This window comes from Kineosporia sp. R_H_3, from assembly GCF_002198675.1.
GTDB lineage: Bacteria > Actinomycetota > Actinomycetes > Actinomycetales > Kineosporiaceae > R-H-3.
The window spans coordinates 1-56,382 of record NZ_MWLL01000220.1; the positions used below are offsets into that span (position 1 = coordinate 1).

General features: G+C 74.7%; 52 protein-coding genes (1 of these 52 only partly in view). 27 read left to right on the top strand and 25 right to left on the bottom strand.

All coding sequences use genetic code 11. The features are described 5' to 3' along the window. The 4 genes from ECOMGDLI_RS27700 to ECOMGDLI_RS27715 all read right to left on the bottom strand — a co-directional run. Positions 1–754: ABC transporter ATP-binding protein (locus ECOMGDLI_RS27700; RefSeq protein WP_143447987.1), on the bottom strand; the 754-nt coding region annotated here is incomplete at its 3' end. 1 nt (position 755) lies between these two features. Beyond that, a complete protein-coding gene (locus ECOMGDLI_RS27705) occupies positions 756–1,343 on the bottom strand; it encodes an FtsX-like permease family protein (protein ID WP_198955237.1) in 588 nt (195 codons plus the stop codon). Then, on the bottom strand, positions 1,340–2,515 hold the full coding sequence (locus tag ECOMGDLI_RS27710) for an FtsX-like permease family protein (protein ID WP_088320080.1): 1,176 nt from the start codon (positions 2,513–2,515) through the stop codon (positions 1,340–1,342). Before ECOMGDLI_RS27710 ends, ECOMGDLI_RS27705 begins: the two co-directional genes overlap by 4 nt. Positions 2,516–2,614: 99 nt before the next feature. After that, positions 2,615–4,240: a diguanylate cyclase gene (locus ECOMGDLI_RS27715; protein WP_088320081.1), complete on the bottom strand. Its 1,626-nt coding sequence runs from the start codon at positions 4,238–4,240 to the stop codon at positions 2,615–2,617. Between the two features lie 223 nt (positions 4,241–4,463). Here ECOMGDLI_RS27715 and paaZ point away from each other — a divergent pair, with 223 nt between their 5' ends. Both paaZ and boxB read left to right on the top strand, forming a co-directional pair. Continuing rightward, complete coding sequence (gene paaZ / locus ECOMGDLI_RS27720) at positions 4,464–6,011, top strand: phenylacetic acid degradation bifunctional protein PaaZ (RefSeq protein ID WP_088320082.1); 1,548 nt, start codon at positions 4,464–4,466, stop codon at positions 6,009–6,011. Between the two features lie 115 nt (positions 6,012–6,126). Further along, the gene (gene boxB / locus ECOMGDLI_RS27725) at positions 6,127–7,611 is read left to right on the top strand and encodes a benzoyl-CoA 2,3-epoxidase subunit BoxB (RefSeq protein ID WP_088320083.1); all 1,485 of its coding nucleotides are present in this window, start codon (positions 6,127–6,129) and stop codon (positions 7,609–7,611) included. Positions 7,612–7,632: 21 nt separating this feature from the next. Here the strand turns inward: boxB and ECOMGDLI_RS27730 are convergent, their stop codons facing one another. Next, a complete protein-coding gene (locus ECOMGDLI_RS27730) occupies positions 7,633–8,508 on the bottom strand; it encodes a PaaX family transcriptional regulator C-terminal domain-containing protein (RefSeq protein ID WP_088320084.1) in 876 nt (291 codons plus the stop codon). Positions 8,509–8,718: 210 nt separating this feature from the next. Here ECOMGDLI_RS27730 and boxC point away from each other — a divergent pair, with 210 nt between their 5' ends. The 7 genes from boxC to ECOMGDLI_RS35560 all read left to right on the top strand — a co-directional run bounded on the left by boxC (position 8,719) and on the right by ECOMGDLI_RS35560 (position 15,606). Then, positions 8,719–10,416 (top strand): 2,3-epoxybenzoyl-CoA dihydrolase, encoded by a 1,698-nt coding sequence (gene boxC / locus ECOMGDLI_RS27735; RefSeq protein ID WP_088320085.1) that lies wholly within the window; start codon positions 8,719–8,721, stop codon positions 10,414–10,416. Between the two features lie 39 nt (positions 10,417–10,455). Beyond that, on the top strand, positions 10,456–12,105 hold the full coding sequence (locus ECOMGDLI_RS27740) for a benzoate-CoA ligase family protein (protein WP_088320086.1): 1,650 nt from the start codon (positions 10,456–10,458) through the stop codon (positions 12,103–12,105). Next, a complete protein-coding gene (locus ECOMGDLI_RS27745; RefSeq protein ID WP_088320087.1) occupies positions 12,105–13,145 on the top strand; it encodes an NAD(P)/FAD-dependent oxidoreductase in 1,041 nt (346 codons plus the stop codon). The genes ECOMGDLI_RS27740 and ECOMGDLI_RS27745 overlap by 1 nt, the downstream gene beginning before the upstream one ends. A 66-nt stretch (positions 13,146–13,211) precedes the next feature. Next, positions 13,212–13,550: a ferredoxin gene (gene fdxA / locus ECOMGDLI_RS27750; RefSeq protein ID WP_088320088.1), complete on the top strand. Its 339-nt coding sequence runs from the start codon at positions 13,212–13,214 to the stop codon at positions 13,548–13,550. A gap of 4 nt (positions 13,551–13,554) precedes the next feature. Beyond that, positions 13,555–14,448, top strand: coding sequence for an amidohydrolase family protein (locus ECOMGDLI_RS27755; RefSeq protein WP_088320089.1), 894 nt, complete (start codon positions 13,555–13,557; stop codon positions 14,446–14,448). Continuing rightward, positions 14,448–15,005, top strand: a complete 558-nt coding sequence (locus ECOMGDLI_RS27760; RefSeq protein ID WP_088320090.1) for a gamma carbonic anhydrase family protein — start codon at positions 14,448–14,450, stop codon at positions 15,003–15,005. The genes ECOMGDLI_RS27755 and ECOMGDLI_RS27760 overlap by 1 nt, the downstream gene beginning before the upstream one ends. Positions 15,006–15,042: 37 nt before the next feature. Continuing rightward, on the top strand, positions 15,043–15,606 hold the full coding sequence (locus ECOMGDLI_RS35560; RefSeq protein WP_198955238.1) for a DUF6158 family protein: 564 nt from the start codon (positions 15,043–15,045) through the stop codon (positions 15,604–15,606). Positions 15,607–15,611: 5 nt separating this feature from the next. Here the strand turns inward: ECOMGDLI_RS35560 and ECOMGDLI_RS27770 are convergent, their stop codons facing one another. Next, positions 15,612–16,163, bottom strand: coding sequence for an AAA family ATPase (locus tag ECOMGDLI_RS27770; RefSeq protein ID WP_088320091.1), 552 nt, complete (start codon positions 16,161–16,163; stop codon positions 15,612–15,614). A gap of 13 nt (positions 16,164–16,176) precedes the next feature. Continuing rightward, positions 16,177–17,439, bottom strand: coding sequence for a helix-turn-helix domain-containing protein (locus ECOMGDLI_RS27775; RefSeq protein WP_088320092.1), 1,263 nt, complete (start codon positions 17,437–17,439; stop codon positions 16,177–16,179). Positions 17,440–17,557: 118 nt separating this feature from the next. On the opposite strand from ECOMGDLI_RS27775, the gene ECOMGDLI_RS27780 reads away from it, so the two are divergent. Beyond that, the gene (locus tag ECOMGDLI_RS27780; RefSeq protein WP_088320093.1) at positions 17,558–19,822 is read left to right on the top strand and encodes an aminotransferase class III-fold pyridoxal phosphate-dependent enzyme; all 2,265 of its coding nucleotides are present in this window, start codon (positions 17,558–17,560) and stop codon (positions 19,820–19,822) included. A gap of 67 nt (positions 19,823–19,889) precedes the next feature. After that, positions 19,890–20,348 (top strand): SRPBCC domain-containing protein, encoded by a 459-nt coding sequence (locus tag ECOMGDLI_RS27785; RefSeq protein WP_088320094.1) that lies wholly within the window; start codon positions 19,890–19,892, stop codon positions 20,346–20,348. Here ECOMGDLI_RS27785 and ECOMGDLI_RS27790 read toward each other — a convergent pair. Further along, a complete protein-coding gene (locus ECOMGDLI_RS27790) occupies positions 20,323–22,407 on the bottom strand; it encodes an FAD-dependent oxidoreductase (protein ID WP_088320095.1) in 2,085 nt (694 codons plus the stop codon). The genes ECOMGDLI_RS27785 and ECOMGDLI_RS27790 overlap by 26 nt on opposite strands. 59 nt (positions 22,408–22,466) lie before the next feature. Here ECOMGDLI_RS27790 and ECOMGDLI_RS27795 point away from each other — a divergent pair, with 59 nt between their 5' ends. Beyond that, positions 22,467–23,006 (top strand): DUF4334 domain-containing protein, encoded by a 540-nt coding sequence (locus ECOMGDLI_RS27795; RefSeq protein WP_198955239.1) that lies wholly within the window; start codon positions 22,467–22,469, stop codon positions 23,004–23,006. A 15-nt stretch (positions 23,007–23,021) separates the two neighbouring features. Here ECOMGDLI_RS27795 and ECOMGDLI_RS27800 read toward each other — a convergent pair whose 3' ends face one another. Genes ECOMGDLI_RS27800 through ECOMGDLI_RS27810 form a run of 3 tightly spaced genes read right to left on the bottom strand, consistent with a single transcriptional unit; the run spans position 23,022 to position 25,354 of the window. Beyond that, a complete protein-coding gene (locus ECOMGDLI_RS27800; protein ID WP_088320096.1) occupies positions 23,022–23,333 on the bottom strand; it encodes an EthD family reductase in 312 nt (103 codons plus the stop codon). 46 nt (positions 23,334–23,379) lie between these two features. Continuing rightward, positions 23,380–24,138, bottom strand: coding sequence for an SDR family NAD(P)-dependent oxidoreductase (locus ECOMGDLI_RS27805; protein ID WP_088320097.1), 759 nt, complete (start codon positions 24,136–24,138; stop codon positions 23,380–23,382). A gap of 40 nt (positions 24,139–24,178) precedes the next feature. Next, complete coding sequence (locus ECOMGDLI_RS27810; protein WP_088320098.1) at positions 24,179–25,354, bottom strand: acyl-CoA dehydrogenase family protein; 1,176 nt, start codon at positions 25,352–25,354, stop codon at positions 24,179–24,181. Positions 25,355–25,431: 77 nt separating this feature from the next. Between ECOMGDLI_RS27810 and ECOMGDLI_RS27815 the strand changes: the two genes are divergently transcribed. Next, positions 25,432–26,007 (top strand): TetR/AcrR family transcriptional regulator, encoded by a 576-nt coding sequence (locus tag ECOMGDLI_RS27815; RefSeq protein WP_088320099.1) that lies wholly within the window; start codon positions 25,432–25,434, stop codon positions 26,005–26,007. Here ECOMGDLI_RS27815 and ECOMGDLI_RS27820 read toward each other — a convergent pair. The 5 genes from ECOMGDLI_RS27820 to ECOMGDLI_RS27840 all read right to left on the bottom strand — a co-directional run bounded on the left by ECOMGDLI_RS27820 (position 26,004) and on the right by ECOMGDLI_RS27840 (position 31,907). Continuing rightward, positions 26,004–26,423: a hypothetical protein gene (locus ECOMGDLI_RS27820; protein WP_143447988.1), complete on the bottom strand. Its 420-nt coding sequence runs from the start codon at positions 26,421–26,423 to the stop codon at positions 26,004–26,006. The two genes, ECOMGDLI_RS27815 and ECOMGDLI_RS27820, sit on opposite strands and share 4 nt — an antisense overlap. A 77-nt stretch (positions 26,424–26,500) precedes the next feature. Then, entirely contained in the window at positions 26,501–27,532 is a 1,032-nt protein-coding gene (locus tag ECOMGDLI_RS27825; protein WP_088320101.1) for an MBL fold metallo-hydrolase, read from the bottom strand. 9 nt (positions 27,533–27,541) lie between these two features. Beyond that, positions 27,542–28,513, bottom strand: a complete 972-nt coding sequence (locus ECOMGDLI_RS27830) for an alpha/beta fold hydrolase (RefSeq protein ID WP_088320102.1) — start codon at positions 28,511–28,513, stop codon at positions 27,542–27,544. Continuing rightward, positions 28,510–30,348 carry a putative nucleotidyltransferase substrate binding domain-containing protein gene (locus ECOMGDLI_RS27835; RefSeq protein ID WP_088320103.1) on the bottom strand — a complete coding sequence of 613 codons (1,839 nt, stop codon included), beginning with the start codon at positions 30,346–30,348 and terminating at the stop codon, positions 28,510–28,512. Before ECOMGDLI_RS27835 ends, ECOMGDLI_RS27830 begins: the two co-directional genes overlap by 4 nt. A gap of 38 nt (positions 30,349–30,386) precedes the next feature. Further along, positions 30,387–31,907, bottom strand: a complete 1,521-nt coding sequence (locus tag ECOMGDLI_RS27840; protein WP_198955240.1) for an APC family permease — start codon at positions 31,905–31,907, stop codon at positions 30,387–30,389. A gap of 170 nt (positions 31,908–32,077) precedes the next feature. Here ECOMGDLI_RS27840 and ECOMGDLI_RS27845 point away from each other — a divergent pair, with 170 nt between their 5' ends. The 9 genes from ECOMGDLI_RS27845 to ECOMGDLI_RS27885 form a co-directional block, all read left to right on the top strand. Beyond that, entirely contained in the window at positions 32,078–32,839 is a 762-nt protein-coding gene (locus tag ECOMGDLI_RS27845) for a FadR/GntR family transcriptional regulator (RefSeq protein WP_088320104.1), read from the top strand. Next, positions 32,829–33,572 (top strand): cache domain-containing protein, encoded by a 744-nt coding sequence (locus tag ECOMGDLI_RS27850; RefSeq protein ID WP_088320105.1) that lies wholly within the window; start codon positions 32,829–32,831, stop codon positions 33,570–33,572. The genes ECOMGDLI_RS27845 and ECOMGDLI_RS27850 overlap by 11 nt, the downstream gene beginning before the upstream one ends. A 96-nt stretch (positions 33,573–33,668) precedes the next feature. Continuing rightward, positions 33,669–34,895, top strand: coding sequence for a cytochrome P450 (locus tag ECOMGDLI_RS27855; protein WP_088320106.1), 1,227 nt, complete (start codon positions 33,669–33,671; stop codon positions 34,893–34,895). Positions 34,896–34,923: 28 nt separating this feature from the next. Beyond that, complete coding sequence (locus ECOMGDLI_RS27860; RefSeq protein ID WP_088320107.1) at positions 34,924–35,112, top strand: ferredoxin; 189 nt, start codon at positions 34,924–34,926, stop codon at positions 35,110–35,112. Next, the gene (locus ECOMGDLI_RS27865; RefSeq protein WP_088320108.1) at positions 35,112–36,347 is read left to right on the top strand and encodes an NAD(P)/FAD-dependent oxidoreductase; all 1,236 of its coding nucleotides are present in this window, start codon (positions 35,112–35,114) and stop codon (positions 36,345–36,347) included. The genes ECOMGDLI_RS27860 and ECOMGDLI_RS27865 overlap by 1 nt, the downstream gene beginning before the upstream one ends. Positions 36,348–36,393: 46 nt before the next feature. Beyond that, the gene (locus ECOMGDLI_RS27870) at positions 36,394–37,776 is read left to right on the top strand and encodes a glutamine synthetase family protein (protein WP_088320109.1); all 1,383 of its coding nucleotides are present in this window, start codon (positions 36,394–36,396) and stop codon (positions 37,774–37,776) included. After that, positions 37,773–38,486 carry an ABC transporter substrate-binding protein gene (locus ECOMGDLI_RS27875; RefSeq protein ID WP_088320110.1) on the top strand — a complete coding sequence of 238 codons (714 nt, stop codon included), beginning with the start codon at positions 37,773–37,775 and terminating at the stop codon, positions 38,484–38,486. The genes ECOMGDLI_RS27870 and ECOMGDLI_RS27875 overlap by 4 nt, the downstream gene beginning before the upstream one ends. Before the next feature lie 38 nt (positions 38,487–38,524). After that, the gene (locus tag ECOMGDLI_RS27880; RefSeq protein WP_088320111.1) at positions 38,525–40,045 is read left to right on the top strand and encodes an aldehyde dehydrogenase; all 1,521 of its coding nucleotides are present in this window, start codon (positions 38,525–38,527) and stop codon (positions 40,043–40,045) included. Beyond that, positions 40,042–40,896: gamma-glutamyl-gamma-aminobutyrate hydrolase family protein (locus ECOMGDLI_RS27885; RefSeq protein ID WP_233153656.1), on the top strand; the 855-nt coding region annotated here is incomplete at its 3' end. The genes ECOMGDLI_RS27880 and ECOMGDLI_RS27885, both read left to right, overlap by 4 nt. Before the next feature lie 98 nt (positions 40,897–40,994). On the opposite strand, the gene ECOMGDLI_RS27890 is transcribed toward ECOMGDLI_RS27885, so the two are convergent. The 6 genes from ECOMGDLI_RS27890 to ECOMGDLI_RS27915 form a co-directional block, all read right to left on the bottom strand. Further along, positions 40,995–41,801 carry an ABC transporter ATP-binding protein gene (locus tag ECOMGDLI_RS27890; RefSeq protein ID WP_088320112.1) on the bottom strand — a complete coding sequence of 269 codons (807 nt, stop codon included), beginning with the start codon at positions 41,799–41,801 and terminating at the stop codon, positions 40,995–40,997. Continuing rightward, positions 41,794–42,813, bottom strand: a complete 1,020-nt coding sequence (locus tag ECOMGDLI_RS27895; RefSeq protein ID WP_088320113.1) for an ABC transporter ATP-binding protein — start codon at positions 42,811–42,813, stop codon at positions 41,794–41,796. The genes ECOMGDLI_RS27890 and ECOMGDLI_RS27895 overlap by 8 nt, the downstream gene beginning before the upstream one ends. Then, entirely contained in the window at positions 42,810–43,724 is a 915-nt protein-coding gene (locus tag ECOMGDLI_RS27900; RefSeq protein WP_088320114.1) for an ABC transporter permease, read from the bottom strand. The genes ECOMGDLI_RS27895 and ECOMGDLI_RS27900 overlap by 4 nt, the downstream gene beginning before the upstream one ends. Next, positions 43,721–44,668: an ABC transporter permease gene (locus ECOMGDLI_RS27905; protein ID WP_088320115.1), complete on the bottom strand. Its 948-nt coding sequence runs from the start codon at positions 44,666–44,668 to the stop codon at positions 43,721–43,723. Before ECOMGDLI_RS27905 ends, ECOMGDLI_RS27900 begins: the two co-directional genes overlap by 4 nt. A 70-nt stretch (positions 44,669–44,738) precedes the next feature. Next, complete coding sequence (locus tag ECOMGDLI_RS27910; protein WP_088320116.1) at positions 44,739–46,415, bottom strand: ABC transporter substrate-binding protein; 1,677 nt, start codon at positions 46,413–46,415, stop codon at positions 44,739–44,741. Positions 46,416–46,483: 68 nt separating this feature from the next. Beyond that, on the bottom strand, positions 46,484–47,905 hold the full coding sequence (locus ECOMGDLI_RS27915; protein ID WP_088320117.1) for an amidase: 1,422 nt from the start codon (positions 47,903–47,905) through the stop codon (positions 46,484–46,486). Positions 47,906–48,060: 155 nt separating this feature from the next. Between ECOMGDLI_RS27915 and ECOMGDLI_RS27920 the strand changes: the two genes are divergently transcribed. From ECOMGDLI_RS27920 to ECOMGDLI_RS27930, 3 genes are read left to right on the top strand one after another with little or no spacing between them, the layout of a single operon-like run. After that, positions 48,061–49,659, top strand: coding sequence for an amidohydrolase (locus ECOMGDLI_RS27920; protein WP_088320118.1), 1,599 nt, complete (start codon positions 48,061–48,063; stop codon positions 49,657–49,659). 11 nt (positions 49,660–49,670) lie between these two features. Further along, positions 49,671–51,362, top strand: a complete 1,692-nt coding sequence (locus tag ECOMGDLI_RS27925) for an amidohydrolase (RefSeq protein ID WP_088320119.1) — start codon at positions 49,671–49,673, stop codon at positions 51,360–51,362. A 19-nt stretch (positions 51,363–51,381) separates the two neighbouring features. Further along, positions 51,382–52,080 (top strand): TetR/AcrR family transcriptional regulator, encoded by a 699-nt coding sequence (locus tag ECOMGDLI_RS27930; RefSeq protein ID WP_198955242.1) that lies wholly within the window; start codon positions 51,382–51,384, stop codon positions 52,078–52,080. Here the strand turns inward: ECOMGDLI_RS27930 and ECOMGDLI_RS27935 are convergent, their stop codons facing one another. Continuing rightward, positions 52,081–52,734 carry a bifunctional 2-polyprenyl-6-hydroxyphenol methylase/3-demethylubiquinol 3-O-methyltransferase UbiG gene (locus tag ECOMGDLI_RS27935; RefSeq protein ID WP_088320120.1) on the bottom strand — a complete coding sequence of 218 codons (654 nt, stop codon included), beginning with the start codon at positions 52,732–52,734 and terminating at the stop codon, positions 52,081–52,083. A gap of 137 nt (positions 52,735–52,871) precedes the next feature. Between ECOMGDLI_RS27935 and ECOMGDLI_RS27940 the strand changes: the two genes are divergently transcribed. Together ECOMGDLI_RS27940 and larB are read left to right on the top strand one after the other, a co-directional pair. Next, entirely contained in the window at positions 52,872–53,735 is an 864-nt protein-coding gene (locus ECOMGDLI_RS27940; RefSeq protein ID WP_088320143.1) for an ATP-dependent sacrificial sulfur transferase LarE, read from the top strand. Beyond that, positions 53,728–54,429: a nickel pincer cofactor biosynthesis protein LarB gene (gene larB, locus ECOMGDLI_RS27945; protein WP_088320121.1), complete on the top strand. Its 702-nt coding sequence runs from the start codon at positions 53,728–53,730 to the stop codon at positions 54,427–54,429. Before ECOMGDLI_RS27940 ends, larB begins: the two co-directional genes overlap by 8 nt. A gap of 10 nt (positions 54,430–54,439) precedes the next feature. Here the strand turns inward: larB and ECOMGDLI_RS27950 are convergent, their stop codons facing one another. Beyond that, positions 54,440–55,159 carry a VOC family protein gene (locus ECOMGDLI_RS27950; protein WP_088320122.1) on the bottom strand — a complete coding sequence of 240 codons (720 nt, stop codon included), beginning with the start codon at positions 55,157–55,159 and terminating at the stop codon, positions 54,440–54,442. Between the two features lie 4 nt (positions 55,160–55,163). Next, positions 55,164–56,382: the 3' portion of a nickel pincer cofactor biosynthesis protein LarC gene (gene larC, locus ECOMGDLI_RS27955; protein ID WP_088320123.1), read on the bottom strand. It continues 23 nt past the right edge of the window; only the last 1,219 of its 1,242 coding nucleotides appear in the window; its start codon lies off the right edge, out of view — the gene reads right to left on this strand; the stop codon is at positions 55,164–55,166.

Here is a 56,382-nt window from a genome sequence, read left to right on the forward strand (position 1 = left end):
CGGAACCGGAGGGTGCTGGTGCGGGCCCGGGGTCGTCGACGATCCGGCCGTCCTGCATCCGGACGACGCGGCTCGCCTCGTCGGCGACCGTCGGGTCGTGCGTCGAGGCGACGACGGTGACGCCGAGGGTGGAGCACAGGTCCCGGAGCATGCCGACGACGACCTTCCCGGTGCGGGCGTCGAGGTTGGCGGTCGGCTCGTCGGCGAGGATGAGCCGCGGGTTGCCGACGAGCGCGCGGGCGATCGCGGTGCGCTGCTGCTCGCCGCCGGACATCTTCGTCGGGTGGTGGTGCAACCGGTGCCCGAGCCCGACCATCTCGAGCAGGTCGACGGCGCGCCGGCGCAGGGACGCCCGGTCGTACGGCTCGAACATGAGCGGGAGCTCGACGTTCTCGACGGCCGACAGGAACGGGATGAGGTTGTAGCTCTGGAAGATGAAGCCGATCGTGTCGTGCCGCAGGGACGCGAACTGGCTCTCCGTCAGGGCCCCGGTGTCCTGGCCCTCGATGCTCACGGTGCCCTTCGTCGGCCGGTCGAGGCCGCCGATGATGTTGAGCAGTGTGGACTTCCCACTGCCGCTGGGGCCCATGAGACAGGCGAACTCGCCCTGGGTCACCGTGAGGTCGGCCGCGACGAGCGCCTTGACGACCTCGTCGCCGAGCTTGTGCAGCTTCCACACGTCGCGGACCTCGAGCACCGGCCCGGCGGGTGTCGTCGGGGCGGGCGCGTCCGTGCGGTCGGGTGCGATCGTCATCTCAGCCTCCACTGGTGAGGGACAGGGCGGGGGGTCGGGACGCGGCCCGGTAGGCCGGTCCGGCGCTCGTGACGAGGGCCGCGACGGCGGACGTGCCGACGGCGAGGGCGAGGGCCGCCAGGGCGGGGGCGGGGCGTACGTCCGCGGAGACGAGCCCCGCGAGGTTCGCGGCGCCGGTCCCGACGACGGCGACGAGGCCGCCGATCGCGGCGCCGGCGACGGCCGCGACGAGCGGCTCGACGAGCAGCGCCCCGACGACCGGGCCGCGGGGCACCCCGGTCGCACCGAGGACGCCGATCTCGCGCGTCCGGTGGACGACCGTCCGGGTCGTCGAGACGGCCACCTCGACGACGCCGACGAGCAGGACGACGACGGCGATGAGCGTCGTGGCCCGTACGAGCTGCTCGGTGTCACCGAGCGCCGCGGACTGCCGGCGCACGCTGTCGGTGAGCGTGAGCACCTGGACGAGGAGGAACGCACCCGTCGCCGTCGTGACGACGGGCAGCACGAGCTGTCCCGCCCGCCGGCGCGTCGACAGCCAGCCGTAGGCGAGGCCCTTGCGCAGGGCCGGCGACAGCGGGCCCGTCACGCGTCGTCCCGCAGCAGGTCGACCGGGCGCTGCTGGAGCAGCCGGTGCACCGGGACGAGCGCACCGACGATCGCCATCGCCGGCAGGTACGCCGCGACGATGCCCGCCGCCTGGGCCCAGCCCCCGAGCGTCGTCACGTCGGGCACGACGAGCGTCGTCGCGGCCAGCGCCGCGAGCGCCCCGGTCGCGTAGGCCGCGACGAAGACGAGCGCGGACTCGACGAGGAAGAAGTAGAGGACCTCGTCGGCCAGGCCGATGCTCGACATGATGCCGAACTCGCGGCGGCGCTCCTGGACGGCCGCGAGGAAGCTCGAGACCGCGATGACGAAGCCGAGGACGAGGCCGACGACGGAGACCAGACCGAGCGTCGAGCTCGTCACCTTGCTCGCGAAGATCGCCGAGTAGGCCTGCTGGAAGGTCGCCAGGCTGGTGCCGCCGCCCACGGTGTCGTAGGCGAGCGGGCGGCCGGACGGGGTCCGTGACGCGTCGGTCGTCGAGGGGATGCCGGAGGCCTGCGACAGGACGGCGCCGAGGTCGCGCCGCCCCGTGTCGGCGGCGGACGGCGTGACCGTCCACCAGCCGCGGTCGCCGACGACGGTGCGCGCGACGTCGACCGGGACGGTGACGCTCGTGCCGGTGCCGCCCGTGGCGACGGTGAGGTCGGCGGCGCCGACGCGCAGCCGGGCGCCGGGGGCGACGCCGAGCAGGTCGGCCGCCGCCGGGCTGACGACGGCGGCGCCCGCCGCGACGTCGTCACGGCCGACGAGCGCCACCTCGCCGCCCGGTGCGGCCCACACGCCGACCGACTGGCGGTGCGCCGTCCAGCCCGCGGGGACCGTGAGCGCGGGTGCGGATCCGTTGGGCAGCAACACGTCGAGGTCGGGGTCGAAGCGGACGCCCTCGGCGCCGACGACCCACAGCGGGTCGGAGCCGAGCACCTCGCTCAGCGAGTCGGCCCCGACCGTCGCGTAGCCGGCGGCGATCGTCCGGACGACGATCACGGCCATCACGGCGAGCGCGATCCCGGCGGTGGACAGGACGAACCGCTCCGGTCGGCGACGAACGTTCGCGAGGGCGAAGCGCAGGAGCCGGCTGCCGCCGCCCCGCGCCGTGCCGCTCGCGTCGACGACGCTCGCCGCGGTCGGTGCTGGGTGATCCAACACGGTGGCCATGTGTTCGATGGTTCGCCGCGTACGTTTCGCCGGAAGGGCGACGGGTGTGAAGTCCGCGTGTCGGGACCTACGTCCCAGGTTTCCAAGATCTCACACGCGCTAGGCGCTGATCCGGTCGCGCCCCTCCGCCTTGGCCCGGTACAGGTGCTCGTCGGCGACCCGCATGAGGGTGTCGACGGTGGCGGCCTCGCCGACGGCCTGCCCGGCGCTCACGGTGACCCGCAGGCCCGGGGCCAGCCGGTCCCAGTCGTGCGCGCGGATCTCCTCGACGAGCCGCTCGACCCGGGTGCCCAGGCGCCGGTCGCCGTCCGAGACGAGGAAGAGGGCGAACTCGTCGCCGCCGAGGCGGACGGCGAGGTCGCTCGGGCGGATCGAGTCGCCGAGCATCCGTCCGAGGACGCGCAGCACCTCGTCCCCGACCGCGTGCCCGTGGACGTCGTTGACGGCCTTGAACTCGTCGACGTCGAGCAGGACGACCCCGAGCCGCCGGCCCGGTCCGAGGGTGCGCAGACCGGGCAGCCGCTGGGTGAACGCGTGCCGGTTCGCGACCCCGGTGAGCTCGTCGACGAGCGCCTGCCGGCGCAGCCGGTCGCCGTGGCGGACCACCCGCTCGGCGGCGAGCCGGGCGCGGGCCGCGGCGAGCACCTGGAGCCGGGACTCCCAGCGCAGCTCGCTGAGGTGACCGGCCCAGCGGGCCGCCGGGGAGTCGCCGTCCGCGAGCGAGGCGAGGTGGTACGCCAGGGTGCGGAACGACGGCTTGTAGACGTCGAAGTACTCGATGGAGCGCTCGGCGTAGCTCGCGGCCTCGACGTCGTCACCGGCCAGGTGCGCGCTCACGGCGGCGGCGAGGAGCAGGCAGCCGCGGTAGCCCTGCCAGGTGCTGTCGACGAGCGCCTCCCAGAGGTCCTCGGGCACGCCGCGCAGCGACGGGTCGCCGTCCGGGCCCGCGGCGAGCGCGTCGAGGAGCCGCTCGACGGCCCGCAGATCGGTGCGCCAGGTCGGCTGGAGGTCGGCCAGCTCCTCGGCGCGCGGGCGGTAGCGGGCCGACGCGACCACCCGGGCCTGCTCGGCCCGCCCGACGTCGAGCAGCCCGCAGGCCATGGCCGCGGCGGCCTCGACCCGGTTGACCACGACGACCCGGCGGGTGAAGGCGAGCACCGGGCGGATCGCGTCGTCCCGGACGAGGTCGAACGAGTCCACGGCCCGGGAGTACATCTCCTCCTCGAGCTCCCAGAGCGCGAGGCAGTGGTACGACTGGCCGCACTCGTTGTAGCTCGCGGCGAGCTCGGCGGCCCGCCAGCCGAGGTCCGCCGGGTCGCTCTCGAAGACGTCGTCGAGCATCGCCACGGCCCGCGCGAGGTCGCTCGGCCGGTCCTCGCCGAGCGAGTCCGGGTCCGAGATGCCGAGGTAGGAGAGCCGGCCGCTGAGGGCCCGGGCCACGAACACCTCGTCGCCGGTGTCGTACGCGGCGGCGAGCAGGGCATCGGCACGGGTCCGCAGCGCCTCGTGCGGGGCGCCGGCGAGCAGGTCGTTGACGAGGAGGTTGTGCAGCACCTGCACGCGGACGTCGGGCCAGCCGGCCTCGGCCGCCTGCCGGGCCCAGCGCTCGAACCGGCGGGTGTGGTCGACCGGGTCGGGCAGCGACTGGACGTGCTCGAGTGCCTCGTACACGGCGATCCGCGCCGCGAGGTGGTCCGCGGGCAGGTCGCCCGACAGAAACGTCATGCCTGGTACCGCCCTCCGTCCCTCCGGCGGGACCGTCCCCGCCCCACGGATGTCGACACTGCGGCGGGCAGGGTTGAGCGGGTCGGTCCGTGCCCAGAGCCTACGCGGAGCCCCCGAGCGGCGGGGAGGGTCGAATCCTGCTACAGAACATTGACGACACGACAGTGAGCCGTAGACTGACCGCCGCCCGTCCCGGCCCGTCCACCCGTCGAGAGGGACCGTCGTGCGTACTGTCGAGAGCTGGACCGAGGGCCGCTGGTGGTCCTCGCCGGACGCCTCGCGCGTCGTCGTCGACGCCGTGACCGGCGAGCCGGTCGCGAGCGTGTCGAGCGCGGGGCTCGACGCCCCCGGAGTCGTCGCCTTCGCGCGCGGGACCGGCGGCCCGGCGCTGCGTGCGAGCGGGTTCCGGGCCCGCGGCGCGCTCGTCAAGGAGCTCGCGCTGGCGCTCAGGGCCCGCCGTGCGGAGCTCGTCGAGCTGTCGGCGCGCACGGGCGCGACGGCCGCCGACGCGAGCGTCGACGTCGACGGCGCGATCGGCACGGCGCTCGTCTTCGCCGCCAAGGCCACGGCGCTGCCCGAGGGCAACGTCTGGGCCGAGGGTGACGTCGAGCCGCTGGGTCGCGGCGGCTCGTTCGCCGGCCGGCACCTGCTCACGCCGCTGACCGGGGTCGCGCTCCAGGTCAACGCGTTCAACTTCCCGGTGTGGGGCATGGTCGAGAAGCTCGCCCCGGCCCTGGTCGCCGGCGTCCCGACGATCGTGAAGCCGGCGACGCCGACGGCGTACGTCGCGGAGCACGCCGTCCGGATCCTCGTGGAGTCCGGACTGCTGCCGGACGGTGCGCTCCAGCTCGTCTGCGGCTCCGTCTCCGGGGTGCTCGACGAGCTCGGCGGCCAGGACCTCGTGTCGTTCACCGGTTCCGCGCAGACCGCCGCGCTGCTGCGCGCCCATCCCGCCGTGACCCACCGGTCGGCGCGGTTCAACGCCGAGGCGGACTCGCTCAACGCGAGCGTGCTCGGCCCGGACGTCGCTCCCGGCTCGCCGGAGCTCGACCTGTACGCCGACGCGGTCGTCGCCGAGCTCACGTGCAAGGCCGGTCAGCGGTGCACGGCGATCCGCCGGGTGCTCGTGCCGCAGGATCTCGTCGGCCCGGTCTGCGACGCGCTCGTCGACCGGCTCCGGCAGGTCGTCGTCGGGGCGCCCGGGGCGGACGGCGTGACGATGGGTGCGCTCGCCGGCCCCGACCAGCGGGCCGCCGTCCTCGACGGCATCGAACGGCTCCGCGTCGCCGGTCCGGTGCTCACCGGCGGCGGCCCTCCGGAGCTGGCCGTCGGCGCCGACCCGCGGCGCGGGGCGTTCGTCGCGCCGACCCTGCTCCGGGCGGACGACGCGCAGGCCGCGGCGCCGCACGAGGTCGAGGCCTTCGGGCCGGTGGCGACCGTCGTCGGCTACCGGGACGTGCCGCACGCCGTCGAGTTGCTCGCCCGCGGCGGCGGGTCGCTCGTCGCGTCCCTCGTCAGCGCGGACGACGCCGTCGTGCGGGCCGTCGTCCTCGGGGCCGCCGCGCACCACGGCCGGGTGCTCGTGCTCGACGCCGACTGCGCCGGCGAGAGCACCGGGCACGGCACCCCGATGCCGCAGCTCGTCCACGGCGGGCCCGGCCGGGCCGGGGGAGGCGAGGAGGAGGGCGGTCTGCGGGCCGTGGCCCACCACCTGCAGCGGACGGCGGTCCAGGGCTCGCCACGGGTCCTCGCGCTGCTCGCGGACGGCTGAGGTCTTGCGTCCGCCCGAAACGTGCTACAGACTCCTGACGTAGGTCTACTTGCGTGTAGAACGAAATCATGGAACGCGGCCCGACCCACGGTCCACCCGAGGAGGAACCACCGCCATGACGACGACCGACGACCGGATCGGCAGCGCCCCCGAGCCCACCGGCCCGGTGAGCCGCATCGACTACAGCGAGCGGATCCCGAACAACGTCCAGCTGTCCACGGACCGGCGCCTCCAGCGCGCCCTCGAGAGCTGGCAGCCGAAGTTCCTCGACTGGTGGAAGAACCTCGGGCCGGCGCTGCCGACGAAGGACGTCTACCTGCGGACCGCGGTCGCGGTCGGCCGGGACGGCTGGGCGGTCTACGACTTCGTCCCCATGCACGAGTACCGCTGGGGCATCTTCCTCGCGGAGGGCGACCCCGACCGCAGCGTGAACTTCGGCAGGCACAAGGGCGAGAAGGCCTGGCAGACGGTGCCCGGCGAGTACCGCGCCGAGCTGCAGCGGCTCATCGTCGTCCAGGGCGACACCGAGCCGGCCTCGGTCGAGCAGCAGCGGCACCTCGGGGCCACGGCGCCGAGCCTGTACGACCTGCGCAACCTCTTCCAGGTCAACGTGGAGGAGGGCCGCCACCTCTGGGCGATGGTCTACCTCCTGCAGGCGCACTTCGGCCGGGAGGGCCGGGAGGAGGCCGAGGAGCTGCTCAAGCGCAACAGCGGTGACTTCGACAACCCGCGGATCCTCGGTGCCTTCAACGAGGACACGACGGACTGGCTGCAGTTCTTCATGTTCACCTACTTCACCGACCGGGACGGCAAGTACCAGCTCGGCACCCTCAAGGAGAGCGGCTTCGACCCGCTGGCGCGGACCTGCGAGTTCATGCTCAAGGAGGAGGCGCACCACATGTTCGTCGGCACGACGGGCGTGCAGCGCACCGTCGAGCGGACGGCGCAGGTCATGGTCGAGCACGACACCGAGGACGTCCTCCCGTACGGGGCGATCCCGCTGTCGACGATCCAGAAGTACCTGAACTTCCAGTTCTCGGTCTCGATGGACCTGTTCGGCTCGGAGCTGTCGAGCAACGCCGCGACGTACTACACCGCCGGCATCAAGGGGCGCTGGGCGGAGACCCGCCGCAAGGACGACCACGTCCTGCTCGGGGCGACCCGGGAGATGACGAAGGTCGTCGACGGCCGGTTCGTCACCGAGACGGTGCCGCTGCTCAACGCGCTCAACCTCGACCTTCGCGACGAGTACCGCGCGGACTGCGAGAACGGCGTCCGGCGCTGGAACCAGGCGCTCGAGGAGGCCGGCCTCCCGCACCGGCTCACGCTGCCGCACGAGGGCTTCAACCGGAAGGTCGGCGCCTACTCGGCCGTGCACGTCTCGCCGGAGGGCGAGATCCTCGACGACGCGACCTGGGCCGCGAAGGTCGACTCCTGGCTCCCGAGCGCGCAGGACCGCGCCGACGTCGCGGCCCTCATGCAGCCGACGTACGAGCAGGGCGCCTTCGCCGGCTGGATCGCCCCGCCGTCGCAGGGCATCAACGAGATGGGCGTCGAGTTCGACTACGTCCGCTTCTGGAAGCAGGACAACGCGTCCTGAGCCGCCCGGCGACCGCCGGTGTCAGCCGTCCGCGCCGAGGGACTCCCAGTGCGCCTGGGCGCGGCGGTGCCAGCGCTCGTGGCAGCGGTGGAACACCGTCGCCGCCCGCACGCCGGGCCAGTCGTGGTCGAGCAGCTCCATCGGCAGGGCCGGGTCGAGGAACGGGAAGCGGCGCCAGGCCTGGACGAGCCCGACCTGGGCGACGAAGGCCGCCTCCGCGCCGTCCGCCCGCCGGTCCTCGAAGCCGTCGACGAAGTCGCCGTAGGCGGCCTCGATCTCGCCCAGCGACGTCCAGGCGGCGGCGACGACGTCCTCGGGCCGACCGATCGCGCCCGACTCGCCGACCCACGACATCGCGCTCGACGCGATGCCCAGGTCCTCGACGATCCGCGCCACCTCGGGGCCGCGGTCGGCGTACGGCACGACCCACAGCCCCGGTGCGGGCGAACCCATCCCGGCCCAGGTGAGCCGGGTGCGGAGCTTGTGCCGCAGGGCACGCTGGGTCTCGGGCACGGTGACCGCCAGGACGAGCCAGCGGCCGTCCCAGCGGCGCTGCTCGCGGAGGAAGCCGTAGATCCGGCGCGCGCCGTCCTCGAGCAGGTCGCGCCCCTCGGGGGTGAGGTCCCAGCGGGTGCGCCGCCCCACCCGGGACGGGGTGACGAGCCCTTCGGCGGCCGTCCGGGCCAGGGCCTGCCGGGCGGCCTTCTCCTCGACGCCGACCGCCGCGAGGGCCTCGACGAACGCGGCCGTCCACACCGGCCCGGAGCGCGGCAGGACGAACTCGCCGAGGATCGTCAGGAGCAGGCCGCGCGCGCTCGGGCCGCCCAGGCTCCGCCGCCGCGCGGAGGGGACCTCGTCCCAGCCTGCGTCGGGCTCCAGGGGCGCCGCGGCGGACATCGTGCTCCTTGCGGACGGGTGCGCGCGGGGCGCACGGTGCGGTACGGCTCAGGGCCGGGACCACTCTAGGACGTGCCCCGGGCGCCCGACCTGCGACGTGCCCCCCGCCGGCCCCGGGCCGGGTCCGCATCGAAATGCTACAAACTCTTGACGTTACTCAGTACCAACGTAGAACCTAGGGACGTTCGTCCCACGGCCGGAAGGGCAGCCATGACAGCCGTCGCAGACCACGCCGTCGCCGACAACGGGGTCGAGGTCTCCTTCGACACCTCGCCGGAGCGGTACCGGCACTGGCGCCTGTCGGTCGACGGCAGGGTCGCGACCCTGACCCTCGCCGTCGACCCCGAGGGTGGGCTCGTCCCGGGCTACGAGCTGAAGATGAACTCCTACGACCTCGGCGTGGACATCGAGCTCTACGACGCCGTGCAGCGGCTGCGCTTCGAGCATCCCCAGGTCGCCGCCGTCGTCGTCACGGGCGGGCTGGACCGGATGTTCTGCGCCGGGGCCAACATCAGGATGCTCGCGCAGTCCTCGCACGCGTGGAAGGTGAACTTCTGCAAGTTCACCAACGAGACCCGCAACGGCATGGAGGACGCCACGGCGAGCTCCGGCCAGACGTACGTCGCGGCGCTCAACGGGACGGCGGCCGGCGGCGGCTACGAGCTCGCGCTCGCGTGCGACGAGATCGTCCTCGTCGACGACGGGTCGTCCGCGGTGTCGCTGCCCGAGGTGCCGCTGCTCGGCGTCCTGCCCGGCACCGGCGGTCTGACGCGGGTCGTCGACAAGCGGCACGTCCGGCGGGACCGGGCCGACGTCTTCGCGACGAAGAGCGACGGGATCAAGGGCCGCACCGCGGTCGAGTGGGGCCTCGTCGACGCGAGCGTGCCGCGGGCCCGCTTCGCCGAGGAGGTCGGCGCGCGGGCGCAGGCCGCGGTCGCCCGCTCGTCCCGGCCGCAGGACGCGACGGGGGTGCCGCTCACGCCGCTGGCCCGGGTCGTCGACGGCGACGAGATCCGCTACCCGCACGTGGCCGCCGTCCTCGACCGGGCCGGGCGCCGCGTCGAGATCACCGTGCAGGCCCCGACGCAGGCGCCTCCCGCGGACGCCGCGGGGGTCCACGCGCTGGGCGTCGACTACTGGCCCCTGGCCGTCGCGCGGGCCCTCGACGACCTCGTCCTGCGGCTGCGGACCAACGAACCGGCGCTCGGCACCTGGGTCCTGCGGACCGTCGGCGACGCCGACCTCGTGCTCGCCCACGACGACCAGCTCATCGCGCTGGCCGACGACTGGTTCGTCAACGAGGTCCGGCACTACCTCAAGCGGACGTTCAAGCGGCTCGACGTCACGAGCCGCAGCCTCGTCGCCCTCGTCGAGCCCGGCAGCGCCTTCGCCGGCAGCCTCCTCGAGCTCGCGCTCGCGGCCGACCGGCAGTACATGCTCGACGGCGTCTTCGAGGACGTCGACCCGGACGCCGAGCCCGCCGTCCTCGTCGTCGGCGCGGCCAACGCGGGGCTGTTCCCCATGGGGAACGGGCTGACCCGTCTGCAGTCCCGGTTCTACGGGGACGACCGGGCGCTGGCGGCGGTGCTCGCGCGCAGCGGGGAGCGGCTGGACGCCGCGGCGGCCGCGGCGCTCGGGCTCGCGACGATGACCCCGGACGACATCGACTGGGCGGACGAGATCCGGATCGCGCTCGAGGAGCGCGCCGCCCTGAGCCCCGACGCCCTCACGGGCATGGAGGCCAACCACCGGTTCGTCGGCCCGGAGACGATCGAGACGAAGATCTTCGGCCGGCTCACCGCCTGGCAGAACTGGATCTTCCTGCGGCCCAACGCCTCCGGCCCCGAGGGGGCGCTGCGGCGCTACGGTTCCGGCCTGCGCGCCGAGTTCGACCAGTTCCGCGTCTGACCCCACCCCACCCCCCTTCAGCGCGAGAGGCGGACCACCATGGCCGGGACGACGACGTCCACCCCCCGACCTCCGTTCGACGCAGGCCCCACCTTCAACGCGGCGGCGTACCTCGTCGACCGGCACGTCACGGCCGGGGACGGCGCCCGCGTCGCCCTGCGCTGCGAGGGCGCGGACACGACGTACGCGGCGCTCGCGGCGCTCACCGCGCGGGTGGCGGCGGCGTTCACCGCCCTCGGCGCCCGGCGCGAGGAGCGGGTGCTCTTCCTCATGGCGGACACCGTGGAGCTCGCCGCGGGGATCCTCGGGGCGATGCGCGCGGGCCTGGTCGCGGTGCCCGTGAACACGATGCTCACGACGGCCGACCTCGGTCCGCTGCTCGCCGACTCCCGGGCCCGGGTCGTCGTCGCGTCGCCCGGCTTCGCCGCGGCCGTGGCCGCGGCGCTGCCCGCGACCGACGCCGTGACCCACCTCGTGGTCACCGGCGGTCCCGCGCCCGAGGTGCCCCCCGGGGTGAGCGTCGTCGACTGGGACGACGCGCTGGCCGCCGGCGACGAGGCCGTCCCGGGCGGTGCGCCGGTGGTGCCGGCCGGGGACGACGCGGGCGCGCTGTGGCTCTACACGTCCGGGACGACGGGCGTCCCCAAGGCGGCGATGCACCGGCACGCGAACATCAGGCATGTGTGCGAGACCTACGGCGCCCGGGTCCTCGGGATCCGTCGCGACGACCGGTGCCTGTCCGTCGCGAAGCTGTTCTTCGCCTACGGCATCGGCAACTCGCTCTTCTTCCCGCTGTCGGTCGGCGCCATGGCGATCCTCGAGCCCCGGCGCCCGACGCCGGGCACCGTCGCCGAGCGCGCGGAGGCGGACCGGCCGACGGTCTTCTACGCCGTCCCCGCGTTCTTCGCCGGGATGCTCGCCGCCGACCTGCCCGCCGACACGCTCGCGGGCGTCCGGATCGCGACCTCGGCCGGCGAGGCGCTGCCCGCCGCCCTGCAGCAGCGCTGGACCGCCCGCTTCGGGGTGGACATCCTCGACGGGCTCGGGTCGACCGAGGCGCTGCACATCTTCCTCTCCAACGCCCCCGGGGACATCGGGCCGGGCACGAGCGGGCGGCCGGTGCCGGGGTACGAGGTCGAGGTCCGCGCCGAGGACGGCGCGCGCGCCCCGGTCGGCACCCCCGGCATGCTCTTCGTCAGCGGGGAGTCGATCGCGACCGGCTACTGGTGCCGGACGGCGACCACCCGCTCGGTCTTCCAGGGCCGCTGGCTCGCGACCGGCGACACGTACGTCGAGGACGAGGACGGCCGGTTCACCTGCCTCGGCCGGTCCAACGACATGATCAAGGCCGGCGGGATCTGGGTCTCCCCGGGCGAGGTCGAGGCCCGGCTCCTCGAGCACCCGGACGTCGTCGAGGCCGCGGTGGTCGGCGGGGTCGACCACGACGGTCTCGAGCGGCCCGTCGCCGCCGTCGTCCTGCGGCCCGGCGGGACCACGACGGGCGACGACCTCGTCGCCTTCTGCCGCGAGGGGCTCGCGCACTTCAAGGCCCCGCGCGCCGTCCTCGTCGCCGACACCCTGCCGCGCACCGCGACCGGCAAGCTGCAGCGGTTCAAGGTGCGGGCGCTCGTCGTCGAGCAGGACCCGCTCCATGCGCGCGACACCGCGCCGTCCGCGGCATCCGTCTGATGGTCGCCGAGCGCGTGGCGGGCGGGCGCGGCGCCCGCGGCCTCGAGGTCGACCTGCTCCTCGTCGGGGCCGGCCCGGTCGGCCTGTACGGCGCTTACTACGCGGGGGTCCGCGGGCTGCGGGTCGCCGTCGTCGACAGCCTCCCCGAGCCCGGCGGCCAGGTCACCGCGATGTACCCGGAGAAGCCGATCTACGACGTCGGCGGCTTCCCGCGGGTCCTCGGCCGCGACCTCGTGGCCGGGCTCGTCGAGCAGGCCGGGCAGTACGACCCGACGTACCTGCTCGGCGAGGAGGCGCAGGGGCTCGCGCCCGACCCCGACGCACCCGGCCGGTTCGTCGTCACGACCTCGGCGGGGACGACGGTGCGCACCGGCACGGTCGTCGTCACCGGGGGCATCGGGACCTTCTCGCCGCGACCGCTGCCGGCGGGGGAGGACCTCCTCGGCCGCGGTCTGGCCTACTTCGTGCCGTCCTTCGCCGACTACGCCGGCGCGGACGTCGTCGTCGTCGGCGGTGGCGACAGCGCGTGCGACTGGGCGCTCGCGCTCCTGCCCGTGGCCCGCTCGGTGACGCTCGTGCACCGCCGCAAGGCGTTCCGGGCGCACGCGGCGACCGTCGAGGCCGTCCACGCGAGCGGCGCGACCGTGCTCGTCGACGCCCAGGTGACCGCCCTGCGGGCGGGCCCCGACGGGTGGGTCGCCGCCGCCGAGGTGACGACCCGGGACGGCGTCCTGACCCTGCCCGCGCAACGCGTCGTCGCGGCGCTCGGCTTCGTCGCCGACCTCGGGCCGCTGCGCGGCTGGGGCCTGGACCTGCACGACAACCGGCACGTCGTCGTCGACACCCGGATGGCCACGAACGTGCCCGGCGTCTACGCGGCCGGTGACATCACCGACTACCCGGGCAAGGTCCGGCTCATCTCGGTCGGGTTCGGCGAGGTCGCGACCGCGGTGAACAACGCGGCCGTGCACCTCGACCCGGAGGTCACGCTCTTCCCCGGTCACAGCAGCGACGCCGCTGCCGCGCCGGTGCCCGTCTGACCCGACCTGCACGACCCGGCCCCGCCGGTACGTTTCGACGAGAACCCTGCTCGTGAGAGGACCGCCGTGCCCTACGTCATCACCTCGAAGTGCATCGACGTCAGCGACCAGTCGTGCGTCGAGGAGTGCCCGGTGGACTGCATCTACGTCGGGGACCGCAAGCTCTACATCAACCCCAAGGAGTGCATCGACTGCGGGGCCTGCGAGCCGGTCTGCCCGGTCGAGGCCATCTCCCAGGACCGCCGGGTCCCCGACGAGGACAAGGAGTTCGTCGAGGACAACCGGCGGTTCTTCACCGAGGTGCTCCCCGGCCGGGACGCCCCGATCGGCGCGCCCGGCGGCGCCCGCAAGGTCGGCGAGATCGGCGTCGACACCCCGCTCGTCGCCGACCACCCGGGGAGCTGAGCGCGTGCTCGACGGTCGGGTCCTCGTCGACGCCCACGTCCACGTGCCGGTGCTCGGCTCGCTCGCGCCGGCGTGGAAGGACTGGGCGCGCGACTTCGGCCGCCCCGGCGTCGTCGAGGAGGTCTGGGACGCCGACGGCCGGCCGCGCCCGGCGGCGCTCGACGCGCACTTCGCCGCCGAGGGGGTCGACGTCGCGCTGCTGTTCTGCGAGTACAGCCCGAAAGCCACCGGGTACCAGGAGTTCGACGACCTCCTGCCCCTCGTCGAGGCGAACCCGCGCCGGTTCCGGCCGGTCGCGAACGTCAACCCGCACCTGCACTTCCCGATCGCGCGCGAGCTCACCCGCCAGCTCGACCACGGTGCCGCGGCGCTCAAGCTGCACCCCGTGCACGGTGGCTTCCGGCTCGACGACGCCGCGCTGTTCCCCGCGTACGCCGCGCTCGCGGAGCGCGGCGTCCCGCTCGTCGTGCACTGCGGGACGTCCTCGTTCCCCGGTTCGATGAACGAGCTCGCCGACCCGGTGCACCTCTACCCGGTGCTGCGGCAGTTCCCGGCGCTCGACGTCGTCCTGGCGCACGGCGGCCGCGGCTGGTGGTACGACGCCGCGGCCTTCCTCGCGCTCTCCCACGAGACGGTGTGGATCGAGCTGTCCGGGCTGCCGCCCAAGCGGTTGCCGACCTACTACGCGCGGCACGACCTCGCCCGGCTCGCCCGTCGCTTCGTCTTCGGCACCGACTGGCCGGGCGTGCCGGGTGTCGCCGCGAACGCGCGGGCCGTCGCCGGGCTCGGGCTCGCCGAGGAGACCGTCGCGCTCGCGCTCGGCGGCAACGCGCTGCGGCTCTACCACGGCCTCGACCCGGAGACCGGTACGGGAACTGTTGCAGGAGAAGGAGTCTGATGCCGGTCTACGCCTACGACGGGGTGACACCGCGGATCTCCCGGACCGCCTACGTGCACCCGGACGCCGTCCTCATCGGCGACGTGACGCTCGGTCCGGAGGCGTCCGTCTGGCCCGGTGCCGTGCTGCGCGGCGACCACGGGCTCATCGAGATCGGTGCCCGCACCTCGGTGCAGGACGGGACCGTCGTGCACACGACACCCGACTGGCCGACCGTCGTCGCGGCGGACTGCGTCGTCGGGCACAACGCCCACCTCGAGGGCTGCGTCGTCGAGACGCGCTGCCTCGTCGGCTCGATGTCGACGCTGCTCAACCGGGTGCGGATCGGGGCCGGTTCCGTCGTCGGCGCAGGGGCCGTCGTCCCCGAGGGCCTGCAGGCACCGCCGGGCTCGATGCTCCTCGGGGTGCCGGCCCGGATCCGCCCGCTCACCGGTGAGGACCACGACCGCTGGGTCGACCACGCCGTCGGGATCTACGTCGAGAACGCCCGGCACTACCCGAAGGCGCAGCGCGCCGTCCGGCTCGAGGACTGCCTCACCGACGACCCGACCGACTGACCGACCCACCCGAAGCACCCGAGGAGAAGGAGCGGCGATGGAGCCCACCGGGGTCCCGGCCCGAGAGCTGAGCGACGAGGAGCTCGAGCGGCAGGGCACGCACGCGCACGCGACCCGGAACTGGGTCTTCCTCCACGGCACCGCCGAGCAGTTCGCGCACCACACCGAGCGGATGCTCGAGCTCGAGAAGGAGTACCTGCGCCGGCACCCCAAGCGCACCTGGCAGGGCAGCGCCGAGGCCGGCGGGGAGGTCGACGAGGCGACCCGCCTGCGGACGGCGCTGCGTGGCCTCGTGACCCAGATCGAGTCCGTGCTCGCGGAGTCGGACCCGTTGCCGGGCAACGGGTCCACGGCCGGACCCGGTGGGGTGGCCGGCCTGCCGGGCGGTTCTGCCGGCGTCGCCGCGCTCCTCGCGGAGGTGGCGGACGCCCCGGGCGGCAGGCTGCACCGGCTCGAGCTGCACCAGGCCGCGCGCCGCGCCGGGCTGCCCCGGGCGGACGTCGCGCAGCTCTACCGCAGCGAGCCGCCGCTGCTCGCCGCCGACGGCGCCGACCGGGTGATCACCGACGCCGGCCGGGAGTGGCTCGCCACCCGGTCCTGACGCCCTCAGCCCTCCGGTGCGGGATCGCCGGGAGCGGGGACCCGGTGGTTGCCCGCCGCGATCGCCTCCAGCAGACGGGTCGCGAGCTCCTCGGCGGGCGCCTCGGCGTCCTCGACGACGTACCGCTCGAGGCCCTCGGCCGCGAAGTCCGCGTGCATCGCGCGCGTCGCCTCCTCGCTCGTGAAGCCGTGGCCGCTGCGGCGGACGACCCGTTCGACGCAGAGGTCCGCGGGCGGCAGGAGCACGACGTAGTGGGTCACGGGGTCGCCGGCCGTCGTCAGCCAGCGCGGCAGCTCCTTGGGTCTGACCACCCCGTCGTAGACGACCGTGCAGTCGGCCCGGGCGAACGTCCCGACGGTGCGGGCCGCGGCCGCGGCGCCGATCTCGTTCTGCGCGGCGGCCTCGGGCAGCCACGGCGGGACGGCGCCGCGCCGCCACAGGCTGAGGAACCAGTCCCCGGGGACGAGCACCGACGGGTTGAGGCGCTCCGCGAGGTGCGGGGCCAGCGTCGACTTGCCCGCCCCCGGCGGCCCCGTCACGACGATCAGCTCACCCATGCCGCCCAATGTGTCAGGTCAGCGGTCCCGCCGTCCCGCCGACGCTCGCGCTCGGTACCGCTCCCGGGGTCTGGGCGCCCGGGTTCCGGTACGCACCGTGAGCACGGGCGGTCAGGTGGTGGGTGAGGACGAGGTGGAGTTCGAACCGGGCGGTGGGGTCGTCGAGGTCGTCGCCGAGCAGGTCCCGCAGGGTGCGCAGTCGGTAGCTGACGGTCTGGGCGTGGACGAACAGCTCGGCGGCGACGTCCGCCCGCGAGCCCCAGTGCCGCAGCCAGCTGTGCAGGGTCGCGAGCAGCCGCTCGCGCTGGGTCTCGCGCAGCGCGGCGAGCGGGGCGAGCCGCCGGGCGGTGAGCACGGCCAGGGCGCCCTGCTCGCCGCGCAGCGCGAGCAGGGCGAGGTGGTCCTCGGCGAAGACCGGGTCCGCGCCGTCCGGCGGCGCCGCCTCCCCGGCGAGGACCGCGAGCCGCACCCCCTCCGGCACCTGCGGCCACGGCAGCGCCGGACCGACCAGCGCGCCCCGGCCGGCGAGCGCCGTCCTGAGTGCCGCCCGGGCCGCCCGCGGGCCCGACCGCAGGAGCACGACGGTGTCGCGCTCGCGGTCGAGGACGACCCCGTCGGCGCCGTACCGGAACCGGGCGTCCCGGGCCTGCTCGGGCGGCAGGACGACGGGGACGACGACGTCCAGGCCGCGCCAGCCCGCCTCGGCGGCCGCGGCCCGGACGACCTCGTCCGGTGCGCTCCCGCGCACGAGCAGCTCGGCGAGCCGGCGCCGGGCCCGGTCCCCCTCGCCGGCCTGCTCACGGAGCTGGAGCCCGAAGCCGTCGGTGGCCGCGGCCGCCAGCGCGTCGACGTAGGTCGTGATCGCGTCGGAGAGGTCGAGCAGCTCGTCCGTGCTCACCGGGCGGACCTGGCCGAGCGCCCGGACCGCCGAGCGCAGCGTGAGGCCGGCCGCCGTCCGGAACGCCGCGAGGAGCGCCTCGGGGCCGCGGTCCTCCCGGGCCTCGGCCGCCCCGAGGGCGGTGAAGACGTCCCGGATGTCCGCCGGGACCGCCGGCTCCGCGGTGCCGACGAGGGCGAGGAACCGCGCCAGCGCGACCTCGACGGCCCGGCGCAGGTCGCGCTCGAGCTTGGTGCTGCGGGCGGCGGCGAACGCCGGCGTGGCCTGCGCGACCTCGCGGGCGACCTCCTCGACGGTCGCGGGCAGGTCGGGCCGCATGGCGCCGGCGAGGTCGGCGGGCAGGCGCTCCCACGGCGTCGGGGTCACGGCGCGGCTCATACGCAGATGTTGTCACGCAGTGACAAGGCGGCGCGAGAACTGTGGTGCCCCGGGTGCGCAGACTCTCACCCCGTGATGGGTGACGATGGAGAGGCCGCCACCTGCCAGGAGGTCCGCCGTGGAGCACCGCACCTCGCGCCAGCACGTCGTCGACATGTGCCGCACCATGCTCGAACGGGGGTATCTCAAGGCCACCGAGGGCAACGTCTCGGTGCGCGTCCCCGGGCACCGGCTCTACGCCGTGACCCCGAGCAACTACGACTACGCCGCGATGCGCGTCGAGGACGTCTGCATCGTCGACTTCGCCGGCACCCACGTGCCGGACCCCGGGGACGCCGGCCTCGTGCCGTCCATCGAGTGCGGGATGCACGCGAACATCTACCGCGAGCGCCCCGACGTCCACGCGGTCGTCCACACCCACCAGCCGTACGCCTCGGCGCTCGCGGTGCTCCGCCGTCCGATCCCGGCCCTTACCGACGAGCAGGTGCGCTTCCTCGGCCGCGAGGTCGCCATCATCGACTACGCCCCGGCGGGTACCGGGTTCCTCGCGAAGAACGTCCAGAAGAAGGTCGCCGGCGGCGACAACGCGTTCATCATCGCCAACCACGGCATCGTGGCGCTCGGCACCGACCCGGACCGCGCCGTCTTCAACATGGCGTTGCTGGAGAAGGTGTCCATCGCCTACCTGCTCGCCCTCACGACCGAGGCCGGCAAGGTCTACACGATCCCCGCCGCGATCCGGGAGATCGCGTTCACCAAGCTGCGCAGCGACGAGAAGCGGATCGCGGCGCAGGTCGAGCGCTCCGTGCCGCCGGTGCGGGTCGCGGCGCAGGCGCCGCTGCCGAGCGCCGACGCGGCCGCCGCCGCCGTCGCGGCGGCGCCGGTCCCGGCCCCACGGCTCGTCGAGGCGGTCGAGCCCGGCGCCGAGGCCGCCCGGCTCGGGTACGCGATCAGCGACTACCCGGACGTCGACGACACGATGCGCCGGCTCAAGGCCCTTGTCTCCCAACCGGTCCGCGGCCTGCGGCACGACGCGCTGCTCGACGTCCTGGAGTGGTTCGAGACCAAGTGCCGGGCGAGCAAGGAGCTCACCGAGCGGGCCAAGGAGCGGATCCCCGGCGGCGTCCAGCACAACCTCGCCTTCAACTACCCGTTCCCGCTCGCGGTCGAGAAGGCCGAGGGGGCGCACCTCGTCGACCGGGACGGCAACGTCTACATCGACTTCCTCCAGGCCGGCGGCCCGACGATCCTCGGCAGCAACTACGCGCCGGTCAACGAGAAGGTCGCCGAGGTCGTCGGTGCGTCCGGGCCGGTGACGGGCCTGTTCCACGAGTACGAGCTGAAGCTCGCCGAGTCGATCCACCGGTACATGCCGCACATCGAGATGTACCGCTCGCTCGGGTCCGGCACCGAGGCCGTCATGGCCGCCGTCCGGGCCGCCCGGGCGTTCACCGGCAAGAAGACCGTCGTCAAGGTGGGCGGCGCGTACCACGGCTGGTCGGACACGATGGTCTACGGCCTGCGGGTGCCCGGCAGCTACCGGATGAACGCCAAGGGCATCCCGTTCGGGGCCACGAGCCGCACCCGCGAGACGTTCCCGCACGACCTCGGCACGCTGCGCCGCAAGCTCGTCGAGAACCGGCTGCGCGGCGGGACCGCCGCGGTCGTCGTCGAGCCGGTCGGCCCGGAGTCCGGTACCCGGCCCGTGCCGCACGACTTCAACGCGAAGGTCCGCGAGCTGTGCGACGAGTTCGGGGCGCTGCTCGTCTTCGACGAGGTCGTCACGGGGTTCCGGCTCGGGCTCGGCGGTGCGGCGGGCTACTTCGGGGTGACCCCCGACCTCACGGTGCTCGGCAAGGCGGTCTCCGGCGGCTACCCGATGGCCGGCGGCGTCGGCGGCCGGTCCGACGTCATGGCGGTCTTCGGCTCCGGGCTCGACGGCAAGAGCGGGGCGCACATCCAGGTCGGCGGCACCCTGTCGGCGAACCCGCTGTCCTGCGCCGCCGGGTACTTCGCGATCGAGGAGATGGCCCGCACCAACGCGCCCGTGATCGCCGGGCGGGCCGGGGACCGGCTCACGAAGGGCCTGCAGCGGATCGTCGACCGGTACGGGCTGCCGTACGTCGCCTACAACCAGGGCTCGATCGTCCACCTCGAGTGCAGCGGCGTCATGCTCCTCGACATGCACAACCCGCTCAAGCTCCTCAAGGAGAACAAGGCCCGCAAGCGGCTCATGGAGCAGATGGGTGCCGCCTACGCGGCGAACGGGATCATCACGCTCGCCGGGTCGCGGATGTACACCTCGATGGCCGACACCGACGCCGTGATCGACGACGCGCTCGAGCGGTTCGACCGCGTGCTGGCGACGGTCGAGGGCGTCTGAGCCGGGTCGGTCTGCGCGATCTCGCGGGCGGGTGCATCATCCGGCGGGCCACGGGTACACCCCCGGGATGGACGACCTCGTCGCACGCGCGCAGATCGACGTCGACGCCGACCGGCACACCGTCTGGCGGACGTTGACGGACCCCGAGCGGATCAGGCAGTGGATGGGTGCCACCGTCACGAGCACCTGGGTGGAGGAGGCCGAGATCAGCTGGCACGGCGAGTTCGACGGCCGGTCCTTCGCCGACCACGGCCGGATCCTGCAGTACCTGCCGGAGAGCACCCTGCGGATGTCGCACTCCGGCGGCACCGACGCCGACGGCGTGCCGCACACGCTGACGTTCGACCTGTCGGACGTCGGCGACGGCGGCACCCGGGTCCGGGTGACCCAGGAGCACAACGCGGACGAGGCGACGGCCGACCGTTCGCGGCGTACCTGGACCGCGCTGCTCGCCGCGCTCAAGGGTGTCGCGGAGTCCTACCGGCCCGCGCGCTCCGACGTCAGGGGTGCTCGGACAGACGGGTGACCTCCCGCCGGAACGGCACGACGTCGTTCGGCGGCAGGTCGGCGTCGAGCTCCTCGGCGTACCGGCGGCCGGACCAGACCGCCATGGCGATGGTGCCGGGGGCCCAGGCGTCCCCGATGCCGCGCACCGAGCGGAGGTGGCCGTCCGCCACGGCCCGGTCGAAGCCGTCGAGCAGGTCCTGCCCCGTCGGCAGCCGCGCCGTGACGAGGACGACGGCGTCCGCGGCGAGGTCCTCGGTGCCGCCGGTCCACACGCACCCGGTCTCGACGTGCCCGGGCCGGACGGCGGTCACGGCCCGGTCCGTGCGCACGTGCACACCCGCCGCGGCGACCCGGCGCCGGACCTTGGCGAGCTCGAGGGTGTTCGCCGTCCACGCCGACACCTGCGACGACGGGGTGACGAGGTGCACCTCGTACCCCTCGCCGCCGAGCAGCTCGGCGAGCACGCCGCCGAGGTAGTAGTGGTCGTCGTCGAAGACGACGACGCGGCGCCCGGCCGGGCGGCGGCCCGCCATGAGGTCGTCCGGGGTGAGCACCTCGGTGCCGGGGTCGACCGGCATCGCGTGCGTGTGCCGGCGGCCGACGCCGTCCCGCCGCCAGGTGGCCCCGGTCGCGACCGCGACGTGGTCGAAGCCGGCCTCGAGGGCGTCGTCGACGGTCATCCGGCTCTCCCGGTAGACCTCGACGGACCGCAGGTCCGCCAGGGCCAGCGTGCGGTGGTCGCGGACCCGGCCCCAGGCGGCGAGCCCGGGCAGCCGGGACTCGGTCGTGACCCGGCCGCCGAGCTCACGGGTCGCCTCCGCGAGCACGACGTCGTAGCCGCGGACGCCGAGCGCCCGGGCCGCCTCGAGGCCGGCCGGACCGGCCCCGACGACGAGCACCCGGCCCTCGGACCCCTTGGGCCGCAGCCGCTCCGGGTGCCAGCCGCGCCGGTACTCCTCGCCCATGGTCGGGTTCTGCGTGCAGCGGATCGGGGTCATCGTGTGGTCCCCGGAGACGCACACGTTGCAGCCGATGCACTCCCGGATCGTGTGCAGCCGGTTCGTACGGATCTTCTCCGGCAGGAACGGGTCGGCGATGGACGGCCGGGCCGCGCCGACGAGGTCGAGGACGCCGTCCCGCACCTGCCGGACCATGAGGTCGGGCGAGGTGAACCGGCCGACGCCGACGACGGGCTTGGTCGTCAGCGCCTTGAGGCCGCGGACGGCGTCCTCGTGCTCGCCCTCGGGGCCGAACCGGGAGGTGTTCGAGTCGTCCTCCCACTCCCCGACGACGAAGTCCCAGAGGTCCGGCAGCTCGCCGAGCGTGCCGACGACGTCCTCGATCTCCGCCCGCCCGAGGCCGCCCGGCCCGGCGAGCTCGTCGACGGTGAGCCGGCAGGCGACCGCGGCCCGGCCGGCCGCCTCCTCGACGCTGTCCTCGAGCACCTCGCGCAGCAGCCGCATCCGGTTCCCCGGGCTGCCGCCGTAGGCGTCGGTCCGCTGGTTGTACCGCGGGGACAGGAAGTGCTGCAGCCCCGCGAGGTCGTGGCCCGCGTAGACGTAGACGAGGTCGTAGCCTGCGGCGATCGCCCGGCGGACGGCGGTGCGGTGCCAGCGCCGCAGGTCCGCGACGTCCGCGAGGGACATCGCCCGGGCCTGGACCGGGTGGTACGACTGCACGGGCAGGTGCGCCGGGCCGAGCGGGGTCTCCCGGCTGTAGAGGTTCGCCGCGTGCATCCCGTTGTGCGCCAGCTCGATGCCCGCGAGGGCGCCACCGGCGTGGATCTGCTCGGCGATCCGGGCCAGTGCCGGCACGTCCTCGTCGTCCCACAGGCGCAGCTCGACGAACGGTGCGACGTCGGACGTCGGGTGGATCTCGACCTCCTCGGTGCACACGACGCCCCAGCCGCCCTCGGCCTTGACCCGGCGCATCGCCGCCTGGGCGCTCGGGTCCCGGTAGCCCATGCCGTTGCAGTGCGGCACCTGGAAGAACCGGTTCTTCGTGACGAGCGGCCCGATCCGGACGGGCTCGAAGAGGACGGCGTACCGCGGGTCGGTCGGGGGCTCCGGCGTCGTCATGGGGCCATGCTCGCAGCGGCACCGGTGACAGCGCGGGACCGGCGTGCGACGCTGGCCGGGTGACGGACGTGACCCCGACGATCGAGCAGGTCCGGGCCCGGCGGAGCACCGCCGAGGGCCTGCGGTACTTCGACTCGCTGCCTGCCGTCACGGTCGAGGAGATGCTCGGCCGGTGGCGCGGCGAGGGGGTCGGCACCGGTCACCCGATGGACGGCGTCCTCGAGCGGTTCGGCTGGTACGGCAAGCGCTTCGAGGGCCCGGACGACGTCCACCCGCTCGTCTTCCGGACGTCGAGGGGCCTGCGCAGCGTCAACCCCGCGCTGATGCCGGTCGGGCTGCTCGCCGCCCGGCCGCGGACGGCGTTCCTGCCCGGCGCGGCGGGCGCGTTCAGGCTGCTGCTGCCGCTCGTCACGACGTCCCGGCCCGCGGCGCGGCTGCGGATGACCGAGTACCGCGGGGTCGTCACAGCCACGATGTGCTACGACGCGCACCCGATCCACGACGTGTTCCGCCGGGTCGACGGCGACACCGTCCTCGGCGTGATGGACCAGCGCGGCCTGCCGCAGCCGTTCGTCTTCCTGCTGCGCCGGGAGCGTTGAACCCGCCGGCCGGTGCTACAGCCGGATCTCGCTGATCTGCATCGTCGGCGTGATCGCGGTGTAGTTCGGGACGTCGCCCATGATCTCGGCGGTGTGCGGCGCGAAGGCGGTCTGGAACGCCTCGACGGACTCGAACACGAGGTGGCCCACGGCGGCGAAGGGCGGCGGCTGCCCGGGTCCGCCGCCGGCGACGCCCTGGTCGACCGACGAGTCCTTGAGCGCGTCGCCGAGGCGCTCGGCGACCATCGGCATGTGGCTGCCGAGGTAGTAGTCCATGTCGAAGGACATGTCCTCGGCGTACGGGTAGAGCACGCTGACCTTGATCATGCCGGTCCTCCCTGACCTCGTCGTCCGGTCCAGCATGCGGTGCGGTTCAGCGCGGCGCCATGCGGAGCGCGCCGTCCATCCGGACGACCTCGCCGTTGAGGTAGTCGTTGTCGACGATGGCGAGCACGAGCCGGGCGTACTCCGAGGGTAGGGCGAGCCGCTTCGGGAACGGCACGGACTCGGCGAGCGCGGCCCGGAACTCGTCGGAGACGGTCGCGAGCATCGGGGTCTCGACGATGCCCGGGGCGATGGTGCAGACCCGGATGCCGTACTGCGCGAGGTCGCGCGCGGCGGGCAGCGTGAGCCCGACGACGCCGCCCTTGGACGCCGCGTAGGCGGCCTGGCCGATCTGGCCCTCGTAGGCCGCGATCGACGCGGTGTTGACGACGACGCCGCGCTGGCCGTGCTCGTCGGGCCCGGTCTCGGCGATCGCCTGCGCCGCGGTGGCGAGCACGGTGAACGTGCCGACGAGGTTGATCTGCACGACCTTCGCGAACAGGCCGACGTCGTGGACGTTGCCGCGGCTGAGGATCCGCTGCGACGGCCCGATCCCGGCGCAGTTGACGACGGTGCGGAGCGGGACGCCCGCCGACGCGGCGGTCCGGACCGCGGCGCTCACCTCCTCGGCCGACGTGACGTCGGTCGGCAGGTAGGTCACGCCGCTCACGTCGGGGGCCTTGCCGACCGCGTCGGGGAGGTCGAGCGCGAAGACCCGCGCGCCCTGCGCGGCGAGGGCGGACGCGGTCGCGGCGCCGAGGCCGGAGGCCCCGCCGGTGACGATGGCTGCGGTGTCGGTCAGCTGCACGGTCGGCTCCTGGACGGGTGGCTGGTCGGGTGCTGGTCGGTCAGGCGTTCGGAAGCGTACGGATCACCGTCGAGGGCCCGGCCGCGAGGGCCCGGCCGACGACCATCCGCTGGATCTGGTTCGTGCCCTCGAAGATCTGCATGACCTTCGCCTCGCGCATGTAGCGCTCGACGGGGAAGTCCTTGGTGTAGCCCGCGCCGCCGAGCACCTGGACGGCGTCCGTCGTCACCCGCATCGCGTTGTCGGTGGCGACGAGCTTGGCGATGCTCGCCTCCGTCGAGAACGGCAGCCCGGCGTCGCGCAGCCGCGCGGCGGCGAGCGTGGTCGCGCGGGCCGACCAGACGGCGGCGGCCATGTCCGCGAGGAGGAACGCCAGGCCCTGGTGCTCGACGACGGGCCGGCCGAACGCCTCGCGCTCGCGGGCGTAGGCGAGCGAGACGTCGAGCGCGCCCTGCGCCAGACCCGTGGCCACGGCGGCGATCCCGAGCCGGCCCGAGTCGAGCCCCGCCAGGGCGATCGACAGCCCGTCGCCCTCGGCGCCGATCCGGCGGTCGGCCGGCACCCGGACGCCGTCGAACCGCATCGTGGCGGTCGTCGAGCCGGTGAGCCCCATCTTGCGCTCGGGCGGGTCGGCGGTCAGCCCCGGCGACCCGGCGGGCACGAGGAAGCAGCTGATCCCCCGGCGACCCTCGTCGGTGCGGGCCATGACCGTGTAGAAGTCCGCGTGGCCGCCGTGCGTCGTCCAGGCCTTGGCGCCGGTGATGACGTAGTCGTCGCCGTCCCGCACGGCACGCGTGCGCATCGCCGCCGGGTCCGAGCCGGCGTGCGCCTCCGAGAGGCAGTAGGCGCCGAGCCGGTCGCCGCCGAGCATGTCCGGCAGCCAGCGGTCCCGCTGCTCGTCGGTGCCGTACGCGAAGAGCGGGAAGCACGCCAGGGCGTGCACCGAGACGCCGACCGCGACGCTCGACCACACGGTGGCGAGCTCCTCGAGCACCTGGAGGTAGGTCCCGTACGGCTGCCCGCCGCCGCCGTGCTCCTCGGGGTAGGGCAGGCCGAGCAGCCCGGCCCGGCCGAGCGTGGCGAACACGTCGCGCGGGAACCGCTCGTCGGCCTCGTCCTGCGCGACCCGGGGGCGGAGCTCGCGCTCGACGAGGGTGCGGACGAGCTGCAGCAGGTCGGCCTCCTCGGAGGTCCGGACGAGCGGGGAGCCGGGCATGGGGGCCTCTCGACGCAGCGGATACTGGAACGAGTACCAACGTACCTTCTCCGGTACTCGACCGGTATCCTCCGGGGGTGCCCTCCTCGACGCGCCTCGACGTCCGTCGCGAGGAGCTGCTCACCGAGCTGACGGACCTCTTCCTCCGGGAGGGCTTCGCCGGTCTCAGCACCGCGGACCTCGCCGAGCGCCTGCACTGCTCGAAGACGACGCTCTACCTCGTCGCGTCGAGCAAGGAGCAGATCGTCGTGACGACGGTCCGCAGCTTCTTCCGGCGGGCGGCCGAGCGGATCGAGGCGCGGGTCGCGGCCTCCGACGACCCGGTGACCCGGATCCGGCTCTACCTCGACGGGGTGGCCGCCGAGCTGGACCCGGCGACGCAGGCCTTCCACCGCGACCTCGCCGCGTTCGCGCCGGCCGCGCAGGTGTACCGGGAGAACACCCTGCACGCCGCGCGCCGGGTGCAGGAGCTCGTCGCCGCGGGCGTCGCGGCCGGGGCGCTGCGACCGGCCCACACCGGGTTCGTCGGCGCGGCGGTCACCGAGGTCATGACGGCGATCCAGCGCGGCGACGTCGCGGCGGCGACCGGTCTCACGGACGCCGAGGCCTACCGCGAGCTCGTCGACCTCGTGCTGTCCGGCCTGGCCGTCTAGAGCTCCAGCACCTCGGCGCGGCCGCGGGCGGCGGGGGTGCCCTCGTCGACGGTCACCCCGCCGAGGTCGAGCGTCTGCACCTTCGCCAGGCGCGAGGCGTCCGCGAGCAGTGCCCGGTAGGCGTCCTGGACGACGTACGTCCGGAACGCCCGGGCGAAGATCGAGCGGTCCTCGTCGAGCCGGACCAGCTCCTCGGAGAGCGCGGCGAGCCGCCGCTGGACCGCCTCCCGGGAGAGCAGCCCGCCGAGGTCCGGCGTGCGCGGCGGGGCCGGCTCCGGCGCGGTGCCGTGCGCGACGACCGCCCGGGACCAGGCCGGACGCGGCGGGATGAGCAGCTCGAAGAGAGCGAACAGCGCGACGAAGAGCAGCACCGACAGCAGCAGCGCCATGGCCCACCTCGCCTTCGAGACCTCCATGCTAGGCACGCCGTGGCGTCGCCGTCACGGGCCGAGAGGCACATGCCCCACGCCGCGGCCCGGCCCGTGCCAGGCGCTCAGGCGGTCAGGTAGCGGCGGACCCCCTCCGGGTCGTCGGTCGTGGACGTCACGACCGCACGGTCGACGAGCAGCTCGAGGTGCGCGGCCGTCTCGAGGGTCGCGAGCATCTGGTTGAAGACGTCGAGGTCGTCGAAGGCCCGGCCGCGGCGGGTCCACGTGAGGATCCGGGCCACCTCGTAGGCGGTCGTCGCGCCGGCGGCGAGCGCGAGGAACGTGGCGTCGAGGCGCTCCTCGTGGTGCGCGAGCAGCGCGTCGACCCGCTCGTGGACCGGGCCGGCGACGGCGCCGTGCGCGGGCAGCAGGAGGGCGTCGGGCAGGGCGCGGACCAGGGCGAGCGAGACCATGTAGTCGGCCAGCGGTGAGCGCCCCGGCAGCGGTTCGAAGCCGATCGACGGCGTGATGTGCGGCAGTACGTGATCACCGGCGAAGAGCAGGCCTGCGGCCGCGTCGTGGAAGACGAGGTGGCCGCGGGTGTGGCCGGGCGTCGCGACGGCGCGCAGGGTGCGGCCCGCGAGGGCGACGTCCGTGCCGTCGTCGAGCCACGTGTCCGGGGGCTGCCAGTCGTCGAGGTCGAGCGGGCCCGGGTCGTGCGCCGCGACCGCGTCGGCGACCGGGCCGGCACCGGCCCGGCGCAGCAGCGTGACCTGCTGCGGGAGCCGTTCGCCGCTGCGGCCCAGGATCGCCGTGACGGCCGGTCGCTCGCCGGTCCCCAGGCTCACCGACGCCCCGACCCGGCGGCGCAGCGCGACGGCCTGGGTGTAGTGGTCGCGGTGGACGTGCGTCACGAGCACCCGGCGCACCTCGCGGACGTCGCGCCCGATCCCGGCGAGAGCGGCCTCCAGGGCCCGCTCGCTCTCGGCGAGGGCCCAGCCGCCGTCGACGAGCGTCAGCGCGTCGCCGTCCTCGACGGCGTAGACGTTGACCGCGCGCAGCCCGTCGTGCGGGAGCGGCAGCGGGATCCGGTGCACGCCGGGGGAGACGGGGTGCGCCCCGGGCGTCGTCCAGTCCTGCTGCGTCGTCCCGGGCATGCCGCGAGACTACGGTCCGTCGTCCGGGGCGCCGTCCGCGAGGGCCGCGACGGCCTCGGCGACGGCGGCCGGGTCGCTCACCGGCGTGAGGTGCCGGGCGTCGGGGATGATCCGCGGCGGCGGGGCACCGATCCGCCGGGCCGTCTCCTGCGGCGTCCCCGCCGGGAAGACGTCGTCCTGCGCCCCGAACACGACCGCTTTGGGCACGTCGAGCCCCGCGACGAGCGACAGCCGCGCCGTCGGCACCCCCAGCACGCCGGTGTCGAGCATCGCCCACAGCGCGTCCTCCGCGCCCTCCACCCGGAACGGCCGCCGCCACCCGTCGATCCCGGCCGCGTCGAGCCGCGGGCACCGTGGCCCGCACTGCCCGTCGTAGACGCCGCGGACGACGGCGTCGGAGCCGACGGCGAGCCGCAGGAGCGTCGTCCGGTACGGCGGCAGGACGACGTACCGCACCGGGCTGCGGGCGCCGGCCCCGGTCGCGAGCGCGTCGCCGTCGAGGAGCATGAGCCCGCCGACCCGTTGCGGCGCACGCAGTGCGGCCTCGACGACGACCGCCGCGCCGCTGGAGTGCCCGACGAGGACGGGCCGGTCCAGACCGAGCGCGTCGAGCAGCCCGAGCAGCTGGCGGGCCGCGTGGTCGAGGTCGTAGGGTCCCTGCCGCTGCGTGTAGCCCCAGCCGACGACGTCGTAGGCGTAGACCCGGTGGCCGGCGGAGAGCCGCTGCGCGACGGCGTCCCAGGTGCCGGCGCTCTCCGCGGCGCCGGGCACGAGGACGACGGCCGGACCGGTGCTGCCGTGCACGGACACCCGCGTCATGAGGTCCCCGGTGCGGACGTACGTCAGCCCCGGTGGCGCGGCGGACGGCTCGTCGGTGAGCCGGTTGAAGCCCCAGGACGCCACGGTGAGGGCGACGACGAGGGTCGCCGCGACGACGCCCGCCCGGCGCAGCGCGCGCCGGGCCCGCGGACGCCGGCTCACGGCCGGGCCACCGGGGACGGCAGCGCCCGCTGCACCCGGGCCACGACCCGGAAGGCGTCGCGCAGCCCGCGTCGCTCGAGCGTCGTCAGCTCGTCGGGGCGCAGGTGGTCGTCGGGGGCCTCGCCGCGCCCGACCTGGCCCGCCTGGTGGTGCAGCCGGGTGTCCTGGACGACGTCGAGCGCGTCGGTGAGGTCGCGCGCCTCGTCGTCCCGCAGCAGGCCGTGGACGGCGGCCGCCCGCAGCCGCGCCGCGGTGCCGGTCGGCGGCGCGGGCAGCAGGGTCGCGAGGTACCGGCCGGCGGCGACGACAGGGCCGGCGCCGCCGCGCTTGAGGTCGACGGTGCCGGCGTGCTCGCCGCCGCTCTCGATGACGAGCCCGCGGACGAAGCCGGTCGGCGGGTGCAGGGCCGTCGCGACCCGGTGGGCCGTCGTCCGGACGGCGGGGCGCGCGTGCGCCGAGCGCAGGGCCCGGCCGACCGGCGCCCACGTGGCGTGGCCGCGCACCGGTCGCGCGTCCGCGAGGGCGGAGAGGTAGATGTCGGCCTGGTTCTCGGTCGGCGCACCGGCCCAGCCGGCGACGGCCGTGCACCAGGCGCTGACCGAGCGGGAGAACCGCGGGTCGTCGGCGCGGACGCCGTTGACGTCGTGGTCGAGCCCGCACGCGCCGAGCGTGCCGAGCACCTCGACGGCGAGGCCGCGCATCCAGCGCCGGACGTCCGGGTCGGCGTCGTCGCCCTCCCAGGCGAGGAGCGAGTCGAGGTCGGACGACGGCACCGCCTCGCCGCGCGCGACGGAACCGGTGACGAGCCAGGTGAACGGCACCGGCGGGACGCCCCGGGCCGTGACGTGGAGCTCGACGGCGCGGGCGACGACGGCCTCGACGAGCGCGCTCAGGGTGCCGGTCACCGTGCCCGGCGGCATCCCCGCGTCGACCGCGGCGAGCAGCGCGGGGCGCATCCCGCGGGCCGCCTCGACGAGCGCTGCGGGCGTCGCGGCGCGGGACACCGCGCGACGCAGCCGCACCGGCGTGCGGCTCTGCGCCGCGAGCAGGTCGCGGTCCTCGACGACGCCGAGCACCTCGCCGCCCGCCCCGACGACCGGCAGGTGCCGGAAGCCGTGGGTGAGCAGCGCGAGGACGGCGTCGTCCGTCGTCGCGTCCGGCGGCACGGTGACCGCGGGCACGGTCGCCACCTCGCCGACCGGGTCCGAGACGCTCCGGCCGACCGCGACGACCCGGGTCCGCAGGTCGCGGTCGGTAAGGATCCCGAGGCGGCCGTCCGCCGTCCGCACCAGGGCGCACGAGGCGTCCCGGTCGCGCATCGCGGCGACGACGTCGCGCAGCGGGTCGGCGGCCGCGGCGACGACGACGGCCCGCGCGAGCGGACCGACCGCCTCGGGCGCGCCGTCCGGCGCCGACGGCGCGCCGGCCGGCGGTGTCCGCTCGCGCACGGTGCGGGCGAGGAAGCGCAGCCCGCTGCGACCGGCGAGCAGCGGGAGGATCGCGTCGGCGGGCAGCCGGTAGGCGACGACGTCCTCCGCGGCCCGCACGTCGAGGCCCGGCGGGAGCCCCGAGACCGCGGACGGCAGCCCGACGACCTCGCCCTCGCCGAGGACGTCGACGACACGGCCGTCGGCGAGCAGGTCGGCGTGCCCGGTGCGCAGCACCCGGACCGCCCCGTCGCCGGGGCCGCCGGCGGTGACGATCAGGGTGCCTGCGGCGACGTGCTCGACGACGACCGCCGCCGCGACGGCGCGCAGCACGTCGTCCGGGGCACCGTCGAACGGCGGGAACCCCCGCAGGAAGGCGACCGTGTCGTGCACGAGGTCATCGTGCACGAACGCCTCCCTGCGGGGGTCCGGGTGGTGCCGGTGGGTCAGAGGTTCTCGATCTGCCGGGCGCGCCGCTGGTGCTCCAGCGGGTTGAGCTCGGCGTCGATCGCGTCACCGTGCGGTGCGTCGCTGCGCTCGTGCGGCCGGCTCACGAGCATGTAGACGAGGCCGACGGCGATGACGACGACGGCCGAGACGCCGAGGCTGTAGCGCTCGTACCAGGCGCCCTCGGCCGCCGCCGTGTACTTGACGAGGACGAAGATCGCCGAGACGCCGTAGACGAGGGCCGCGACCGTGACCGGCATGCCCCAGCTGCCGAGCGTGAAGGCGCCGGAGGGCCGCCAGCCCTTGACCCGGGCCCGCAGCGCGGCGAAGACGACCATCTGGAACGCGACGTAGATGCCGAGCGAGCCGAAGCTGATGATGAGCGTCAGGGCCTTGCCGGGCATCCACTGCGAGCCGATGACGATGGCCGCCGGGATGAGCGCCGCACCGAGCATCGCGTACGGCGGCACGTGCCGGGTCTGGCTGAACTTCTTGAGGATCCGGCTGCCGAAGATCATGTCGTCGCGGGCGTAGGAGTACGTGAGCCGGCTGGCGGCCGCCTGCAGGCTCATCGCGCACGAGATGAACGACAGCAGGATGACGATGAACACGACGCGGGTGCCGGTCTCGCCGAAGGCGTTGACGAGGACGGTGCCGACCGGGTCGGTGTCCTCGCCGGAGATGACGGCGCCGAAGTCGCTGATCGACAGCAGCAGCGCCATCGTCACGAAGATGGCCGCGGCGCCGCCGATGTAGATGGTGCGGCGCATGGACGTCGGGATCCGCTTGCCGGGGTTGGGGACCTCCTCGGCGACGTCGCCGCAGGCCTCGAAGCCGTAGTACTGGTAGATGCCGAGCAGGCTCGCCGCGAGGAACGCCGGCACGTAGCTGCCGGCCCCGGCGCCGAAGCTGTTCGTGAAGATGGACAGGGTCTGCTCGCGGTGGGCGATGAGCAGCCAGGCGCCGACGGCGAGCGCACCGACGATCTCGGCGGCGAACCCGGCGATCGCGGCGAGCGCGAGCACCCGGGTGCCGGCGAGGTTGATGAACGTCGCGAAGACGATGAGGCCGAGCGCGCAGGCGATCGTCGCGGCCGTCGACGGCTCGACGCCGAGCACGAACGACAGGTACGGGCCGGCGCCGTAGACGACGCTCGCGATCGTCGAGAGCAGGGCGGCGAGGTAGATCCAGCCCGCCATCCACGCCCAGCGGCGGCCCCAGAGCCGGCGGGCCCACGGGTAGACGCCGCCCGCGATCGGGTACTGCGCGACGACCTCGCTGAACACCTGCGCCACGAGGAACTGGCCGATGCCGACGATGACGAGCGACCAGATCATCGGCGGGCCGGCGACCGGCAGCAGCAGACCGAAGAGGGAGTAGATGCCGACGACGGGCGAGAGGTACGTGAAGCCGAGCGAGAAGTTCGCCCAAAGGCTCATGTCGCGCTTGAACTCGGACGTGTAGCCGAGGGCCGCGAGCCGCGCGGCGTCCTCGTCGTGGTGCGCGGCGGTGTCGCTCAACGCTGCTCCTAGGACGTCGGGCCGAGTCGACTCGGCGACGGGGACACGCCGGCGGACGGCGATGGCGGCAAAACCTATTGCTTCATAGTTCACAGCACAAGACTTTCCCGAGGCGGCCCGGTAACTTCTCCGAGGGGCCTCCAGGGGCGACGGCGACGGGTGGGACGGCAGTGGCGGTTGGGGAGCGGGTCAGCGCCCGTACGGCGGTCTTCGCACCGCTGACCTCCGGCGGCCGGGCCGAGGCGGTGGTCCAGCGGATCACCGAGTCGGCGTCCCTCGGGCTGCTCGCGGACGGCGAGCAGCTGCCGAGCGAGACCGAGCTCGCCGCCCAGCTCGGGGTCTCCACCGTCACGCTGCGGGAGGCGCTGGCCTCGCTGCGGGAGCAGGGGCTCGTCGAGACCCGGCGCGGCCGCAACGGCGGCAGCTTCATCCGGGCCCCCGGCGACCCGACGAAGACCGACCTGCGCGCGCGGCTGTCGGCGCTGAGCGTCTCGGACCTGCGCGACGCGGGCGACGAGCTCGCGTCCGTCTCCGGGGCGGCCGCCCGGCTCGCGGCGTCCCGGGCGTCGACGGACAACGTCCGCCGGCTGCTCGCGCTCGCCGAGCGGATCGGCGCCGCCGCCGGCGTCGGGGACCGCACGCGGGCGGACAGCCGGTTCCACATCGAGGTCGCCGTCTCGGCGGCGTCCGAGCGGCTCACCCGCAGCGAGGTGTCGCTCCAGGGCGAGCTCGGGCTGCTCCTGTGGGGCGCCGCGAGCGCGGCCGGGCACGCGGCCGAGTCCGCCGAGCAGCACCGCGCGATCGCCCTCGCGATCTCCCGCGAGGACGCCGGCCTGGCCCGTGACCTCGCCGAGCGGCACGTCGAGCAGAACATGCACCGGCTCATCGAGGCCCGGATCGAGCTGCACGGAGGTGGCGGGCGTGGTCGTTGACGGGGCGGGCCGCGGCGGTACGACGGCCGGCGACGTCGCAACGGTCGCCGCGCTGCTCGCCGGGCCGGTCGAGCGGATCTTCGGCGAGCTGCGCCCGATCGCCACGGCGTTCGCCGGGATCGTCGCCGCCGCCACGGCGGCCGGCCGCCGTCCGGTGGTCGCGGACCTCGCCGGGCTGCGCCCGCTCGCGGACGCCGCCATGGGCGCCGACGGGCTGCTCGTCGGGGCCGGGGTCGTCCTCGAGCCCGGGCTGCTCGCGGACGCCGACCGGTACCTCGAGTGGCGCCAGCGCGGCCGCGACGGCCGGTACGGCGCCCTCGTGCTCGACGTCGACCCGGCGAGCGAGGACCCGTACGACTACCCCGAGATGGAGTGGTTCCGGGTGCCGCGCGACGAGCGCCGCCGGATGGTCGGCGGCCCGTACTTCGACTACCGCGGCGCGGACCGGTTCGCGCTGACGTTCGCGCTGCCCGTGGTCGTCGACGGGGTGTTCGCCGGGGTGGCCGGGGCCGACGTCCCGCTCGCGGTGCTCGAGGCCGAGCTGCTGCCCGTGCTGCGCCGGATCCGCGCCCGGGCCGCGCTGGTGAACCACGAGAGCCGTGTCGTCACCGCGAACACGCCGCACTACGCGACCGGGGCCCGGGTGCGTCCGGGCGGGCCGGGGGAGCCGCTCGAGGTCGTCCCGGCCGTCGAGGACCTGCCCTGGGACCTGCTCGTCGCCGCTGCGGGCTGATCCGCCGTCCGGCGCGGCCGGCGCCTCCGGACCTGTCCGTGGGCCTCCGCGTCAACCCCTTGACAAATAAAACTATGAAGTCAATGGTTTGGCGTCATGACGCAGACACCCACCGCCGCGACGCCCCCGCTGTCGTGGGACGACCTCGCGTACCTGCCCGTCTCCGACCCCTCGTTCTCGGTGCAGTCGGACGCCGTCCGGCAGGCCCGCGCGCAGGGCTGGTGCGCCCGGACGCCGTACGGTCTCGCCGTCCTGCGCTACGACGAGGTCAACAAGCTCATCAAGGACCGCCGGCTGCGGCAGGGCAGCTGGGCGTGGCCCGCGCACAACGGCGTCACGGGGCGGTTCGCCGACTGGTGGGCCGGCTGGCTGCTCAACATGGAGGGCGAGGACCACGCCCGGCTGCGCCGCCTGCTCAACCCGGCGTTCTCCCCGCGCGCGCTCGCCGAGCTCTCGCCGACGTTCGTCGCGCTGGCGAACGAGCTCGTCGACGGGTTCGCCGCGACCGGTGAGTGCGAGTACGTCTCGCAGTTCGCCGAGCCCTACGCCGCGCGCGTCGTCGCGATGCTCCTGGGCATCCCCGAGGAGGAGTGGCCGGCGATCGCCGAGGTCTCGGCGACGATCGGGCTCGCGATGGGCGTGACGTTCGCCCAGGAGCTGCCGCGCATCGAGGACGCCCTCGACCGGCTCTTCGCCTACTGCGACGCGATCATCGCCGACCGCACGGCGAACCCGCGCGACGACTTCGCGACGACGCTCGTGCTCGCCCAGCGCGACGGCGAGCGGCTCAGCCCGACCGAGCTGCGCGACTCGATGGCGCTGCTCGTGTTCGGCGGCTTCGACACGACCCGCAACCAGCTCGCGCTCGCGATGAAGACCTTCGCCGAGCACCCCGACCAGTGGGCCCTGCTCGCGCAGCGTCCCGACCTCGGCAAGGCCGCGGTCGAGGAGGTCATGCGGGTCAGCCCGACCGTGACGTGGGTGACCCGGGAGGCGTTGGCGGACTTCGAGTTCCAAGGCCTGACCATCGAGGCCGGGACGACGGTCCACCTCTTCTCGGAGTCCGCCGGGACCGACCCCCTCGCGTTCGCCGACCCCTCCTTCGACATCACCGCCGAGGGCCGGGTCCCGCACTTCGGGTTCGGCGGCGGGGCGCACCACTGCCTCGGGCACTTCGTCGGCCGGATGGACATGTCCGTCGCGCTGCCGATCCTCGCGCAGCGGATGCCCGACCTGCGGATCGGCCCGGGTGCGGAGTGGATGCCGCTGTCCGGCAACACCGGCGCGCACCGGCTCCCGCTGCTGTTCACCCCGCAGTCCTGACACCGCCCTACGACCGAGAGGACGTGCCGTGAAGGTCGTCGTCGACATGACCCTGTGCCAGGACCACGGCCAGTGCGCGATCGCCGCGCCCGAGGTCTTCCGGATGGACGAGGACTCCAAGCTCGTCTTCGACGCCGAGCCGGACGGGTCGCTGAGCGACGCCGTCCAGGACGCGATCGACGTCTGCCCCGTCCAGGCGATCTTCCTCGAGCGCTGATGCCGCCGACCGTCGTGGTCGTCGGGGCCTCCCTCGGCGGCCTGCGGGCCGCCGAGCAGCTCCGCGCGCAGGGCTTCGGCGGCCGGCTCCTCGTCGTGGGCGCCGAACCCTGGATGCCCTACAACCGGCCGCCGCTGTCGAAGGAGGCGCTCGGCCGGGGAGCGGGCGACGGCACCGCCGCGGACCTCGCGGCGGCGCTCGCGTTCCGGCCGCGGGCCGCGGCGCACGACGTCGGGTGGGTGCTCGGCCGCACCGCCGTCGGCGCCGACCTGGCGGCCCGCACGGTGACCCTCGACGACGGCACGGTGCTCGGCTACGACGCGCTCGTCGTCGCGACCGGGCTGCGGCCGCGCCGGCTGCCCGTCGAGCGCCCCGCCGGTGGCCGGTTCACCCTGCGGACGGCGGACGACGCGGCCGCGTTGCGCCGCGAGGTGCGGCCCGGGGCGCGGGCCGTCGTCGTCGGCGGCGGGTTCGTCGGCTGCGAGACCGCGGGCACCCTGGCCGCCCTCGGCTGCCGGGTGACCGTCGTCGAGCCGCTGCCGGTGCCGATGCTGCGAGGCGTCGGCCCGGAGCTCGGGACGGCGCTGCTCACCCACCACCGGGAGGCCGGGCTGCGCCTCGAGACCGGGATCGGGGTGTCCGACCTCGTCGGCCGCGACGACCGGGTCACCGGCGTCCGCCTCGACGACGGCAGCGTGCTGCCGGCCGACCTCGTCGTCGAGTCCGTCGGCTCGTACCCGAACGTGGAGTGGCTGGCGGGCAACGGGTTGGACCTGTCCGACGGGTTGCTCTGCGACAACGACCTGCGGGTCGAGGGCCGGCGGGACGTCGTCGCCGTCGGCGACGTCGCCCGGTTCCCGAACCCGCGCTTCGACGAGGTGCCGCGCCGCGTCGAGCACTGGTGCGTCCCCGGGGACACCGCCAGACGGGCGGCGGCGACCGTCGTCGCGCACCTCGCCGGCGCGGCGACGTCCCCCGAGCCGTTCGCGCCGCTGCCCGCCTTCTGGAGCGACCAGCTCGGGCTGCGGCTGCAGTCCTTCGGAGCGCCCCGGCTCGCGGACGGCGCCGACGTCGTCGAGGGCGACCTGACCGACCTGCGGGCCGGCGTCGCCGTCGTGCACCGGCGGGCCGGCCGCGTCGTCGGCACCGTGCTCGTCAACGTCCCGGCGGCCCGGCACGCCGGCTACCGCTCGCTCGTCGCCGACGCCGCGCACCCCGTCGGCCACCGCGTCTGAACCCGTCCCGCCGTCCCGCCGTCCGCCGTCCACCGAGAGGAAACCCATGACGAACACCCCGCTCGACGCCCATCGCGAGGCCAACGCCGACGCGGCCCGGGGCGAGGAGATCGCCCGGACGATCGAGACCTCCGGCGTCGAGTTCGTCTACTACCAGGGCGTGACGATCACCGGCCGCGTCATCGGCAAGGTCGTCCCCGCCAAGCACCTGCGGCGCAACCTCGAGCGCGGGGTCAACCTGCACCGCACCGCGATCTCGGACCTGCAGTCCGACCGCGCCGGCAGCCTGCTCGGCGGCGGCGTCCACGCGGCGGAGTTCACCGCGATGCCGGACCTGGACACGTTCGCCGTCCTGCCGTGGGACTGCACCGTCGCCCGCTTCTTCACCCGGATCTACGAGCCCGACCACCTGCCCGAGGTCGGCGGCCGCCGGCTCGCCACGGACAGCCGCGGCGTCCTCAAGCAGGTGCACGCCGAGTTCACCGAGCGCACGGGTCTGGTCATGAGGTCGGGCTGCGAGCCGGAGATGACGTGGAAGGGCCCGGGGCTCGACGTGCGGTTCGCGGCCGGCTCGTCCCCGGCGTACCACGTCGAGAACCTCGAGATCATGCGGCCGGTGTACCAGCGGGTCATCCGCTACGCCCAGGCGCTCGGCCTCGACATGATCGAGGGCGACTACGAGGACCCGGGCCAGCTCGAGCTGAACTGGATGTTCGACCACGCCGACCTCACCGCCGACCGGCTCGTCGTCTACCGCCAGATCTGCCGCCAGGTCGCCCGCGAGCTCGGCCTCGTCGCGAGCTTCATGCCCAAGCCGGCCACCGGGATGATGGGCAACGGCTGCCACCACAACGTGAGCTTCTGGCGCGGCGACCAGAACATCCTCGCCGACCCCGCCCGTACCGAGCTGCACCTCACGGACGAGGGCCGGCACGCCCTCGGCGGCATCCTCAGCCACGCCGCGGGCTCGATGCTCCTCAACGGCTCGACCGTCAACTCCTACAAGCGCTACTGGGACGCCGGCCAGTTCGCGCCGTCCCAGATCAACTGGGGCATGGACAACAAGACGTGCACGGTGCGGCTGTCCGCCAACGGCCGGCTCGAGTACAAGCTCCCGGACGCGAGCGTCAACCCGTACCTGTCGCACGCCGCGATCATCGCCGCCGCCGCGGACGGCCTCGACCAACGGCTCGACCCGGGACCGCCCCAGGTCGGCAGCAGCTACGAGGGCGACTCCGAGCGCTTCGCCCCGCTGCCGCTCACGCTCGCGGCGGCGATCGAGGCCTTCCAGAAGGACGACGTCGTGCGCGGTGCGCTCGGCGAGGAGCTGTCCGACCTGCTCGTCGAGGTCAAGTCCGACGAGTGGGCGCGGTTCTGCGCCACCGTCACCGACTGGGAGATCGAGCGCTACGAGCAGGCGATCCCGTGAGCGCGCAGGACGCCGTGCTCCGGCTGGCCTGCCTCGACGCGGAGGCGCCCCCGCTGTTCCACAAGAGCCCGGACGGCGTGACCCGGGAGGGTTACGAGCCCGCCGCGGCCGCGGTGGTCGCCGCGGCCATGGGCCGCCGGGTGGAGTGGGTCATGGTGCCGTGGAACGACATGATCCCGTCGGTGCAGCGGCACGAGGCGGACGCCGTCTGGTGCGGGCAGAGCATCATCCCGTCCCGGGCCGAGCAGGTGGACTTCACCCGGCCCTACGGCGTCTTCAACGAGGCCCTGCTCGTCCGCAAGGGCAGCGGGATCACCGCACCCGGGGCGCTCGCCGGGCTGCGCGTCGGCGCGATCGCGGGCAGCACGAACATGGCGCTCGCGCAGACCTTCCCCGGTGCCGTCACGGTGCCGTTCGGCGGGGAGTCGGACGACGTCTTCGGCGAGATGCTCGCGGCGCTCGAGTCCGGTGCCGTGGACGGGGTCGTCGACGACGACCTCGTCTTCGTCCCGCTCGGTGACGACCCGCGGTTCGAGGTCGCGTTCACGGTGCGGACGCAGAACCGCTGGGGCGTCGGGGTCGCCAAGGACCGCCCCGAGCTCCGGGAGGCGATCGACGCGGCGTTGGCTACCGTCATCGGGGACGGACGCCTCGAGGCCGTCTGGCAGCAGTGGCTGCCGGGCCTCGACTATCCGTTCGGGTCCGAATAATCTCTGGCGGAGCCGTCCACCGAGGTCTGGAGCAGCGCATGTCCACCGTCGCGAGCACCCCTGCCGGCACCATCTCCCGCACGCCGTCCGACGAGGTGGCCGCCGGCCTGCCGGTCCGCACCGACCTGTGGGTCGACGGCGGCTTCCGCCCGGCCGTCTCCGGCAAGCGGTTCGACCGGGTCGCCCCGCGCGACGGCCGCGTCGTGGCGGCCGTCGCGGAGGGGGACGCCGCCGACGTCGACCTGGCCGTCGCGGCCGCCCGGCGCGCGTTCGAGGACCGCCGCTGGCGCGACCTGCACCCGCGGGAGCGCCGGGCCACCCTGCTGCGCCTGGCCGACCTCGTCGAGCGGGACGCCGACGAGCTCGCCCGGCTGGAGAGCCTGGACGTCGGCAAGCCGGTGTCGCACGCCAAGGCGGTCGACATCCGCGTGACGCTGCAGACGCTGCGGTTCTACGCCGAGGCGGCGGACAAGAGCTACGACGCCGTCGCCCCGACCGGGCCGACGGTGCACGCGACGATCACCCGGGAGCCGCTCGGGGTGGTCGGGGCCGTCGTCCCGTGGAACTTCCCGCTCATGATGGCGGTCTGGAAGATCGCCCCGGCGCTCGCGGTCGGCAACAGCATGGTCGTCAAGCCCGCCGAGCAGTCCCCGCTGACGCTGCTGCGGTTCGCCGAGCTCGCGGCCGAGGCCGGCCTGCCGGACGGCGTCCTCAACGTCGTCCCCGGGTTCGGCCCGACCGCGGGCGCCGCGCTCGGCCGGCACATGGACGTCGACGCGCTGACCTTCACCGGTTCGGGCCAGGTCGGCCGGCTGTTCCTCAACTACGCGGCCGAGTCGAACATCAAGGAGGTGTCGCTCGAGCTCGGCGGCAAGAGCCCGCAGCTCGTGCTCGCCGACGCCCCGGACACCGCCGCCGTCGCGAAGGCCGTCGCGGTCGGCGTCTTCTTCAACCAGGGCGAGGTGTGCTCGGCGGGCTCGCGGCTCGTCGTCCACCGCTCCCGCAAGGACGAGCTCGTCGAGGCCGTCGTCGCCGCGTCCGGGCGGCTGCGCCTCGGGGACCCGTTGGACCCCCAGACGTTCGTCGGTGCGCTCGTCGAGGCCGAGCACCTCGAGCGGGTGCTCGGCCACATCGGCGCGGCCCACGAGGACGGCGCCCGGCTGCTCACCGGCGGTGGGCAGGTGCTCGCCGAGACCGGCGGCTACTACGTCGAGCCGACGGTCTTCGACGACGTCGCCGCGGGGTCCCGGCTGGCGCAGCAGGAGGTCTTCGGGCCGGTGCTCGCCGTCCAGACCTTCGACGACCTCGACGAGGGCATCGCGCTCGCGAACGGCACCGACTACGGGCTCGGCGCCTCGGTGTGGACGAAGGACCTCTCGTCCGCGCACCTCGTCTCGCGCCGGCTGCGGGCCGGCACCGTCTGGGTGAACTGCTACGACGAGAGCGACATCACCGTGCCGTTCGGCGGCTACGGGCAGTCCGGCTTCGGCGGCCACGACAAGGGCCTGGCCGCGATGGACAAGTACACGCACACGAAGACGACGTGGATGGCCCTGTGACGGCGGCTCCCGAGGCGGCGACGACCGGTGCGGCGGTCATCCACGCCGCCGAGGTCGTCCCCGCGGACCCGGGGCCGCGGACCGGGCCGCGCGTCGACGTCCTGGTGTCGCTGAACTTCCCCGACCTCACCGAGCACGTCGCGCAGATCGTCCGCCGGTTCACCCGGGTCGCGCTCACCGGGTGCGCGCGGCTCGGGCTCGACTGGCGGCTCGTCGACACCTCGGCCGACCTGCCGCCGGTCGCGGAGGTCCTCGCCGCCGACGGGCTGCTGCTGCTCGGGGGCGGTGACGTCGACTCCGAGCTGTACGGCGTCCCCGGCCCGGTGCCGCACGAGTTCGGCGTCGACCGGGCCGCGGACCTGTTCTGCGTCGAGGCGATCCGGGGCGCGGTCGACGCCGGCGTCCCGGTGCTCGCGGTGTGCCGCGGCGCACAGCTGCTCAACGTCGCGTTCGGCGGCACGCTCGTGCCCGATCTCGACCCCGCGCACCTGCACCGCGGCGACTACGCGACGGGGCTGTTCATCGACGAGCACGTGAGCCTCGACCCCGGCACCCGGCTCGAGGCCGTGCTCGGGTGCCGCGAGCTGACCGTGCGCTCCGGGCACCACCAGGCGGTCGCGGACGTCGCCCCCGCCCTGCGGCGGGCGGCGGTCGCCGACGACGGGGTCGTCGAGGGCGTCGAGCACCCGGACGCGTGGGCGGTCGGCGTCCAGTGGCACCCCGAGGACGACGACGGCCCGTCCGCACCCCGCGACCTGCTCTGGTCCGCCCTCGCCGAGGCCGCCGCCGCCCGCCGCAGGGCGGGGGCGACGTCCGCGACCGCCTGGTGGTGCCCGGAGCGCACGGTCAGCNCGCCCGGGCCCGCCCCCACCCCCGCTGATGCTCGCGCCGGGTACCGGAATCCGGCGCCGGAACCGCCGTTTCCGGTACCCGGCGCGAGCATGAGCGGTCAGGCGGGGCGGCGGAGGGTGCGGGTCGGCTTCCAGCCCGGGCCGGGGACCGAGGCGCGGAGCATCCGGGTGTAGGCGTGCTGCGGTGCGTCGAGCACGTCCGCGGTCCGGCCGCGCTCGACGACGACCCCGCGCTGCATGACGAGGACGTCCTCGGTGAGCTGGCGGACGACGGCCAGGTCGTGGCTGATGAGCACGTAGCTGATGCCGCGCTCGTCACGGATGTCGGCCAGGACGTTGAGCACCTGGGCCTGGATCGACACGTCGAGGGCGGCCACGGACTCGTCGAGGATGAGCACCTTCGGCTCGGTCGCCAGCGCCCGTGCGATGGCGACCCGCTGCCGCTGGCCGCCCGACAGCGCCCTGGGCAGGGCGTCCATCTGCCGCTGGTCCAGGCCGACGAGGTCGGCCAGCTCGCCGACGATCCGGCGCCGGGTCGCCGCGTCGTGGTCGTGGTGGACCCGCAGCACCTCGTCGACCGCGGCCGTGCCGGACTGCCGCGGGTCGAGGCTCGAGTACGGGTCCTGGAAGACGATCTGCACCTCGCGGCCGCGAAGGGTGCGCTCGCGGGCGTTGCGCGCCGGGCGGGAGCGGTCACGGCCGCACGCGACGATCGTGCCTGCCGTGGGCCGTTCGAGGCCGACGACCATCCGCGCCACGGTCGTCTTGCCGCTGCCCGACTCGCCGACGATCGCGAGCGACCGGCCGGGCGCGAGCTCGAACGTCATGTCGTCGACGGCGACCTGGGTGCCGAAGACCTTGCGCAGCCCGCTCACGGACAGGACGGGACCGTCGGTGTCAGGCATCCGCCGTCTCCTCGCTCTCGGTCGGGCTCTCGGTCGGGTCGAGCAGCCGCCCGCGCAGGGCCGCGGCGCGTTCGCACCGGACCCGGCCGGCGTCGAGGTCCACGAGGGTCTGCTCGTGACCGCGGCAGCCGTCGAGCACGTGCGGGCAGCGTGGCGCGAACCGGCAGCCGGCCGGCGCCTCGAAGGCCGACACCGGGCGGCCGGGGATCGCGACGAGCCGCTCCGCGGTGGACGTGACGTCGGGTCTGGCCTGGACGAGCGCGGCGCTGTACGGGTGCAGGGGGTCGGCGTGCAGGCGGTGCGCCGCGCTCGTCTCGACGACCTGGCCGGCGTACATGACGCTCGTGCGGTCGCAGACCGCGCCGGCGAGCTCGAGGTCGTGGGTGATGAAGAGCATCGACAGGCCGCGGTCGCGGCGCAGGTCGTCGAGGATCGCCATGACCTCCGCCTGCGTCGTCACGTCGAGCGCGGTCGTGCACTCGTCGGCGAGGAGCAGCAGCGGCTGCGAGAGCAGGGCAGTGGCGATCATGACCCGCTGCAGCATGCCGCCGGACAGCTCGTGCGGGAACTGCCGCAGCCGCCGCGCGGGGTCGTCGATGCCGACCTCTTCGAGAGCGTCCGCCGCGCGGGTACGGGCCTGCGCGCGGGGCACGTCCTCGAGCGTGCGCAGCGACTCCGTCATGAAGTCCTCGATGCGCCGCACCGGGTTGATGTGGGCGCGGGGGTCCTGGAAGACGACGGCGACCTTCGCGCGGTGCCGGCGCAGGTCGGCGCCCGACAGGCCGAGGACGTCGGTGCCGGCGAACCGAACCGACCCCTCGACGCGCGCCCCGGCCGGCAGCAGCCGGGCGATCGCCTTGGCGGTCATGGACTTCCCGGAGCCGGACTCACCGACGAGGCCCATCGCCTCGCCCTCGCCGATCTCCAGCGTCGTGCCCGTGATGACCTCACGGTCGGTGCCCCCGACGCGCAGCCGCACGGTGAGGTCGCGGACCTCGAGCAGCGCGCTCACCGGTGCGCCTGCTTCCCCGCCGACTCGAGCCGGTCGCCGAGGAAGCTCACCGCCGAGACGACGACGACGATGCAGAGCACCGCCGTGAGCGACTCCATCGGGTAGCCCTGGAGCAGCCCCGTCTTGCCCTCGGACACCATGACCCCCCAGTCGGCCTGCGGTGACTGGACACCCAGCCCCAGGAACGAGATCGCCGCGAGGTCGACCATCGCGAAGCCGAAGAGGATGGTGCCCTGGGCGACGACGAGCCCGGAGATGTTCGGCAGCAGGTGCCGCAGGCACAGCCGCCAGGCCCCGAAACCCTGCACCTCCAGGGCGGCGACGTAGGCCATCGCGCGCTCCCTGAGCGCCGCGCTCCGCAAGACCCGCGCGACGTACGGCGAGTAGGCGACGGCGAGGGCGAGGCCGGCGGAGAGCAGCCCGGCCCCGAAGACGGCGGCCGCGACGACGGCGAGCAGGATGCCCGGGAACGCGAAGACGACGTCGAGCCCGGCGGAGACGACGCGGTCGACCCGCCCGCCGAACCAGGCCGCCGTGACGGCGAGCGCGGAGCCGACCGCGACGGCGACGACCGCGACGAAGGCCGCACCGAGGAACGTCGTCCGCGCACCGACGAGCAGCCGGCTGAACAGGTCGCGGCCCTGGCCGTCGAACCCGAGCAGGTGCGACCCGTACGGTCCGACGTAGGCGAACGAGAGGTCGCTGAGGTCGGGGTCGAACGGCCGCACGAACGGGCCGACGACCGCGAGGACGGCGGCCAGCGCGACGACGACGAGGCTGAGCCAGCCGAGGACGCCGAGCCGCACGCGGCGCAGTCCGCCGCGGACGGCGGTGGCCTCGACCTCGGCGACCGGGTCGAGCACCTCGGCGGCGACGCCGGTCTGGACGCCCGAGGGGACGGGGATGCTCATGAGGCACGGCTCCCGAGGGCGACGCGCGGGTCGAGCAGCGCGTAGGCGAGGTCCACGAGCAGGTTCGTCACGACGAACGCGACGACGAGCACGAGGCTGATGCCCTGGACGACGGCGAAGTCCTTGTTGAGGGCGGCCTGGACGAGGTAGGCGCCGAGGCCGTTGAGCCCGAAGGCGGTCTCGACGACCGCCGAGAGCGCGATGAGGCTGGCCACGGTGAGCCCGACGACCGTCGTGATGGGGATCGCGGCGTTGCGCAGCACGTGCCGGCGGACGACGGACGACCAGGGCAGGCCCCGGCTCACGGCGGTCTGCACGTGCTCCTTGTCGAGCTCCTCGCGGACCGCCGTCCGGGTGACCCGGGTGACGAGGGCGACGGAGGTCGCGGCGAGCGCGAGCGACGGCAGCACGAGGTGCTTGAGGGAGTCCGCGAAACCTGTTCCGGTGCCGAGGACCGGCAGCCAGCCGAGCCGGACGCCGAAGAGGAACTGCAGGACGACGGCGGCGGCGAACGACGGCATGGCGGCCGACACCGTCGAGACGAGGACGACGCCGGTGTCGACGGCACCCTTGCGCAGCGCGCCGAGCAGGCCGAGCCCGACACCGCCGACGACGATGATCAGCGAGGTGAGCGCGACGAGCGAGGCGGTGACGCCGATCCGCTGGCCGATGAGCGTGGACACGTTCTCGCGCAACGGGATCGACTGGCCCAGGTCGCCGGTGACGGCGGCGGTGAGCCAGTTCCAGTAGCGCACGAGGAACGGGTCGTCGAGGTGGTACCTCGCGTTGAGCTCGGCGAGCACCTCCGGGGAGGGCGTCCGGCCGCCGGTGAGCGCCGCGATCGGGCTGCCGGGGGCGAGGTCGAGCGCGCCGTAGACGGCGAAGCTCGCGACGAGCAGCGTCGCGACGAGCATGGCGCCGCGGCGGAGCAGGAACCTGAGCATCCGGACCTCCCGTCGGTGGGGATGGACGGTCGGCCGGGCCGGTCGCGGGGACCGGCCCGGCCGATCGCGGCTACTGGCCGGTGCCGCCGAGGTAGACCGCCCACGGCGAGAACATGTACGAGAACGTCGCCGGGGCGCCGGTGACGGACTTGTGCATGATGACGACGTTGTTCGGCTCGACGAGGGGGATCCAGACGAGCTGCTCGGTGATGATCTTCTGGCCGGCGACGACGAACTCGGCGCGCTTGACCGGGTCGGCCTCGCTGCGGGCCGCCTCGAAGGCCTTCGTCACCTCGGCGTTCTCCCAGCCGCTGAAGTTCTGCGAGCCGCCGGGCATGGCCAGGGTGTTGTAGAGCGCAGCGGGGTCGCCGTAGTCGCCGTAGTTCGTCGTGACGAACCCGTCGACCGACCCCCACGCCTTGGGGTCGATGAAGAAGTTGATGTAGTTCGACGGGCTCACGTTGTTGATCTCGACCTTGAGCCCGACGGCTTCGGCGGCCGCCTTGACCGCGAGGGCCGAGGTGTTGAGCGCCGGGATGCCGGACGAGGCGCCGAGCGTGATGGTCTGGCCGACGGCGCCCGCCTCCTTGGCGAGGGCCTGCCCCTTGGCGACGTCACGCGTCATCGGCGGCAGCGCGTCGTAGCCCGCCTTGAAGGTGTCCTGCGCGTAGCCCCACGTGCCGGACGCGGCGAGCGCCCGCGGGATGTTCGCCGCGCCCTTCCAGACCGAGTTGATGACGCCCTCGCGGTCGAGTGCGTACGAGATCGCCTGGCGCACCTTGGGGTCGGCGAGGGGGCCCTTCGTGGCGCTCACGACGAGTGCCGACGTCGGGTAGGGCGCGCCCTGGTAGACCTTGACGTTCGGGTCGGTCTGGAGCTGGCCGAGGGTGCTCAGCGAGATGACGTAGCCGCCGTCGATCGAGCCGGTCTTGAGGCCGGCCGTGAACGTCGCGTCGTCCGGGACGCCGATGACCGTGAGGCTCTTGAGCTTCGGCTTGGGCAGGCTGGAGTCCCAGTAGTCGGGGTTCGGGACCATCTTGACGCCCTGGCCGGTCTTCCAGGAGTCGAGCTTGAACGGTCCCGAGCACATGGTGCCGGCCGAGACCGAGCCGAAGTCCTTGCCCTTGGCCTCGACGAACTTCTTCTGGACGACCTCGCCCGGCGTCGCCGACAGCTCGCCGAGCAGCCAGAAGTCGGGCTGCTTGAGCTTGATCGTGAACGTCTTGTCGCCGGTGGTCTCCATGGACTCGACCCGCTCGAAGACCTTGGCGTAGAAGCCGCCGCCCTTCGGGTCCGCGCCCCGCTTCAGGCTGAAGACGGCGTCCTCGGCGGTGACGGGCGTGCCGTCCCAGAACTTCGCGGCGGCGTTGATCTCGAAGTCGAACTGCGTGGGCGACGTCGTCGTCACCTTCGCCAGGCCGTCGCCGATCGTCATGTCGGGCTTCTGGCGCAGGAGGGAGTCGCACAGGAGCGGGTCGACGGTGTTCTCCGGGTAGTCGAACGCCTGGATCGGGTCGAGGGTCTGGGTCTCCCGGTAGGTCCCCCACACGACGTCGCCGGCGTCCGCGGTCGGGGCCGGGGTGTCGACGACGAAGCCGGACGTCGGGGCGGACGCGCCGGACGAGGCCGATCCGGACCCGGTGGCCTGGGTGGGCGGCGGCGCGCCGCCGCATGCGGCGAGCACGATCGCCGCCGTGAGGCCGGTGACGCCGAAGGCGGCGCGCCGGCGGGGAGAGACCTGGACCATCGGGTTCTTCCTTCCTGGGGGCGGTCGGGCGGTGCGGTGGTGCGGTGGTGCGGCGGGCTGCGGAACGGCTAAAGGGCGGGACGCCAGGCGGGATCGGCCCAGAGCCCGAGCTCGCGCTCGGCGGCCGCGCCGACGTGGAACGCGGTGACGTCGTCGTAGGGGCGGGCGACGACCTGCACACCTGTCGGGACGCCGTTCGAGGCCCGGCCGGACGGCACGTTGAGCACCGGGTGCCGGCTCGCGACGTTGAACACGGGAGTGAGCGCCGCGAAGATGTAGAGGTCGAGATGCGTTCCGGCGACGTCGATCCCGTCCGGGTACTCGTTGCCCGCCTCGAACCCGAGGCCGCCGACCGTCGGGCAGACGAGGGCGTCGTGGCCGTCGAAGACCTCGGCGAGCGCGAGGTGCACGGCCGACTCGGCCGCCATGCCCGCGTAGGTGCCGGTGCGGGCGAACGCGGCGCTCGAGAGTGCGAGGAACTGACGGGTGTAGGCCATGAAGCGCGGGTCGTCGGGGTCGGCGACCTCGGCCATCGACGGGCCCATGACGGCGCCGTAGTGGACGAGCGCGGCCTCGGTGAGCGCCGCGCGCGAGATCGGGACGCGGACCTCCTCGACGACGGCGCCGGCGGCCTTCAGGGCGTCGGCGAACGTCCGCGTGTTCGCCTCGACCTCCGGCTCGACGGGGAAGTCGCCGAGGGTCACGGCGAGCGCGACCCGCAGGCCGCGGACGTCGCCGAGGTCGGCGGGGATCGGCAGCGCCGGGAGCGACACGTGGTCGACCCGGTGCCGGCCCTGGACGACGTTGTGGAAGAGGGCGACGTCCGCGACGGTGCGGCCCATCGCGCCGTCGTGGCAGTAGACGTCGAGGTTGAACGGCGGCAGCGCCGGGACGCGGCCGTAGGGGGCCTTGAAGCCGACGACGCCGCAGAACGACGCGGGGATCCGGATCGAGCCGCCGATGTCCGAGCCGCTCGCCAGGTAGGCGGTGCCCGCGGCGAGCGCCGCACCGGAGCCGCCGGAGGACCCGCCCGGGGTGAAGTCCGGGTTCCACGGGTTGCGGGTCACGCCCCACAGGTCGCTGTGGGTGAACCCGGCGCAGCTGAACTCCGGGGTCGTCGTGCGGGCGTGCACGACGGCCCCGGCGGCCAGGACGCGCTCGGCGACGGGGTGGGTCTCGTCGGCCACGTAGCCCTCGGTGAGGCGGGAGCCGAAGCGCAGGGACCGGCCCTGGATCGGCTGCTCCTCCTTGAGGGCGACGGGCAGGCCCTCGAGCGCGCGCGGCGCCTCGCCGGTGCCGGCGTAGCGCCGCTCGGCGGCCACGGCCGCGGCGCGGAAGTCCTCGTGGTCGCGCTCGAGGAGGGCGTTGACGGTGGGCTCGACGGCGTCGGCCCGGGCGTTGACGGCGTCGAGCACCTCGACCGGGGAGAGCTCCCTGGCGCGGAAGGCGCGGAGCACCTCGGTGGCGCTGAGGTAGTGCAGGTCGCTCACGGGAGGCTCCTCCTGCGTCGTCCGGTCGATCCGCCGTCTGATGGCGTTCCGGGGACCGTAAGGCGGCCCCGCAGGTTCGTCAATACCTTTGACAAGACCGTTGCCGAACAGGTGCGGACCGGGTTACGTTCACGTCTCCCGACCGGAGGACCGCCATGACCGCCGCAGACCTCGCGCTCGTCGACGTCCGGATCCGCACCCTGGACCCCGAGCGCCCCACCGCCACCGCGCTGGCCGTCAAGGACGGCGTCGTGGTGGCCGTCGGCGACGCCGCCGACGTCCGCGACGTCTGCGACGGCACGACCCGCGTGCTGTCCGGTGCCGGCTGGCACGTGACGCCGGGCATCGTCGACGGGCACCAGCACCTGCTCATGGGCGCCCAGGTGGCCCGCGGCGCGAGCTTCGACCGGGTGGCGACGCTCGAGGGCGTCCGGGACGTGCTGCGGGCCGAGCGGGCCCGGATCGGCCCCGGGGAGTGGCTGCGGGGCTACGCCTTCGAGTACGCGGCCCTGGAAGGGCGCGAGTTCCACCACTCGCTCGTCGACGAGGCCGCCGGGCCCGGCCCGATGCTCGTCAACTCCCTCGACATGCACACCGCCTTCGCCAACGCCGAGGCGCTGCGCATCGCGGGCGTCACCGGGTCGCGCGACTTCTCCGACGGGGCCTTCGTCGTCGTCGACGACGCGGGCCGCCCGACCGGCGAGCTGCGCGAGATGGCGGCGATCCGCACCGTGTGGGACGCGGTCCCCGAGCCCTCGGAGGCGGACAAGCTCGGCTGGTACGCCGAGGCGATCCGGGCGCAGAACGCCGTCGGCATCACCGGGATCCACCAGATGGACGGCGGCCGGGAGACGATCGCGGCGCTGTCGGCGCTCGAGGCGGAGGGACTGCTCGGGCTGCGGGTCTGCCTGCACTCGTGGGTCGACCCGGCCGACGACGAGGACGCGCTCGCCGACATCGTGGCCCGCCGTGACCTGTCCGGCGCCCGGTGGTCCGCCGCCGCCGTGAAGTTCATGCTCGACGGCGTCATCGACACCGGGACGGCGTGGCTCGAGGAGCCGGACACCCACGGCGACGGCACCGACCCGATGTGGCCGGACGTCGAGCACTTCCGCCGGACGCTGCGGCGCTTCCACGACAAGGGGTTCCGGATCGCGACGCACGCCATCGGCGACCGCGCGGTGCGGGAGGTGCTCGACGCGTACGCGACGTTCCCGGGATCCGCGGGCCGGCACCGGATCGAGCACGTCGAGGCCGCGCCGCCGGCGACCGTCGCGCGGTTCGCCGCCGAGGGCGTCGCGGCGTCCATGCAGCCGATCCACCTGCGCTGGATCGGCGCGGAGATGGTGGACCCGTGGTCGCAGCGGCTCGGTGCCCACCGCTGTCGGCACGCCATGCCGTCGGGGGACATCGGGGCGAGCGGTGCGACCGTCGTCCTCGGCTCGGACTGGCCGGTCGCCCCGTTCGACCCGCGGCTCGGCCTGTTCGCCGCGCAGCGGCGCTTCGCCCCGGACGTCGAGGACCGGCGTCCGATCGGTGCGAGCCGCCCGCTCACCGGGCTCGAGGCGCTCACCGGGTACACGCTCGAGGCCGCCCGGGTCGACGGCGGGGACGGCGGCATGCTCCGGGTCGGCGCCCCCGCCGACCTCGTCGCCTGGGGCGACGACCCCGCGCTCTGCTCCCCCGAGGACGTCGTGGACCTTCCCGTGCACCTCACCGTGGTCGGCGGCGACGTCGTCCACCGCGCCGAGTAGGTTGTGACGCAATGACTTCCGCACCGTCGAGCTCCGCATCGTCGACCTCCGCACCGTTCGCCGACACCGTGCTCGTCTCCGGCTCCCTGTTCACCGCTGGCCTCGCCGCCTCCCGGCCCGGGGCGGTCGCCGTCGCGGGCGGCCGGATCGTCGCGGTCGGTACCGACGACGAGGTCCTCGGGTTGCGCGGGCCGCGCACCGAGGTCGTCGACCTGCGCGGCGGGCTGCTCGTGCCCGGCTTCCAGGACGCGCACGTGCACCCCGTGGCCGCGGGCGTCGACATGCTGTGCTGCGACGTCCACCACTGCGGGTCCGCGGAGGAGACCCTGCGGGTCGTCGCGGAGTACGCGGCGGCCAACCCGGGCCTGCCGTGGATCACCGGCGGCGGCTGGTCGCTCGAGCACTTCCCGGCGGGGACGCCGACCCGGGGCATGCTCGACGCCGTCGTCCCGGACCGCCCGGCGTTCCTGCCGAACCGTGACGGCCACGGGGCCTGGGTCAACACCCGGGCGCTCGAGCTCGCGGGCATCACGGCCTCGACCCCGGACCCGGCCGACGGCCGGATCGAGCGGGAGCCGGACGGGTCCCCCCAGGGCACCCTCCACGAGGGGGCCATGCACCTCGTCGAGCGGCTGCTCCCGACGGTCACGGCGGCCGAGCAGCGGCTCGGTCTGCTCGCCGCCCAGGAGCACCTGTTCTCGCTCGGTGTGACGTCCTGGCAGGACGCCGCCGTCGGCGAGATGTTCGGGCAGTCCGACCTGCTGCCGCTCTACCGTGCCGCGGCCGCGTCCGGTGACCTGCGCGCGTCGGTCGTCGGCGCGCTGTGGTGGGACCGCAACCGCAGCAGCGACCAGATCGCCGATCTCGTCGAGCGGCGCGGGGACGGCGGGACCGACCGGTTCCGGCCGACGTCCGTGAAGATCATGCTCGACGGCGTCGCGGAGAACTTCACCGCGGCGATGCTCGAGCCGTACCTCGACGACTGCGGCTGCGGCACCGACAACTCCGGGCTCGACTTCGTGGACCCGGTGGGGCTGCGCGAGTACGTGACCCGGCTGGACGCCGCCGGCTTCCAGGTGCACTTCCACGCGCTCGGCGACCGCGCCGTCCGGCACGCCCTCGACGCCGTCGAGGCGGCCCGCGCGGCGAACGGGCCGGGCGGTGCGGAGCACCACCTCGCGCACCTGCAGGTCGTGCACCCGGACGACGTCGCGCGCTTCGCGCAGGTCGGCGCCACGGCGAACATCCAGGCGCTCTGGGCGGCCCACGAGCACCAGATGGACGAGCTGACGATCCCGTTCCTCGGGGAGCGACGGGCGTCCTGGCAGTACCCGTTCGGCGACCTGCTGCGCGCCGGCGCGACCATGGCGGGCGGCAGCGACTGGCCCGTGAGCAGCGCCGACCCGCTCGACGGCATCCACGTGGCGGTCAACCGTCGGGTGCCGGACGCCGAGGAGTCGACGGAACCGCTCTACGCCGAGCAGGCCCTCCCGCTGGCGGTCGCGCTCACCGCGTACACGGCCGGCACCGCGCGGCTCAACGGGCTGCCCGGGCGGACCGGGCGGCTCGAGCCGGGGGCCGCCGCCGACCTCGCCGTCCTCGACCGCGACCCGTTCGCCGGCCCGGCCGGCGAGATCGCCGCGGCGACGGTGGTCGCGACGTACGTCGACGGCGAGTGCGTGTTCGGCGGGGTCGACCGATGACCCGACGGGGCCGGTCGACGTGAGCGGCAGGACCGGCGGCAACAGGACCGGCGGCAAGCAGACCGGGGTGCGGAACTTCCTGTCCCGGGAGCTCATCCTCGAGGCGGCGTTCCGGGTCGTCGACGCCGACGACATGAACGAGATCACCATGAGCCGGCTCGGCCGCGAGCTCGACGCGGACCCGAGCGCGGTGTACCGGCACTTCCGCAACAAGGACGAGCTGCTCCTCGCCATGGCCGACGTCATGCTCGAGGAGTCGATGAACTCCTACGTCGAGGGCGACGCCCCGGTGGAGAACCTGCGCCGGATGTGCTGGACCCTGCGCCGCTCGTACCTGCGGCGTCCGGGCCTGGCCCGGGCCGTGGCGTCCCGGTTCACCGGCGGGGCCGCCGAGGCGGCGAGCGTCGCGCACATGCTCGCGAACATGGCCGAGCTCGGGTACGACGAGGACACCGCGATCGCCAACGCGCGGGCGCTCGCCGAGATGACCCTGGGGCACATCGTCATGACGGCGGACGTGCTCGCCCTGCCCGTGAAGACGCAGGCGTTCGAGCTCGAGATGGGCCGCAGCTACTACACCCGCCCCCGCACGCCGGGCGCCGGGGTGACGCCCGCCGAGCAGCGGGCCGCGCATCTCGAGGACGGCGAGCAGATCTTCGGCGTCATGATCGACACCTTCATCGAGGGGCTGGTGGTCCGGGCGCCGCGCTCGCGGTGACTACGTCCGCCGGGCCACGAGGACGGCCTGGTCGTCGGACTCCGGCGGCACCGGGGCGCGGACGAGCCGGGCGACCTCCTCGAAGCCGTTGTCGCGCAGTGCGTCCGCCATCCGTTCCGGGGTGCGGTGATGCCGCACGAGGACGACGTCGAGCCCGAGCCGGCGCAGGCCCGCCGCCACGTCCCGGGAGCCCTCCCCGGCCTGGAACGCGACGAGGACGTACCCGCCGGGCCGGAGCACGCGGCGGATCCCGGCGAGGGCCGCACCGAGGTGCTCGTCCGGCGTGTGGATCGTCGAGTACCAGGAGAGGACCCCGTCGAAGGTCCCGTCCCGGTACGGGAGCGCCGTGAGGCTGCCGACCCGGGTCTCGAAGCCCGGGTGGTCCTGCCGGGCCCGCCGGACCATCTCCGCCGAGAGGTCCGCACCGACCGCCCGGCAGCCGGCCGCCGCCAGGACGGGGAGCATCCGTCCGGCGCCGCAGCCGGCGTCGAGGACGTCCGGCCCGTCCGGCCCCTGCGCCGCGAGCAACGAGCAGAAGTGGGCGACCATGGCGAGGTCGACCGGCTGCTCGGGGCCGGTCGAGGGGAACATGTCGGCGTAGAGGTCGGCGGCCGCGTCGTAGACCGCTGCGACGTCGTCCTCGGTCTGCGTCATGCCCCTTGCTACCGCGGATCGCGCGTCCCGGCCAGCAGCCGGGGCCCACGGCGGCGGCGTGCCGGCGGCGCGACCCGGCACGCGCTGCCGTCGTCGGGGAGCGCTACTACGGTGGCCGGGTGGACACCCCCGACCAGATGGACGCCGGCGCCGACCTCGGCGCGCGGACCGGCCCGGCCGACGACGTCGGCGCCGCGCTGCGCGCGGCGACCGGGCCGGCCGGCCGGCTCGGGGTGGCCTTCTCCGGCGGCGTCGACTCCTCGGTGCTGCTCGCGCTCGCCGTCCGGGCGCTCGGTGCGGCCCGGGTGGTCGCCGTCCTCGGGGTGTCGCCGAGCCTCGCGGCGGACGAGCGGCTCGCGGCGCACGCCGTCGCGGCGTTCGTCGGGGTGCCGGTCGTCGAGGTCGAGACCCGGGAGGGCGAGCGGGCGGCGTACCGCGCCAACGGCCCCGACCGCTGCTACCACTGCAAGGACGAGCTCTTCGCCCGGATCGAGGAGTCGGTCGCGGTCCGGCACGACCTGCGGGCGGTCGCCTACGGGGAGAACGCGGACGACGCCCGGCGCCCGGACCGCCCCGGGTCGCTTGCGGCCGGGGAGCACGGCGTCCTGCGACCGCTCGCGGACGCGGGCCTCGACAAGGCGGCGGTCCGTGAGATCGCCCGGGCGCTGCGGCTGCCCTGCGCCGACAAGCCCGCCGCACCCTGCCTGGCCTCCCGGATCCCGCACCACGAGGTCGTCGACCCGGCGAAGCTGCGGCAGGTCGAGGCCGCGGAGGCCGGGCTGCGCGGGCTCGGGTTCGCGGACTGCCGGGTGCGCCACCACGGTGACGTCGCCCGGGTCGAGGTCGCGGCGGCCGACCTGGTGGCCGCGGTGGCCGACCCGCTGCGCACCCAGGTGCTCGACGCCGTCCGCGCGGCCGGGTTCCGGTTCGTCGCGCTCGACCTCGCCGGGATCCAGTCCGGGGCGTTCACGCTGCCGCTGGTGGCGGTCGGGCGTGGCTGAGCCGGTCGACGACGCGCTCGCGGAGCTGGCCCTGGTCGCCGACCTCGACCACGACCGCGCGACCCGCCGCGGCTACCCGGAAGCCGTGTACTGCGAGGGGAAGACGCCGGACCAGGTGCGGGTCGTCGCGGCCGCGCTGCGGGACCGGGCCGCGGCGACCGACGGTGCGCCGCCGGTCGCCCTCTTCACCCGGGCGTCCGACGAGCACGCCCGCGCCGTCCTCGACGTGCTGCCGGACGCGCGGTGGGAGCCGCAGGCCCGGCTGCTCGCCTGGCCGCCCGAGCCGCCGGCGCCGACCGGCGGCCGGGTCGTCGTCGTGGCCGCCGGCACCTCGGACCTGCCCGTCGCGCACGAGGCCGCGCTCACCGCGGGCTACCTCGGCCGGGCCACCGATCTCGTCGTCGACGTCGGGGTCGCCGGACTGCACCGGATCACCCGGCACCTCGACACGCTGCGCGCCGCGCGGGCGGTCGTCGTCGTCGCCGGGATGGACGGCGCCCTGCCCGGGGTCGTCGCCGGGCTCGTCGCCGCACCGGTCGTCGCGGTGCCGACGTCCGTCGGGTACGGCGCGGCGTTCGGCGGCATCGCCGCCCTGCTGACGATGCTCAACGCCTGCGCGCCCGGGATCGGCGTCGTCAACATCGACAACGGCTACGGCGCAGGGCATCTCGCGGCGCAGATCGCGGCACCGTGACCGGCCCGCGTCAGGTGCGCGCGGGCAGCAGGCAGAACTCGTTGCCCGACGGGTCCGCGTAGAGGCGCCAGGGCAGGCCGGGCGCGAGCGGGGGGAGCGCGCGGCCGCCCCGCGCGGCGACGTCCGCGGCGACCTCGTCGGGGTCCTCCCCGGCCTCGAGGCGGACGTCGAGGTGCAGCCGGTTCTTGGCGCTGCCCTTGGGGGCCCGCTCCGGGCAGAACTCGAGGAGCGGGCCGCGCAGCGACGGGTGGCGCAGGGTGCGGGGCGCGACGCCGTCCGCGTCGACCCATCCGGTCAGCCAGGACCAGAACGCCGCGTCCCGGTCCGGGTCGGCTCCCTCGAGCGGCAGCGCCGCGACGGGGCCGGTACCGGTGTACGCCGCCCGTTCCTCCATGACGCAGAAGGGGTTCCCCTCCGGGTCGCCGAGCACCACCCACGGGACGTCGTGCTGGCCGATGTCGAGGTGCCGCGCCCCGAGGCCGAGCAGCCGGTCGACCACCTGCGCCTGCTGCGCCCTGCCCAGGAGGTCCAGGTGGAGCCGCGGCTGCTCGGACGGCAGGTCGGGGACACGCTGGAAGCACACGTCGAGGACGGGCCCGCCCTCGACCTCGAGCCGGGTCTCGAAGCCCTCGGGCTCGTCGGTCAGCGTCTCGCCGCCGAGCGCCGCCTCCCAGAACCGCCCCACCCGCCCGGGGTCCACGGCGTCCACGACGAGGTTCTCCAGGAACATGGACCTACCGTAGACGCGGACGGGCGCCGTCCGGCAGCGCGGCCCCGGGCGTGAGGCCGGCGCTCACGGCCGCCGCGGCGGCCCGTTCGAGCACCTCGCGGACGGGCAGCCCGGTCGCGGCCGCGGCGGCCGCGGCGGCGTCGAACTCCGGTGAGACGTGGACGACCCGGCCGTCGCGGTGGCCGATCTTCACCGCGACCGTCTCACCGTCGACCTCGACGTCGGCCCACGACCGGTCGAGGGTCTCCCGGACGACGGGATGCTCACGGACGCCGAGGGCGGAGGTGCTGCGCAGCACGAGGTCCCGGACGGCGGGCGCGTCGGCGTCCGGCACCAGCACGGACAGCACGTGCCCGGGCCGGCCCTTCTTCATGAGCACCGGCGTGATCCACGCGTCGAGCGCACCGGTGGCGAGCAGCCCGTCGACGACGCTCGGCCAGACCCGCGGGTCGAGGTCGTCGACGGTCGTCTCGACGAGGACGACGGTCCTGCCGTCCCCTGCGGGCCGCGCGGGGGCGGCCGCGGTGCCGAGCACCGCGCGGACGACGTTGGCGCGGTCGGGGCGGTCCCGGGTGCCGGCGCCGACGCCGGTGCCGACGACGCGCAGCGCGGGCAGCGGCCCCCAGCCGTCCGCGAGCGTCACGAGGAGCGCGACCCCGGTCGGGGTCGCGAGCTCACCGGTGCCGCCCGCCACGACCTGGTGCCCGGTCACGAGCTCGAGGACGGCGGGCCCCGGTACCGGCAGCACGCCGTGGGCGCCGCGGACCGTGCCGGAACCGAGTGCGATCTCGTCGACGACGACCCGCTCGACGTCGAGCGTCGCGAGGGCCGCGCACGTGCCGACGACGTCCGCGATGCTGTCCCAGGCGCCGACCTCGTGGAAGTGGACGTCGTCCGGCTCGCTGCCGTGGGCCCGGGCCTCGGCGACCGCGAGGGCGCGGAAGACGGCGCGGGAACGGTCCCGGACGGCCGGGGCGAGGGCGGCCGCGGACAGCAGCGCGTCGACGTCGCGCCAGGAACGGTGCGGTTGTGCGGCGTCGAGCAACCGCACGTCGACCTTCGTGGCCCGCAGCCCGGCCCGCCGGACGGTCGACACGTCGAGGGCGACCGTGGACGGGACGACGGCATCGACGGCGTCGCGGACCGCCGCGACGTCCGCGCCCAGGTCGACGAGCGCGGCCAGGAGCATGTCGCCCGCGACACCAGCGGACACGTCGAGCCAG

Bases quoted from the DNA above. Each gene is read 5' to 3' on its own strand.
- ECOMGDLI_RS27710 (WP_088320080.1), bottom strand. From the start codon at position 2,515: ATGGCCACCGTGTTGGATCACCCAGCACCGACCGCGGCGAGCGTCGTC.
- ECOMGDLI_RS27715 (WP_088320081.1), bottom strand. From the start codon at position 4,240: ATGACGTTTCTGTCGGGCGACCTGCCCGCGGACCACCTCGCGGCGCGG.
- boxB (WP_088320083.1), top strand. From the start codon at position 6,127: ATGACGACGACCGACGACCGGATCGGCAGCGCCCCCGAGCCCACCGGC.
- ECOMGDLI_RS27730 (WP_088320084.1), bottom strand. From the start codon at position 8,508: ATGTCCGCCGCGGCGCCCCTGGAGCCCGACGCAGGCTGGGACGAGGTC.
- boxC (WP_088320085.1), top strand. From the start codon at position 8,719: ATGACAGCCGTCGCAGACCACGCCGTCGCCGACAACGGGGTCGAGGTC.
- ECOMGDLI_RS27740 (WP_088320086.1), top strand. From the start codon at position 10,456: ATGGCCGGGACGACGACGTCCACCCCCCGACCTCCGTTCGACGCAGGC.
- ECOMGDLI_RS27745 (WP_088320087.1), top strand. From the start codon at position 12,105: ATGGTCGCCGAGCGCGTGGCGGGCGGGCGCGGCGCCCGCGGCCTCGAG.
- ECOMGDLI_RS27760 (WP_088320090.1), top strand. From the start codon at position 14,448: ATGCCGGTCTACGCCTACGACGGGGTGACACCGCGGATCTCCCGGACC.
- ECOMGDLI_RS35560 (WP_198955238.1), top strand. From the start codon at position 15,043: ATGGAGCCCACCGGGGTCCCGGCCCGAGAGCTGAGCGACGAGGAGCTC.
- ECOMGDLI_RS27770 (WP_088320091.1), bottom strand. From the start codon at position 16,163: ATGGGTGAGCTGATCGTCGTGACGGGGCCGCCGGGGGCGGGCAAGTCG.
- ECOMGDLI_RS27775 (WP_088320092.1), bottom strand. From the start codon at position 17,439: ATGAGCCGCGCCGTGACCCCGACGCCGTGGGAGCGCCTGCCCGCCGAC.
- ECOMGDLI_RS27785 (WP_088320094.1), top strand. From the start codon at position 19,890: ATGGACGACCTCGTCGCACGCGCGCAGATCGACGTCGACGCCGACCGG.
- ECOMGDLI_RS27790 (WP_088320095.1), bottom strand. From the start codon at position 22,407: ATGACGACGCCGGAGCCCCCGACCGACCCGCGGTACGCCGTCCTCTTC.
- ECOMGDLI_RS27800 (WP_088320096.1), bottom strand. From the start codon at position 23,333: ATGATCAAGGTCAGCGTGCTCTACCCGTACGCCGAGGACATGTCCTTC.
- ECOMGDLI_RS27810 (WP_088320098.1), bottom strand. From the start codon at position 25,354: ATGCCCGGCTCCCCGCTCGTCCGGACCTCCGAGGAGGCCGACCTGCTG.
- ECOMGDLI_RS27820 (WP_143447988.1), bottom strand. From the start codon at position 26,423: ATGGAGGTCTCGAAGGCGAGGTGGGCCATGGCGCTGCTGCTGTCGGTG.
- ECOMGDLI_RS27825 (WP_088320101.1), bottom strand. From the start codon at position 27,532: ATGCCCGGGACGACGCAGCAGGACTGGACGACGCCCGGGGCGCACCCC.
- ECOMGDLI_RS27855 (WP_088320106.1), top strand. From the start codon at position 33,669: ATGACGCAGACACCCACCGCCGCGACGCCCCCGCTGTCGTGGGACGAC.
- ECOMGDLI_RS27865 (WP_088320108.1), top strand. From the start codon at position 35,112: ATGCCGCCGACCGTCGTGGTCGTCGGGGCCTCCCTCGGCGGCCTGCGG.
- ECOMGDLI_RS27870 (WP_088320109.1), top strand. From the start codon at position 36,394: ATGACGAACACCCCGCTCGACGCCCATCGCGAGGCCAACGCCGACGCG.
- ECOMGDLI_RS27880 (WP_088320111.1), top strand. From the start codon at position 38,525: ATGTCCACCGTCGCGAGCACCCCTGCCGGCACCATCTCCCGCACGCCG.
- ECOMGDLI_RS27890 (WP_088320112.1), bottom strand. From the start codon at position 41,801: ATGCCTGACACCGACGGTCCCGTCCTGTCCGTGAGCGGGCTGCGCAAG.
- ECOMGDLI_RS27900 (WP_088320114.1), bottom strand. From the start codon at position 43,724: ATGAGCATCCCCGTCCCCTCGGGCGTCCAGACCGGCGTCGCCGCCGAG.
- ECOMGDLI_RS27905 (WP_088320115.1), bottom strand. From the start codon at position 44,668: ATGCTCAGGTTCCTGCTCCGCCGCGGCGCCATGCTCGTCGCGACGCTG.
- ECOMGDLI_RS27910 (WP_088320116.1), bottom strand. From the start codon at position 46,415: ATGGTCCAGGTCTCTCCCCGCCGGCGCGCCGCCTTCGGCGTCACCGGC.
- ECOMGDLI_RS27920 (WP_088320118.1), top strand. From the start codon at position 48,061: ATGACCGCCGCAGACCTCGCGCTCGTCGACGTCCGGATCCGCACCCTG.
- ECOMGDLI_RS27925 (WP_088320119.1), top strand. From the start codon at position 49,671: ATGACTTCCGCACCGTCGAGCTCCGCATCGTCGACCTCCGCACCGTTC.
- ECOMGDLI_RS27935 (WP_088320120.1), bottom strand. From the start codon at position 52,734: ATGACGCAGACCGAGGACGACGTCGCAGCGGTCTACGACGCGGCCGCC.
- ECOMGDLI_RS27940 (WP_088320143.1), top strand. From the start codon at position 52,872: ATGGACGCCGGCGCCGACCTCGGCGCGCGGACCGGCCCGGCCGACGAC.
- ECOMGDLI_RS27950 (WP_088320122.1), bottom strand. From the start codon at position 55,159: ATGTTCCTGGAGAACCTCGTCGTGGACGCCGTGGACCCCGGGCGGGTG.